The sequence below is a fragment of the Kitasatospora sp. NPDC057223 genome (genome assembly GCF_042669755.1).
In the GTDB taxonomy this organism is placed as follows: Bacteria; Actinomycetota; Actinomycetes; order Streptomycetales; family Streptomycetaceae; genus Kitasatospora.
In genome coordinates this window covers 1-44,964 of record NZ_JBHUWW010000070.1, presented here as the reverse complement: position 1 = coordinate 44,964, position 44,964 = coordinate 1, and the positions used below count along the sequence as shown (strand labels likewise).

General features: G+C 74.3%; 32 protein-coding genes. 28 read left to right on the top strand and 4 right to left on the bottom strand.

Features of this window, described 5'->3' with window-relative positions:
* Window positions 1-12,157 (bottom strand): SDR family NAD(P)-dependent oxidoreductase (locus ACFUK0_RS23655; protein WP_380253343.1); only part of this gene is annotated, 12,157 nt, incomplete at its 3' end.
* Between the two features lie 233 nt (window positions 12,158-12,390).
* A complete protein-coding gene (locus ACFUK0_RS23650) occupies window positions 12,391-12,618 on the bottom strand; it encodes a DUF6059 family protein (protein WP_380253341.1) in 228 nt (75 codons plus the stop codon).
* A 272-nt stretch (window positions 12,619-12,890) separates the two neighbouring features.
* On the opposite strand from ACFUK0_RS23650, the gene ACFUK0_RS23645 reads away from it, so the two are divergent.
* From ACFUK0_RS23645 to ACFUK0_RS23625, 5 genes are all read left to right on the top strand, one after another.
* Window positions 12,891-13,604, top strand: a complete 714-nt coding sequence (locus ACFUK0_RS23645) for a BTAD domain-containing putative transcriptional regulator (protein WP_380253339.1) — start codon at window positions 12,891-12,893, stop codon at window positions 13,602-13,604.
* Between the two features lie 31 nt (window positions 13,605-13,635).
* Window positions 13,636-14,292: a 4'-phosphopantetheinyl transferase gene (locus ACFUK0_RS23640; RefSeq protein ID WP_380253337.1), complete on the top strand. Its 657-nt coding sequence runs from the start codon at window positions 13,636-13,638 to the stop codon at window positions 14,290-14,292.
* Between the two features lie 61 nt (window positions 14,293-14,353).
* The gene (locus tag ACFUK0_RS23635) at window positions 14,354-15,142 is read left to right on the top strand and encodes a thioesterase II family protein (protein WP_380253335.1); all 789 of its coding nucleotides are present in this window, start codon (window positions 14,354-14,356) and stop codon (window positions 15,140-15,142) included.
* 82 nt (window positions 15,143-15,224) lie between these two features.
* On the top strand, window positions 15,225-17,138 hold the full coding sequence (locus tag ACFUK0_RS23630) for an HAD-IIIC family phosphatase (RefSeq protein ID WP_380253333.1): 1,914 nt from the start codon (window positions 15,225-15,227) through the stop codon (window positions 17,136-17,138).
* Between the two features lie 14 nt (window positions 17,139-17,152).
* A complete protein-coding gene (locus tag ACFUK0_RS23625; protein ID WP_380253331.1) occupies window positions 17,153-17,380 on the top strand; it encodes an acyl carrier protein in 228 nt (75 codons plus the stop codon).
* A 270-nt stretch (window positions 17,381-17,650) separates the two neighbouring features.
* Here the strand turns inward: ACFUK0_RS23625 and ACFUK0_RS23620 are convergent, their stop codons facing one another.
* A complete protein-coding gene (locus ACFUK0_RS23620; RefSeq protein ID WP_380253329.1) occupies window positions 17,651-18,013 on the bottom strand; it encodes a DoxX family protein in 363 nt (120 codons plus the stop codon).
* 109 nt (window positions 18,014-18,122) lie between these two features.
* On the opposite strand from ACFUK0_RS23620, the gene ACFUK0_RS23615 reads away from it, so the two are divergent.
* The 4 genes from ACFUK0_RS23615 to ACFUK0_RS23600 all read left to right on the top strand — a co-directional run bounded on the left by ACFUK0_RS23615 (window position 18,123) and on the right by ACFUK0_RS23600 (window position 21,753).
* Window positions 18,123-18,500, top strand: coding sequence for a winged helix-turn-helix transcriptional regulator (locus ACFUK0_RS23615; protein ID WP_380253327.1), 378 nt, complete (start codon window positions 18,123-18,125; stop codon window positions 18,498-18,500).
* 311 nt (window positions 18,501-18,811) lie between these two features.
* A complete protein-coding gene (locus ACFUK0_RS23610) occupies window positions 18,812-20,296 on the top strand; it encodes an MFS transporter (RefSeq protein WP_380253325.1) in 1,485 nt (494 codons plus the stop codon).
* On the top strand, window positions 20,293-20,883 hold the full coding sequence (locus tag ACFUK0_RS23605; RefSeq protein WP_380253324.1) for a TetR family transcriptional regulator: 591 nt from the start codon (window positions 20,293-20,295) through the stop codon (window positions 20,881-20,883). The genes ACFUK0_RS23610 and ACFUK0_RS23605 overlap by 4 nt, the downstream gene beginning before the upstream one ends.
* A gap of 78 nt (window positions 20,884-20,961) precedes the next feature.
* Complete coding sequence (locus tag ACFUK0_RS23600; protein ID WP_380253322.1) at window positions 20,962-21,753, top strand: thioesterase II family protein; 792 nt, start codon at window positions 20,962-20,964, stop codon at window positions 21,751-21,753.
* A 51-nt stretch (window positions 21,754-21,804) separates the two neighbouring features.
* Here ACFUK0_RS23600 and ACFUK0_RS23595 read toward each other — a convergent pair whose 3' ends face one another.
* A complete protein-coding gene (locus ACFUK0_RS23595) occupies window positions 21,805-22,374 on the bottom strand; it encodes a cupin domain-containing protein (RefSeq protein ID WP_380253320.1) in 570 nt (189 codons plus the stop codon).
* Between the two features lie 268 nt (window positions 22,375-22,642).
* On the opposite strand from ACFUK0_RS23595, the gene ACFUK0_RS23590 reads away from it, so the two are divergent.
* From ACFUK0_RS23590 to ACFUK0_RS23500, 19 genes are all read left to right on the top strand, one after another.
* Complete coding sequence (locus ACFUK0_RS23590; RefSeq protein WP_380253318.1) at window positions 22,643-23,089, top strand: RrF2 family transcriptional regulator; 447 nt, start codon at window positions 22,643-22,645, stop codon at window positions 23,087-23,089.
* Window positions 23,086-24,021 carry a DsbA family protein gene (locus tag ACFUK0_RS23585; RefSeq protein WP_380253316.1) on the top strand — a complete coding sequence of 312 codons (936 nt, stop codon included), beginning with the start codon at window positions 23,086-23,088 and terminating at the stop codon, window positions 24,019-24,021. The genes ACFUK0_RS23590 and ACFUK0_RS23585 overlap by 4 nt, the downstream gene beginning before the upstream one ends.
* A 456-nt stretch (window positions 24,022-24,477) precedes the next feature.
* A complete protein-coding gene (locus ACFUK0_RS23580; protein WP_380253314.1) occupies window positions 24,478-26,040 on the top strand; it encodes an ABC transporter substrate-binding protein in 1,563 nt (520 codons plus the stop codon).
* Window positions 26,037-27,092, top strand: a complete 1,056-nt coding sequence (locus ACFUK0_RS23575; protein WP_380253312.1) for an ABC transporter permease — start codon at window positions 26,037-26,039, stop codon at window positions 27,090-27,092. The genes ACFUK0_RS23580 and ACFUK0_RS23575 overlap by 4 nt, the downstream gene beginning before the upstream one ends.
* Window positions 27,089-28,009, top strand: coding sequence for an ABC transporter permease (locus ACFUK0_RS23570; protein WP_380253310.1), 921 nt, complete (start codon window positions 27,089-27,091; stop codon window positions 28,007-28,009). Before ACFUK0_RS23575 ends, ACFUK0_RS23570 begins: the two co-directional genes overlap by 4 nt.
* Window positions 27,990-29,039 carry an ABC transporter ATP-binding protein gene (locus ACFUK0_RS23565; RefSeq protein ID WP_380253308.1) on the top strand — a complete coding sequence of 350 codons (1,050 nt, stop codon included), beginning with the start codon at window positions 27,990-27,992 and terminating at the stop codon, window positions 29,037-29,039. Before ACFUK0_RS23570 ends, ACFUK0_RS23565 begins: the two co-directional genes overlap by 20 nt.
* Window positions 29,036-30,109 carry an ABC transporter ATP-binding protein gene (locus ACFUK0_RS23560; RefSeq protein ID WP_380253306.1) on the top strand — a complete coding sequence of 358 codons (1,074 nt, stop codon included), beginning with the start codon at window positions 29,036-29,038 and terminating at the stop codon, window positions 30,107-30,109. The genes ACFUK0_RS23565 and ACFUK0_RS23560 overlap by 4 nt, the downstream gene beginning before the upstream one ends.
* A 64-nt stretch (window positions 30,110-30,173) precedes the next feature.
* Window positions 30,174-31,259 carry an LLM class flavin-dependent oxidoreductase gene (locus ACFUK0_RS23555; protein WP_380253304.1) on the top strand — a complete coding sequence of 362 codons (1,086 nt, stop codon included), beginning with the start codon at window positions 30,174-30,176 and terminating at the stop codon, window positions 31,257-31,259.
* The gene (locus ACFUK0_RS23550; protein WP_380253302.1) at window positions 31,256-33,592 is read left to right on the top strand and encodes a molybdopterin-dependent oxidoreductase; all 2,337 of its coding nucleotides are present in this window, start codon (window positions 31,256-31,258) and stop codon (window positions 33,590-33,592) included. Before ACFUK0_RS23555 ends, ACFUK0_RS23550 begins: the two co-directional genes overlap by 4 nt.
* On the top strand, window positions 33,589-34,764 hold the full coding sequence (locus tag ACFUK0_RS23545) for an acyl-CoA dehydrogenase family protein (RefSeq protein ID WP_380253300.1): 1,176 nt from the start codon (window positions 33,589-33,591) through the stop codon (window positions 34,762-34,764). The genes ACFUK0_RS23550 and ACFUK0_RS23545 overlap by 4 nt, the downstream gene beginning before the upstream one ends.
* 30 nt (window positions 34,765-34,794) lie before the next feature.
* Window positions 34,795-35,961, top strand: a complete 1,167-nt coding sequence (locus ACFUK0_RS23540) for an LLM class flavin-dependent oxidoreductase (protein WP_380253298.1) — start codon at window positions 34,795-34,797, stop codon at window positions 35,959-35,961.
* Window positions 35,958-36,701, top strand: coding sequence for an alpha/beta hydrolase (locus ACFUK0_RS23535; protein ID WP_380253296.1), 744 nt, complete (start codon window positions 35,958-35,960; stop codon window positions 36,699-36,701). Before ACFUK0_RS23540 ends, ACFUK0_RS23535 begins: the two co-directional genes overlap by 4 nt.
* Before the next feature lie 37 nt (window positions 36,702-36,738).
* Window positions 36,739-37,275: a flavin reductase family protein gene (locus ACFUK0_RS23530; protein WP_380253294.1), complete on the top strand. Its 537-nt coding sequence runs from the start codon at window positions 36,739-36,741 to the stop codon at window positions 37,273-37,275.
* Window positions 37,276-37,315: 40 nt separating this feature from the next.
* A complete protein-coding gene (locus ACFUK0_RS23525; RefSeq protein WP_380253292.1) occupies window positions 37,316-38,428 on the top strand; it encodes an LLM class flavin-dependent oxidoreductase in 1,113 nt (370 codons plus the stop codon).
* Between the two features lie 223 nt (window positions 38,429-38,651).
* A complete protein-coding gene (locus ACFUK0_RS23520) occupies window positions 38,652-39,932 on the top strand; it encodes an extracellular solute-binding protein (protein WP_380253290.1) in 1,281 nt (426 codons plus the stop codon).
* Between the two features lie 138 nt (window positions 39,933-40,070).
* On the top strand, window positions 40,071-41,072 hold the full coding sequence (locus tag ACFUK0_RS23515; RefSeq protein WP_380253288.1) for a carbohydrate ABC transporter permease: 1,002 nt from the start codon (window positions 40,071-40,073) through the stop codon (window positions 41,070-41,072).
* 72 nt (window positions 41,073-41,144) lie between these two features.
* On the top strand, window positions 41,145-42,053 hold the full coding sequence (locus tag ACFUK0_RS23510) for a sugar ABC transporter permease (protein ID WP_380253286.1): 909 nt from the start codon (window positions 41,145-41,147) through the stop codon (window positions 42,051-42,053).
* Window positions 42,054-42,148: 95 nt separating this feature from the next.
* The gene (locus ACFUK0_RS23505; RefSeq protein ID WP_380253284.1) at window positions 42,149-43,873 is read left to right on the top strand and encodes a glycoside hydrolase family 13 protein; all 1,725 of its coding nucleotides are present in this window, start codon (window positions 42,149-42,151) and stop codon (window positions 43,871-43,873) included.
* A 25-nt stretch (window positions 43,874-43,898) separates the two neighbouring features.
* Window positions 43,899-44,927 carry a LacI family DNA-binding transcriptional regulator gene (locus ACFUK0_RS23500; RefSeq protein WP_380253282.1) on the top strand — a complete coding sequence of 343 codons (1,029 nt, stop codon included), beginning with the start codon at window positions 43,899-43,901 and terminating at the stop codon, window positions 44,925-44,927.
* The last annotated feature ends 37 nt before the right edge of the window (window positions 44,928-44,964 follow it).

The following is a 44,964-nucleotide window of genomic DNA, read 5'->3' as shown; positions in this document are numbered from 1 at the left end:
GCACACCCACCAGATGCCGGGCCACCACACCACCCAGAGCACCCGACGCACCCGTCAACAACACCACCCCGTCACCAAAACCAACCGGCTCCGAAACAGCATCCGGCACACCCACCCGGCCCAGACGAGGAACGAACACCTCCCCACCCACCACCCGAACCTCAGGCTCACCCACCGGCAACCCACCCACCGGCACCACACCCTCCACCAACACAAACCGACCAGGATGCTCAGCCTGCACCGACCGCACCAAACCCCGCACAGCCGCACCAGCCAACCCAGCACCCACCACCACCGTCAACACACCACCACCAGCACCAGCAGAAGCACCAGCCCCGGCACCGTCAGAAGCCAACCAACCCTGCACAGCCTCCAACGCACCGAACACCGCACCACGCACACCCACCGGACCATCAGCAGCACCCACGAACGACACCACCTCATCCGGCACCCACAACCCACCACCCGACACACCAACCCACTCCACCCCGAACAACGGAGCCACAGCGGAGGGGAGTTCGGCCGGACGGAGCGCCAGTTCGGCGACCGTGAGCAGAGGTGCGCCGATGGCGTCGGCCAGGGTGAGGACATACCCGTCCTCGGTACCGCTGGGTGCCAGCCGGACGCGCGCGGCGGTGCCGCCGGCCGCGTGCAGCCGGACGCCGTTCCAGGAGAAGGGCAGCACGACCCGCTCGCCGGCCTCCAGTGCCAGCAGGTGCAGGGCGGCGTCCAGCAGCGCGGGGTGGACGCCGTACTGACCGGCCGTCACCGCCTGCTGCTCGCTGAGTTCGACCTCGGCGAAGAGCACCTCGCCCTGTCGCCAGGCGGCCCGCAGGCCCTGGAACTCGGGCCCGTAGTGGTAGCCGCGTTCGGCCACCGTGGCGTAGGCATCACCGACCGGGATCGGCTCCGCACCCGGCGGCGGCCACTCGGTCAGGCTGTCCGCGCCGACCTGGCCGTCGGTGAGGGTGCCGAACGCGTGCCTGGTCCACGGGGCGTCCGGGCCGTCCTCCTGCGCGCGGGAGTGGAAGGCGAACGTCCGCCGTCCGCCGTCCTCCGGCCCGCCGATGGTGAGTTGGAGCTGTACCGCGCCGCGCTCCGGCAGCACCAGGGCCGCCGCGAGCGTCAGCTCCTCGACGGTGGCGGCGCCGAGCTGCGCACCGGCCCGCAGGGCCAGCTCGACGAAGGCCGCGCCGGGCAGCAGCACGCTGCCGCCGACGGCGTGGTCGGCGAGCCACGGGTGGGTGTCAAGCCCGAGCCGCCCGGTCAGCACCAGACCCGCGCTGTCGGCGAGTTCGATGGAGGCGCCGAGCAGCGGATGGGCCGAGGCCTCGATGCCGAGGCCGCCGGCGTCGGCCACCTCGACGGTGCCCTCCAGCCAGTAACGCCGGTGCTGGAACGCGTAGGTGGGCAGGCCGACCAGCTGGGCGCCGGGCCAGAGCTTCGCCCAGTCGACGGCCCGGCCGTGGGCGTGCAGCGCGCCGAGGGCGGTGAGCGCGGAAGTCTGCTCGGACCGGTCGCGGCGGAGCAGGGCCTCGGCGGTGACCTCGGTCTCGACGGGCGTCTGACGGATCAGCGCGGTGAGCACGGCGTCGGGGCCGAGCTCGACGAAGGTGGTGGCGCCGAGCTCACCCAGCCGCAGCACGGCGTCGTGGAAGCGCACGGCCTCCCGGATCTGCTGGACCCAGTGCTCGGGCGAGGTCAGGTGCTCGGCGGTGGCCGGTCCGTCCGGGCGGACGGAGACCACCGGGATCACGGGTTCGGCGTAGTCGATGCCGGCCGCGACCGTACGGAAGTCGTCCAGGACGTCGTCCATGTGGTGGGAGTGGAAGGCGTGGCTGACGGTGAGCCGCCGCACCCGCCGGTCCTGGCCGCGCCAGTAGTCGGCGAACTCCTCGGCCGCCGCCTCGTCGCCGGAGACCACCAGCGAGGTCGGGCCGTTGACGGCGGCGATGCCGAGACCCGGCAGCAGCGAGGCCCGCACCTCCTCCTCGGTCGCCGACACCGCGACCATCGCGCCGCCCGCCCGCGCCGACTGCATCAGCCGGCCCCGGGCCGCGACCAGCGCAGCAGCGTCCGCCAGCGAGAAGGCGCCCGCCACGTGCGCGGCCGCCAGCTCGCCGATGGAGTGGCCGGCCACGAAGTCCGGTACCACGCCCAGGCTTTCGGCGAAGCGGAACAGCGCCACCTCGACGGCGAACAGCGCCGGCTGGGTGTAGCGCGTCTCGTCCAGCAGCTCACCGCCCTCGAAGATCAACGGCAGCAGCGGACGGTCCAGCAGGGCGTCGAACTCCGCCACCACCGCGTCCAGTGCCGAGGCGAACGCCGGGTAAGCGGCATAGAGTTCACGCCCCATGCCCGTCCGCTGACTGCCCTGGCCGGTGAACACGAACGCCACTCCGCCGCCGGCGGTGCCGCGGACGAGTCCGGGAGCTTCGTCCCCACGGGCCAGCGCCGCCAGACCGCTCAGCAGGGAGTCCTGTCCGTCGCCGATGACGACGGCGCGCTGCTCCAGGGCGGAGCGGGAGACCGCGAGCGACAGCGCCACGTCGGCCACCGCCAGCTCCGGCCGCTCCACCACGTGGTCCAGCAGGCGGGCGGCCTGGCCGCGCAGACCGGCCTCACCACGGCCGGACACCACCCACGCCACCGGGCCGTCGACCTCGGCGGCACCGGTGACGGCTGCCGCGGGGGCCTGCTCGACGATCACGTGCGCGTTGGTGCCGCTGATGCCGAAGGACGAGATGCCGGCCCGACGGGCCCGGCCCACCTCCGGCCAGGCCACCTCCTGCGACAGCAGTTCCACCGCGCCGGAGGACCAGTCCACGTACGGCGAGGCGACCTCGGCGTGCAGCGTGCGGGGCAGCACGCCGTGCTCCATCGCCTGCACCATCTTGATGATGCCGCCGACCCCGGCCGCAGCCTGCGAGTGACCGATGTTCGACTTCAACGACCCCAGGAACAACGGCTGTTCACGCTCGCCCTGCCCGTACGTCGCCAGCAGCGCCTGCGCCTCGATCGGGTCACCCAGCGTCGTCCCCGTCCCGTGCGCCTCCACCGCGTCCACATCGTCCGGCGACAGACCCGCACTCGCCAGCGCCTGCCGGATCACCCGCTCCTGCGACGGACCGTTCGGCGCCGTCAGACCGTTGCTCGCACCGTCCTGGTTGACCGCCGAACCACGCACCACCGCCAGCACCCGGTGACCGTTGCGCACCGCATCCGACAACCGCTCCAACAACAGCAGACCGACACCCTCACTCCACCCCGTACCGTCCGCCTCCGCCGAGAACGCCTTGCAGCGGCCATCGGCCGACAGACCACGCTGCCGGCTGAACTCCACGAAGGTGTCGGGGCGGGACATCACGGTCGCGCCGCCGGCCAGCGCCAGCGAGGCGTCGCCGCGCCGCAGGGCCTGCGAGGCGAGGTGCAGGGCCACCAGCGAGGAGGAGCACGCCGTGTCCACCGTCACCGCCGGACCCTCGAAACCGAAGGTGTACGCGATCCGGCCGGAGACCACGCTGGAGGTGTTGCCGGTGAGCAGGAAGCCCTCGAAGCCCTCGGGAGCCTTGCGGAAGCGCGAGCCGTAGTCGTTGTACATCACACCGGTGAAGACGCCGGTGTCGCTGCCGCGCACCGTGGCGGGGTCGATGCCCGCCTGCTCGAAGGTCTCCCAGGCGGTCTCCAGCAGCAGGCGCTGCTGGGGGTCGGCCGCGGTGGCCTCGCGCGGGCTCAGGCCGAAGAAGTCGGGGTCGAAGTCGCCCGCGCCGTAGAGGAATCCGCCCTCCCGGGTGTAGGAGGTGCCGAGGTGGTCCGGGTCCGGGTGGTACAGCGACTCCAGGTCCCAGCCCCGGTTGTCGGGGAACGGGCCGACCGCGTCGGTGCCCTCCGAGACGAGGCGCCAGAGGTCCTCGGGCGAGCGGACGCCGCCCGGGTAGCGGCAGGCCATGCCGACGATCGCGATCGGCTCGTCGGGGTCGGTGGACACCCGTGCCCGGACGGCCACCGGTGCCGGGGCGTCGGCGAGCAGGGCGACCAGGCGGTCCGCGATGGCGCCCGGCGACGGGTGGTCGAAGACGACCGTCGCGGGCAGCCGCAGGCCGCTCGCCGTGTTCAGGCGGTTGCGCAGCTCCACGCCGGTCAGCGAGTCGAAGCCCAGCTCGCGGAACGCGCGGCCGGCCTCGATGCTGCCCGGGTTGCTGTGGCCGAGCACGGCCGCGACGGTCTGCCGGACCAACTCCAGGGCCGCCCGGCCGCGTTCGGCCTCGGGCAGGGCTGCCGTCCGGCTGGCCCAGCTGTCGGCGCTGCTGCCGACCTCGGCGGCGCGCCGCAGCGGCGCCCGGACGAGCCCGCGGAACAGCGGGGCCAGCTCGCCGACGGCGGCCTGGCCGCGCAGGGCGGTGAGGTCGAGCTTGACGGGCACCAGCAGGGCGCGGTCATCGGCCAGGGCGGCGGCGAGCAGCCGGCGGCCGTGGTCCGGGTCGAGCGGCGTCAGGCCGTTGCGGTGCCAGCGGGCGAGCGAGGCCTGGTCCAGCCGGCCGGCCATGCCGTCCTCGTGGGCCCAGAGGGACCAGGCGAGGGAGGTCGCGGGCAGGCCCTGGGACCTGCGGTGCTGGGCGAGGGCGTCCAGATAGCTGTTGGCCGCCGCGTAGTTGGCCTGCCCCGGGTTGCCGATCAGGCCGGAGACGGAGGAGAACAGGACGAACGCGGCGAGGTCGTGACCGGCGGTCAGCTCGTGCAGGTTCCAGGCGGCGTCGGCCTTGGGGCGCAGCACGGCGGTCAGCCGCTCGGGGGTGAGGGTGTCGACCAGGCCGTCGTCGAGGACGCCGGCCAGGTGGAAGACGGCGCTGATCCGCTGCCCGTCCGGGCGGTCCGCGAGCACGGCTGCCAGGGCCTCGCGGTCGGCGGCGTCGCAGGCGGCGAAGCGTACGCTCGCGCCCAGGGCGGTGAGTTCGGCGGTGAGTTCGGCGGCGCCGGGTGCCTGGTCGCCACGTCGGCTGAGCAGCAGCAGGTCGCGGACCCCGTGCTCGGCGACGAGGTCGCGGACGAGCAGGGTGCCGAGGCTGCCGGTCGCGCCCGTGACGAGGACGGTGCCGCCGCCCAGTTCGGGCACCTCGGTGGCGGAGCCGTCGGCGGCGACCAGCCGGGGGGCGTACAGCGTGTCGCCGCGCAGGGCGAGTTGGGGCTCCCCGGTGGCGAGCGCGGCCGCGTACGGCGGCTCGGCGGCGTCGCCGGCGGCGGCGGCGTCGGTGTCGATCAGGACGAAGCGTCCGGGGTGCTCGGACTGGGCTGTCCGTACCAGGCCCCAGGCGGGGGCGGTGGCCAGGCCGGGAACGGCCTCGCCCTCCTCGACGGCGACGGCGCCCCGGGTGCGGAGCACCAGGCGGGAGTCGGCGAAGCGTTCGTCGGCCAGCCACTCCCGGACGAGGGCGAGCGCCCGGACGGCCGTCTCGTGTGCGCCCTCCAGACCCTGGGCGTCGGGGAGTTCGGCCAGGACCGCAGCGGGGACGGTCTCCAGCTCCGCGAGGGCGCCGGTGAGCGGCACCGGCGGGTCGGAGGCCGCGGGGGCGGACGGGACGGGCTGCCAGGCGATCCGGTAGAGGCCGGACGGGCGGGCGGGGGCGCCGAGCTGCTCGGCGCCGACCTCGCGGAGCGCGACGGCCTCGACGGTGATCACCGGACGGCCGTTGCCGTCGGTGGCGGTGAGCGCCGTGCCGTCCCAGTGGGCGCGCAGCGCGGTGGCGCCGGCGGCGTGCAGGCGGACGCCGGTGAAGCTGAACGGCAGCGGGATCCGGCCGGAGCCGTCGGCGGCCTGGTGGACGAGCGGGTGCAGGGCGGCGTCGAGCAGCGCGGGGTGGACGGCGAAGCCGTCGGCGGCCTCGGCGCCGGTGCCGAGGGCCAGTTCGGCGTAGGCCGCGCCGCTCTGCTGCCAGGCTGCGCGCACCGCGCGGAAGGCGGGCCCGTAGGTGTAGCCGAGTTCGGCGAGCCGGGTGTAGAGGTCCTCGGTCGGGACGGCGTCGGCGCCGGTGGGCGGCCAGTCGGTGACGGGCAGCGGTTCGCCGTCGGTGGCGGGTTCGAGCAGGCCGGCGGCGTGCCTGGTCCAGTCGCCGTCCGGTTCGGTGCGCGAGTGGACGGTGAGGCCGCGCCGTCCGTCGCGGTCGGCGGGGGCGACGGCGACCTGGATCTGCACGGCCGCGCCGGTGGTCAGGACGAGCGGTGCCTCCACGGTGAGTTCGGCGACACGGTCGACGCCGACCCGCTCGGCCGCGGTGAGGGCGAGCTCCAGGAAGGCGGTGCCGGGCAGCAGGACGCGGCCGAGGATCTCGTGGTCGGCGAGCCAGGGCTGGGTGCTGAGCGAGATCCGGCCGGTGAGCAGCAGCCCTCCGTCCTCGGCGAGTTCGAGCGCGCCGCCGAGCAGCGGGTGGCCGGTCGCGGTGAGGCCGTGGCCGGTGGCACTGGCCGTGGGGGTGGCCGTCCAGTGGCGGCTGCGCTGGAACGCGTAGGTGGGGAGTTCGACCGTTCGCGCGCCGGGCCAGAGCTGCGCCCAGTCGACGGCCGCGCCGCGTGCGTGCAGCGCGCCGAGGGCGGTGAGGGCGGTGGTCTGCTCGGGCCGGTCGCGGCGGAGCAGGGCCTCGGCGGTGAGGTCCGTGTCGTCCAGGGTCTCGCGGATCAGGGTGGTGAGGACGGCGTCGGGGCCGAGTTCGACGAAGGTGGTGGTGCCGAGTCCGTCCAGGGTGCGGACGACGTCCAGGAAGCGGACGGCCTCCCGGATGTGCCGGGTCCAGTAGGCGGGGTCGGCGAGTTCGGCGCCGGTGGCGGACCGGCCGGTGGTGTCGGAGATGACGTCGATCTCCGGTTCGGCGAACGCGACCTGCGCCAGGACGGCCTCGAACTCGGCGAGGACGTCGTCCATGTGGTGGGAGTGGAAGGCGTGGCTGACGGTGAGCCGCCGCACCCGCCGGCCCTGGCCGCGCCAGTGGTCGGCGAACTCCTCGGCCGCCGCCTCGTCGCCGGAGACCACCAGCGAGGTCGGGCCGTTGACGGCGGCGATGCCGAGGCCGGGCAGCAGGGAGGCCCGTACCTCGTCCTCGGTCGCGGACACGGCGACCATCGCGCCGCCCGCCCGCGCCGACTGCATCAGCCGGCCCCGGGCCGCGACCAGCGCAGCAGCGTCCGCGAGCGAGAAGACGCCCGCCACGTGCGCGGCGGCGAGGCCGCCGATGGAGTGGCCGGCCACGAAGTCCGGCACCACGCCGAGGCTTTCGGCGAAGCGGAACAGCGCGACCTCGACGGCGAACAGCGCAGGCTGGGTGTAGCGCGTCTCGTCCAGCAGCTCACCGCCCTCGAAGATGAGCGGGAGCAGCGGACGGTCCAGCAGGGCGTCGAACTCCGCGACCACCGCGTCCAGCGCCGAGGCGAACGCCGGGTACGCGGCATAGAGTTCACGCCCCATGCCCGTCCGCTGACTGCCCTGGCCGGTGAACACGAACGCCACGCGGCCGCCCGTTCCGGTGCCCTGGGCCGCGCCCTCGGCGAGGGCGGTGAGGCCGTCGACCAGGGCCTGGCGGTCCTCGCCGATGACGACGGCGCGCTGGTCGAGGGCGGAGCGGGAGACCGCGAGCGACAGCGCCACGTCGGCGACCGCCAGCTCGGGCCGCTCCACCACGTGGTCCAGCAGGCGGGCGGCCTGCCCGCGCAGGCCCGCCTCACCACGGCCGGACACCACCCACGCCACCGGGCCGCCGACCTCGGCTGCTTCAACGGCTTCGACGGCGGTCGGTGCGGGGGCCTGCTCGACGATCACGTGCGCGTTGGTGCCGCTGATGCCGAAGGACGAGATACCGGCCCGACGGGCCCGGCCCACCTCCGGCCAAGCGGTCTCCTCCGAGAGCAGCGAGACCGCGCCGGAGGACCAGTCCACGTACGGCGAGGCGACGTCCGCGTGCAGCGTGCGGGGCAGCACGCCGTGCTCCATCGCCTGCACCATCTTGATGATGCCGCCCACCCCGGCCGCAGCCTGCGAGTGACCGATGTTCGACTTCAACGACCCCAGGAACAACGGCTGTTCACGCTCGCCCTGCCCGTACGTCGCCAGCAGCGCCTGCGCCTCGATCGGGTCACCCAGCGTCGTCCCCGTCCCGTGCGCCTCCACCGCGTCCACATCGTCCGGCGACAGACCCGCACTCGCCAGCGCCTGTCGGATCACCCGCTCCTGCGACGGACCGTTCGGCGCCGTCAGACCGTTGCTCGCACCGTCCTGGTTGACCGCCGAACCCCGCACCACCGCCAGCACCCGGTGACCGTTGCGCACCGCGTCCGACAACCGCTCCAACAACAGCAGACCGACACCCTCACTCCACCCCGTACCGTCCGCCTCCGCCGAGAACGCCTTGCAGCGGCCATCGGCCGACAGACCACGCTGCCGGCTGAACTCCACGAACATGCCGGGGGACGACATGACCGCGACGCCGCCCGCGAGCGCGAGCGAGCACTCGCCCTGCCGCAGGGCCTGCGAGGCGAGGTGCAGGGCGACCAGCGAGGAGGAGCACGCCGTGTCCACCGTCACCGCCGGACCCTCGAAACCGAAGGTGTACGCGATCCGGCCGGACGCGATGCTCGACGTGCTGCCGGTCAGCCGGTAGCCGTCGCCGCCGTCCCCCGCCTCGTGCAGGCGGGGGCCGTAGTCGAGCGTGGTGGCGCCGACGAAGACGCCGCCACGGGTGCCGCGCAGGGCGGCCGGGTCGATGCCGGCGCGCTCGAAGGCCTCCCAGGCGGTCTCCAGCAGCAGGCGCTGCTGCGGGTCCATGGCGGTGGCCTCGCGCGGCGAGATGCCGAAGAAGGCGGGGTCGAAGAGGTCGGCGTCCCGCAGGAAGCCGCCGTGGCGGGTGTAGGAGGTGCCGAGGTGGTCCGGGTCCGGGTGGTACAGCGACTCCAGGTCCCAGCCCCGGTTGTCGGGGAACCCGCCGATGGCGTCGCCGCCGGACGCGACGAGGCGCCAGAGGTCCTCGGGCGAGTTGACCTCGCCCGGGTAGCGGCAGGCCATGCCGACGATCGCGATCGGCTCGTCGGGGTCGGCGACGGTGACGGGGGTGTCGTGGCCGTCCTCGGGGGCGGCCGTGGCGCGCAGGAGCTCGATCACCGCGTCGGGGGTGGGGTGGCTGTAGACGAGGGTCTGCGGCAGCTCGGCGCCGGTGGCGGCGGCCAGGCGGTCGCGCAGTTCGACGCCGGAGAGGGAGTCGAAGCCGAGGTCCTTGAAGGCGCGGCCGGTGTCGATCGCTCCGGGCGTGACGTGGCCGAGCACGAGGGCGACCTGGGTACGGACGAGGTCGACCAGGTCGCGGGCGGCCCGGTCGCGCGGACGGGCCGGCCTGGCGGGGGCGGCCACCGCGGCGGGCAGGGCGGCGGGGACCGGCTCGGGGGTCCCCTCCAGCCAGTGCCGCTCCCGCTGGAAGGCGTACGTGGGCAGTTCGACCCGCCGGCCGCCGAGCGCGGCGAGCCGGCCGGCCCAGTCGACCGGCGCGCCCAGGGCGTGCAGCCGGCCGAGGGCGCCGAGCAGCGTCTCGGGCTCGGGCCGTCCGCCGCGCAGGGCGGGCACGACGCCGTCGGCGGCGTCCGCCGGGGCGTCGTCGGTCAGGGTGGCGCGGGCGAGTGCGGACAGCGAGCCGTCCGGGCCGAGTTCGAGGAAGCGGACGGTGCCGAGCTCGCGCAGGGCGAGGACGCCGTCCCGGAAGCGGACGGGCTGCCGGACGTGCCGGACCCAGTACTCGGGCGAGGTCAGGTCGCCGGTGGCGTCGCCGGTCACGTTGCTGACGACGGGAATCGTCGGCTGCCGGTAGTCGGCCTGGCCGGCGACCTCGCGGAACGCGTCGAGCATGGCGTCCATGTGCGGCGAGTGGAAGGCGTGGCTCACCCGCAGCCGCTTCGTCCGGCGGCCGAGCCCGGCCAGAGTCTGCGCGACCTCCAGGACGGCCTGCTCGTCGCCCGAGATCACCACCGCCCGGGGTCCGTTGACAGCGGCGACGGCGACCTCGTGCTCGCGGCCGGCCAGCAGCGGGAGCACCTCGTCCTCGGCCGCCTCGACGGCGACCATGGCGCCGCCGGCGGGCAGCGCCTGCATCAGCCGACCGCGGGCGGCGACCAGGGCGGCGGCGTCGGCCAACGTGAGGACGCCGGCCGCGTGGGCGGCACTCAGCTCGCCGACGGAGTGCCCGGCCAGCGCGTCGGGGCGCAGCCCCCAGTGCTCGACCAGCCGGTAGAGGGCGGTCTGGACGGCGAACAGGGCGGGCTGGGTGTACTCGGTGGTGTCGAGCAGGCCGTCCTGGTCGTCGCCGAGGACGAGGTCGCGGATCGGACGGGCCAGGTGCGGGTCGAGCGCGGTGGCGGCGGCGTCGAAGGCCTCCGCGTACGCCGGGAAGGTCTCGTACAGCTCGCGTCCCATGCCGGGGCGCTGGCTGCCCTGGCCGGAGAACAGGAACGCCGTGCCGCCCTGCCCGGCGCGGGCGGCGGACCAGCTGCCGGCGGTGAGGTCGGCGAGCAGCTGCTCCCGGTCGCGGGCGAGCAGGACGGTCCGGTGCTCGAAGGCGGTGCGGGTGGCGGCGAGGGAGTGGCCGAGGTCGAGCAGGGCCGCGCCGGGGCGGCGGGCGAGGTGCTCGCCGAGGCGCTCGGCCTGGGCCCGCAGGGCGTCCTCGGTGCGGGCGGACAGCACCAGCGGGACGGGCAGGCCGGCGGCCGGGGTCTCGGGGCGCTCCGGAGCCGGTACGCCCGCGAGGACGACGTGGACGTTGGTGCCGCCCATGCCGAAGGAGCTGACGCCGGCGAGGCGCGGCCCGTCGCCGGGCCAGGGCTGCGTCTCGGTCGGTACCCGCAGGCCGAGGTCGTCGAGCGGGATCGCCGGGTTCGGGGTGACGTGGTTGAGGGTGCCGGGCAGTTCGCCGGCCCGCAGGCTGAGCAGGACCTTCAGCAGGCCCACGATGCCCGCCGCGCCCTCCAGGTGGCCGACGTTCGTCTTCGCCGAGCCGACCAGCAGCGGGTTGCCCGCCGGGCGGCCCCGGCCGAGCACCGCGCCGAGCGCGGCCGCCTCGATCGGGTCGCCGACCTTCGTCCCGGTGCCGTGCAGTTCCACGTAGCCGACCTCGGCCGGGTCCACGGCGGCCCGCTGGTAGGCGCGGCGCAGCACCTCCTCCTGGCCGGCCTGGCCGGGGACGGTCAGGCTCTCGGTGGCGCCGTCGTTGCCGACCGCGCTGCCGAGGATGACGCCGTACACCGGGTCGCCGTCGGCGAGCGCGGCGGCCAGCGGCTTGAGGACGACGGCGCCGCCGCCCTCGCCGCGGACGTAGCCGTCCGCGCGCTCGTCGAAGGTGAAGGAGCGGCCCTGCGGGGAGAGTCCGCCGAACCGGGCCGCGCCGAGGGTGCTGTCGGGCGCGGCGATGATGCTGACGCCGCCGGCGACGGCGAGCGTGGACTCGCCGGAGCGCAGGCTCTCGACGGCGAGGTGGACGGCGACCAGCGCCGAGGACTGGGCGCTGTCGACGGTCAGGCTGGGGCCGCGCAGGCCGAGCAGGTAGGAGAGCCGGTTGGCGATGACACCGCGGCTGAGGCCGGTCAGGGTGTGCCGGTCGACGGCGCGCTCGCCGAGACGGTGGGTGAGGGCGGCGTAGTCGTCGCCGATGGCGCCGATGAAGACGCCGGTACGGCTGTCGCGCAGGGTGGCGGGGACGATGCCGGCGTCCTCCAGGGCCTCCCAGCCGAGTTCGAGGGCGAGGCGCTGCTGCGGGTCCATGGCGGCGGCCTCGCGCGGGGCGATGCCGAAGAACTCCGCGTCGAAGGTGTCGACCCGGTCCAGGAAGGCGCCGGCCTGCGGGACGCCCGCGACCGGGGTGCCGTCACCCGTGCCGCTCGCGCCCGGCCAGCGGTCCGCCGGGGGCTGCCCGACGGCGTCGCGGCCCTCGCGGAGCAGCTGCCAGAAGGCGGCCGGGTCGGCGGCCTGCGGCAGCCGGCACGCCAGACCCACCACGGCAATCGGGACGTGCTCCCCGCTGCTCTGCGGCTTGCCGGTGCGGCTCTTCCCGGTGGTGCGCTTCGCGGTGGCGCGGGCGTCCTTACGGGTGCCGCTGACGCGGCCGGAGTCAGCGGCAGTGGGCTTGGGCGAGTTCGACATCGCTGCTGTGTGCTCCCTCATCGCGGACCGGCCCCCGGCCGGGGGCGGCCCCGCCATCGTCACGAGGGGGTCTAAACCGACCCTGAACACGGGCGGCGGGCGGCGGATCGAAGCGCCGGCGAGGCGGGCGGGGGACGACAGGGGCGCGCCGGTGGTGAAAAGAGGTGCCCCCGGCCCCTCGGCGGAAGAGCCGGGAGAGCGGGGGCGGGGGCGCCGGTGTGACAGACGTCTCGTCAGGCCGGGAAGGGGTCGAGCTGCGCCCACAGGGCCTGCTCGACGGGGGTCGGCGGTACGTGTGCGACCATGCGCTCGGGGTGGGCGGCCGGCGGGCCCGGGAGCATCGCGCCGTCCTCCTCCGGTACGACGACGGGCGGGCAGGCCACGGCCATTCCCCACCCGTAGGCGAGCACGCCCAGTGCCGGGAGAAGGGTCTCCAGCCAGCCCGTCCAGTACCGCTTCATCGGTTGTGCTCCCGTTCCGGCTCGTCCATTTGCGGGCCGAGTGTGCGGGGTGGGCCTGAACCACGGCCAAATCCGTGCCAAATGCCGCGCCCCGGGCGGCTGCGCCGAGGGGGTCGCGCAGGGCGGTACGTAGTTTCGCGGATGTGCCGAGGTACCAGGTCAGGGCAGCCTGGGTGTCGATCCCGAAACCAAACCTGGGGGAAGCCATGCGGTACGAAATCCTCGGCAGCCTGCGAATCCGTCAGAATCACTGTGACCAGCGGACGTCGACGGTGAACGCCCGCAACATGGAGGTCGTGCTCGCCGCACTGCTGGTCCGGGCCGACGAGGTGGTGTCCGTTCCACAGCTGAGCTACGAGGTGTGGGGGGAGCATCCGCCCAAGCGGTATCTGGCGGCGATCCACGTGTACATATCGCAGCTGCGAAAACTGCTGTCCCGGGAGGACGTCCCGGGCAATCCGATCGTCACCCGGTCGCCGGGCTACATGCTGCAGCTCGGCGAGGACCGGCTGGACGCCAAGGAGTTCCAGCGGCTGATGCGCGAGGGCCGGCAGGCCGCCCGGGCGAGCCGCCCGGAGCAGGCCGCCGCCCACTTCGAGACGGCGCTGGACCTGTGGCGCGGCCCCGCGCTGGGCGACCTGCGGGCCGGCCCGATCCTGGACGGGTTCGGCGGCTGGATCGAGGAAGCCCGGCTGGAGTGCGTCGGCATGCACGTCGAGGCGGGGCTGACACTGGGCCGGCACCAGGAGCTGGTGGGCCAGCTCTACTCGCTGACGTCCGAGCACCCGCTGCACGAGGGGTTCCGGCGCCAGCTGATGATCGCGCTGTACCGCTCCGAGCGGCAGGCCGACGCGCTGCGGGTGTACGGCTCGACCCGCCGCACGCTCAACACCGAGCTGGGCATCGAGCCCGGCCGGGCGCTCCAGGACGTGCACCGGGCGATCCTGCTGTCCGACCGCAGTCTCGACCTGGCGACGGCGGCGTAGTCCGGTGATAGGCCTCATTCTCCCTCCCGGGGTGCGGCACGCCGAGTCGTTCGGCGACCAGCCGCACGCGCCGGGTGCGCTGTTCCCGCAGGAGGCCGCGCTGGTCGCCCGTGCGGTCGAGACCCGCCGCCGTGAGTTCGCCACCGCCCGGGCCTGTGCCCGCCGGGCGCTGGCCGATGTCGGGGTGGCGCCGGTGGCGCTGCTGCCGGGGCCGCACGGTGCGCTGATCTGGCCGGCCGGGACGGTGGGCAGCATCACCCACTGCAACGGCTACCGGGCCGCGGCGGTCGCCGACTCGGAGCGGGCGGACGTCGCGTCCCTCGGCATCGACGCCGAGCCGCACCGCCCGCTGCCGCCGGGCCTGATCGAGACGATCACCCGCCCCGGCGAACTGCCCGCCGTCCGCTCCCTGCTCGCCCGCCGGCCGACCGTCCGGTGGGACACCCTGCTGTTCAGTGCCAAGGAGGCCGTCTACAAGGCCTGCTTCCCCCGCTACGGCGCGGCGCTGGGCTTCGAGGACGCGAGCATCGAGTTCGACACGCGGACCGGCCGGTTCACCGCCACCCTGCACGTGCCCGACCCGCCCGGCCCGCTGTCGGGACGCTGGTTCACCGGCGGTGGGCTGGCCCTGACCTCCGTGGTGATCCCGCGCGAGCGGGCGGCCGTGGGCGCCGCCCTGGCGGCCTGAGCCGCTCCCGCCCGCCCCGACCCCGCCAGACCCGCCGCACCAGCACGAACGGAGCCCGACCATGACCTCGACCGCCCCGATCCCCGCGGCGACGGCCGCGGCCGCCCAGGACACCTGGATCCGCCGCTTCCGGCCACGCCCCGACGCCGACGTCCGGCTGGTCTGCTTCCCGCACGCCGGCGGATCCGCCGTCGCCTACCGCCCCTGGGCGGAGGCCTTCGACCCCTCGGTGGAGGTCCTGGCCGTCCAGTACCCGGGCCGCCAGGACCGCTACCGCGAGCCCGGCGTGGAGAACCTGGGCGAGCTGGCCGACCTCGTCATGCCGGCCGTCCGGGCCGCCGTCGGCGGCGGGCGGTTCGCCCTGTTCGGGCACAGCCTCGGCGCCGCCCTCGCCTTCGAGGTGGCCCGGCGCCTCACCGGCGGGCACGGCCCGGAGCTGCTGATCGCCTCCGGCCGCCGGGCGCCGTCCCAGGTCCGCCAGGAGGCGTACCACCGCCTGAACGAACGCGAACTCGCCGAGCACCTGGAGGAACTGAGCGGGACGGACCGCCGGCTGCTCGCCGACCCGGACGCGCTGCAGATGATCCTGCCGGCCGTCCGCAGCGACCTACGGGCGATCGAGACGTACCGCTGCCCGCCCGGCACCACCGTCGACACGCCGATCCTCGCGCTGACCGGCGACCGCGACCCGTGGACGACCCTGCTGGAGGCGGCCGGCTGGTCCGCGCACACCACCCGCGGGTTCGACCTGCGGGTCTTCCACGGTGAGCACTTCTACCTGAGCGAGCACCAGGACGAGGTGCTGCGGCTGCTCACCAAGCGGCTCAGCGGCGTCTCAGAGCTCCTTTAGCCGCCCCGCGAAGACTCCTACCCACTGGCGCCTCCGCCACCGACCACCCGTTCCGGACCCGCCCGCGAGGGGTAGACACACCATGGGATCCACCGCCGACGGCCTGCGGGCGCTGAACCGCAGCGGCCGGCTCGCAGCCGAGTACCCGACCGTCCAGGCCCTGCTGTCCGAGGCCGATGACAGTGAACTCGCCCTGGCCGGGCAGCTGCTGGGCAGACTCGACCCCGACGAGGTGCTGAGCCTGCACCCCGGCACCACCGCCCTGACGGTGGCGGTCACCGGCCACGGCACGCTCGCCGCGCTGCGCCCGGCCCTGACGGCCGAACTCGCCCGGCACGGCCTGCTGCTGCGGCCGTACTTCGCGGACTTCGACAGCTACGTCTTCGAACTGTCCGACCCGCAGAGCCCGTTGTACGCGGCCGACCCCGCACTGGTGCTCTGCGTGCTCGACCCGGCGATCGTCTTCGACGAGCTGCCGGTGCCCTGGGGACCCGCCGACGTGGAGGAGGCACTGGCTGCCAAGGTCGGCCTGCTCAGCGGGCTCGCCGCCCGGTTCGGGGCCACCTCCAAGGGCACCCTCGTCCTCAACACCCTTCCGCTGCTGCACCGGTACACCGCCCAGCTGGTCGACCACCGCTCCCGGGCCCGGCTCGGCGCGGCCTGGCGGGAGGCCAACGCGCGCCTGCTGCGGATCGGCGAGGAGCACCCGTCGACGATCGTGCTGGACCTGGAACCGCTGGCCAACGAGGGCGTCGCCGTCCAGGACCCGCGCCTCGACGCCTACGCCAAGGCCCACCTCTCCCCCGCCCTGCTGGCCGGCTACGCCCGCCAGGCCGGGCACCTGGCCCGTGCCCTGACCGGCCGGACCCGCAAGGTGCTGGCGGTGGACCTGGACAACACGCTGTGGGGCGGCGTGCTCGGTGACGACGGCCCGGACGGCATCGAACTCGCCGGCAGCTACCGGGGCGAGGCGTTCCGGACGTTCCAGAAGGCGGTGAAGCAGATCGCCTCCCAGGGCGTACTGCTGGCCGCCGTCAGCAAGAACGATCCGGAGCCGGTCTCGCAGGTGCTCCGCGAGCACCCCGAGATCGTGCTGCACGAGCCGGACTTCGTCCGGGTCACCGCCAACTGGCGCCCCAAGGACGAGAACCTGTCCGCGCTGGCGGCCTCGCTCAACCTGGGCGTGGACAGCATCGTGTTCGCCGACGACAGCCCCTTCGAGCGGGGCTCCGTCCGCGCGGCGCTGCCCTCCGTTGCGGTCGTCGACCTCGACGACGAACCAGCCCTGCACCTCGGCCGGCTGCTCCGGGACGGCTGGTTCGACGTCCGCGAGGCCACCGCCGAGGACCTCGCCCGGCCCGCCCGCTACCGCGAGGAGCTGGCCCGCGGCGACTTCCTGGAGCAGTTCTCCTCGCTCGACGACTACCTCGCCGAGCTGGGCGTGCGGGTGCGGCTCACCCGGGCCCGCCGGCAGGACCTGCCGCGGATCTCCCAGCTCACGCTGCGCACCAACCAGTTCAACCTGACCACCGAGCGCCTCCAGCCGGCCGAGGTGGCCGCCCGGGCCGCCGACCCCGGCCACCTGGTGCTGGCCGTGCACTCCGCCGACCGCTTCGGGGAGAACGGGCTGGTCGGCGCCGTCCTGCTGAGCCGGGACGGCGACGAGCTGTCGATCGACAACTTCCTGCTCAGCTGCCGGGTGTTCTCCCGGGGCGTCGAGCACGCCGCCCTCTCCGAGGTGCTGCGCCACGCCGCCGCGACCGGCGCCACCGGCGTCCGGGGCAGCTACCTGCCCACCGCCCGCAACGGCACGGTGCGCGACTTCTACCCGCGCTACGGCTTCACGCCGCTGGAGACGGACGGGACGGCGGCGGCCTTCCGGCACGACCTCGCCACCCCGCTCGCCCCGCCCGTCCACGTCCAGCTCGACGCCGATCTGGACTCCCCGACCGACGCCGACGCCCGCACCGGCGCGGACGCCGCCGTCACCCCCTGAAGGGACACCCTTTCGTGAAGAGCGTTGACGACCTGATCACCCTGATCCAGGACGAGCTCGGCCTGCCGATCACCGAGGCCGACGCGAATGTGGGCTTCGACCAGGTCCCCGGCTGGGACTCGGTGCACCTGCTCTGGCTGCTGACCGCCCTGGAGCGGGAGAGCGGCCGCCGCCTGTCGCTCGCCGCAATCCTCGAAGCACCGTCGCTCCAGGCGGTGTTCGACCTCACCGTCGCCCCCTGACCCGGGCAGCCGGGCGGGCCCGCGCCAGATCGGTCCCGCCCGGTCGCGGGGAGCCACGACCGGTCCCCGACGGAGCCCGGGCGAACGTCCTCGTACCGGGCGAAACCCGGGGCCCCGAGCAGCTCGGGGCCCCGGACCCGGCGGAGGCAGCCGGCGCGGACCCGCGCACCGGTGCCGCGGGCGGGCCCGGCCGGACAGGCCGGCCCGGCTGAGGCCGCCATCACCGGACCACGGGCCGCGAGCCCGGACCACGGTCGGCGGGCGGTACGGTCACCAGGCGGTGGCGAGCCAGCCGGCCGCTGCGGCGAGCACGACGAGGGCGGCGTTGAGACCGGTCTCCCTGGCCTCGCCCCGGGACAGGTGCAGGCCGGCCGCCGCCAGCTGGAGCAGGACGAAACCGAGCGCGGCCCCTATCGCCAGGGCGGGCGCGATCCCGGTGAGCGGCGGCAGCAGGAGCCCTGCCACGCCGAGGAGCTCGACGGCGCCGATGCTCCGGACGGCCGGCATCGGCACGGTGTCCACCCAGCCCATCATGGGCGCCAGTTGCTCCTTGCTCTGCACAACCTTCTTGCCGCCCGCGTACAGGTAGAAGGCGCCCAGCAGCCCGGCGACGATCCAGTAGGCGATCTCCATGTTCGTCCGTCCTCCGTCATGGTTACGATGTGTGAGTAGGCACATGATCGGTGACCGTCGGAAGGCTTACAAAAGGCACACCCGTGTGCCTGGCGAACAGAGGACGCCCGTGTCGAAGTACCGCAACACCTGCCTCATCCGCGGTGACGGCGGCCGTGCGATCCGCGGCATCCTCGACCGCGTCGGCGACAAGTGGACCCTCCTGGTGGTGGCCACCCTCGACGGCGAACGCATGCGCTTCACCGAGCTCCAGCACCGCATCCCGGGCATCTCGCAGCGCATGCTCACCCGCACCGTCCGGCACCTGGAACGCGACGGCCTGGTGTCCCGCACGGCCTTCGCCGAAGTCCCCCCACGGGTCGAGTACGAGCTCACGGCGATGGGTCGCACCCTGATCGAACCCGCCGTGGCCCTGGCCGAGTGGGCCGTCGACAACAACCCCGGCATCGAGCTGAGCCAGGCGGCCTACGACTCCGAGCGCCCCTGAGCGCCCCTCGCCGGCCGGTTGGTGAGGAGCGGGTGCGCGTGGCGTGAGGACCCCGCCCTGACGTTCGACGACCAGCTCGCCGTCCGCACGGCTGCGGACGTCTCGATCTGCTTCACGCGGCCCGACCGCGCCTCGGGCGCGCACGGATGGGTGCTGCAGAGCCTCTACGCGTCGACGCGTTCGAACTGAACGGCTCCGCCGCCGCCCGGTGGTGGGTTCCGCCGGGCCGCCGAGCCATGTCATCATCTGAAGACATCAGGTGATGACAAGAGACGGGTGCGGTCATGAGTGCGTGGTCGGAGCGACCGGTGATGCGGGACAGGGCCCTGGTGCCGGTGCTCGTCTACCTCGGCATGGTGGTGGCCGTGATCAGCAGCCTCGGCGCCCCGCTGGTGCCGACGATCGCGGCCGTCAACCACGTGTCGCTCTCCGACGCCCAGTGGTCGCTGACGATCACCATGCTGGTCGGAGCGGTCGCCACACCGACCATGGGGCGGCTCGGCGACGGGCCCCGGCGGCGGCAGGTGATCATCGGTGCCACCGCCGTCGTCCTGGTGGGAAGCGTGCTGGCTGCGCTGCCGCTCGGCTTCGCGCTGCTCGTGGTGGGGCGGGCACTCCAGGGCGTCGGGCTGGGGCTGACCCCGCTGGCCATCGCGACCGCCCGCGACAGCGTCCCGGCCGAGCGCTCCCGCTCCGCCGTCGCCCTGCTGTCGATCACCACCGTCGCCGGGGTCGGCCTCGGGTATCCGCTGACCGGGCTGATCACCGAGTCCTTCGGCATCCACGCCGGCTTCTGGTTCGGCGCCCTGATCAGCGGCCTGGCGCTGCTGGCCGCCGCCTTCGTGCTGCCGCCGACCGGCCACCGCCCCGCGCAGCGGCTGGACGTGCTCGGCGCGGTCGCCCTCGGCGCCGTGCTCGCCGGGCTGCTGCTGGTGCTGACCGAGGGCGACAGCTGGGGCTGGGGTTCGCCGCGGCTGATCACGCTGGCGGCCGGTTCGGTGCTGCTGCTGGTCTGGTGGGTGTTCCACCAGCTCCGCACCGCCCACCCCCTGGTCGACCTGCGGCTGGCCCGCAACCGGGTGGTGCTGACCGCGGACGTGACCGGGCTGATCGCGGGCGTCGGGATGTACCTGCTGATGGCGATGGTCACGCGGTACGTGCAGACGCCCACCGGCACCGGTTACGGCTTCGGCGCGTCCGTCGTGGTCACCGGCCTGGTGCTGCTGCCGTTCTCGGTGGCGAGCGTGGCCGCCAGCCGGGTCGTGCCGCTGCTGGCCCGGCGGACCTCGACCGCGGCCGTGCTGCCGGTGGGCTGCGGCATCTCGCTGGTGGCGATGCTGCTGTTCGCGTTCGCCCGCGGCAGCCTGTGGGAGCTGTTCGTCATCATGGCGGTCGCCGGGCTCGGCGTCGGCTGCACGTTCGCGGTGATGCCCGGGCTGATCGTGGGCGCCGTCCCCGGGCACGAGACCGGCAGCGCGATCAGCTTCAACCAGGTGCTGCGCTACGTCGGCTACTCCACCGGCAGTGCGCTGAGCGCCGCCGTGCTCCAGGCGCACACCCCGGCGGGGCAGGCGCTGCCGTCCGCCGGCGGGTACGGCGCGACGGCGTTGCTGGGTTGTGCGGTGTGGGTGGTCGTCGGGGTGGTTACGATCGTCCTGCCGAGGCGGGGGTCCGCCGTACGGACCGCCGTGGCAGTGGACGAGGAGTTGCTGGTGGACGAGAGCATCGCGGACGCCGCGACCGGTGAGGACCGCGTCCCCCTGCGGGACGCGGGCGCCGCCCGGACGTCGCGGTGAGCCCGCACCCGGCGACGCCCGCCGGCGGGGCACCTCCTCGTCGGCGGGACGCCGCCCGCAGCCGGGAGTTGCTGCTGGAGGCCGCCGGTGTGCTGTTCGGCGAACGGGGTTTCGACCGCACCACCACCCGCGAGATCGGTGAGCGGGCCGGCGTCGACCCTGCCCTGATCGCCCGCTACTTCGGCGGCAAGACGCAGCTCTACCTGGCGGTCGTACGGGCCGAACAGGGGGACGAGGTGCCCGCCGACCTGCTCGACCCGGGCCGGCTCGGGAGCCTGCTCGGCCGGGTGGCCGAGCGCGGGCCCGGGCCCGTCCTGCGGGCCGCCGTCCTGCCGCACGAGGACTCGGCCGCGCGGGACGCCGCCGAGGTGCAGTTGCACGAACGCCTGGTCGCTCCGCTGCGCGAGCGTTTCGCACAGGAGGGCCTGGACCGGCCGCAGTTGCGGGCGGAGCTGGCGGTGGCCGCGTTCGCCGGTGTCACGCTGGGGCGCGGCAGCGGCGCGTTCGGCGAGCTGTCGGCGGCCCGCCCGGAGGAGCTGGTCCCCCTCGTGCGCGAACTGCTCGGCGGCGCCCTGCCCGCACCCTGACCAGCAGACCCCGACCACCCCGACCAGTCACCCGACCAGCGCCGGTACGGCGCACGACCCTCCCTGGACGCGACTCCCATGCCGTTGCCGCCGCACCCCGCCACCAGCTCCGCCCCCGTCGTCCCGTCCCGCACCTGGACCAGGACGTTCCTGCCCCGCCCCGGCGCGCGCCTGCGCCTGTTCTGCTTCCACTCGGCGGGCGGCGGCCCGTCGATGTACCGCGACTGGCCCGCCCGGCTCCCGGCGGACATCGAGGTGGTGGCGGTGCAGCTGCCGGGGCGTGAGACGAGCATCGGCGAGCCCTGGCTGACCGACTACCAGGAGGTCGTCGATCAGCTCCATGCCGCGCTGCGGCCGCAACTCGACCGCCCGTACGCACTGTTCGGGCACAGCATGGGCGCCCTGCTCGCGTACGGTGTCGCGCTGGCCGCCCTGCGCTGCGGCGACCGCCCGCCCGGGCGGCTGCTGGTGAGCGGCAGCGCCGGTCCGGGCGCCGAGCCCAGCCGGCCGGACCGGGCCGACTGGCCCGACGCCGAACTCGTCGAGGACCTGCGGTCGATGGGCGGCACGCCCGAGGAGGTGCTGGCCAGCAGGGAGCTGCTCGACCTGATCCTCCCGGCGCTGCGCGCCGACTACGCGGTCTGCCGCTCCTTCCGGCACCCGGACGAAGCGCTGCTGGACTGCCCGGTGTCCGTTCTCGGCGGCCTGGAGGACAGCGTCTCGCTGGACGGACTGCACCGGTGGTCCGGCACGACCCGCGCCGCAACCAGCGTCCGTACCTTCCCCGGTGGGCACTTCTTCCTCACCGGGGAGTCCGCCCCGGGCGTGCTCGCCGCCGTGACGCAGGACCTGGCCGCCCCGCAGGCCTGACCGCCCGGTGCCCGGAGGGCCCCGTCAGGACGGCGGGTGCCCGGGGGGGGGCTACTCGGGACGGACGGCGTGCAGTCCGGGGAGGTTGACGACGATGGCCTGCTGGGTGCTGCGGGCGATCACCACCACGGCCTCCTCGTCCGGGTCGGGGTTCTCCTCGCGGTGCGGGAGGAACGGCGGGACGAAGATGTAGTCGCCGGGCCCGGTCTGCAGGCGCACCTCCTCGGGTTCCCCGTCGAAGTCGTCCGCGAAGACGAACACGGGGTGGCCGCTCACCACGTAGATGGCGGTCTCGGACTCGCCGTGGTGGTGGTCGGCCGAGGAGGTGGCGGGGGCGACGTGGGTCTGGCCCATCCAGAGCTTCTCCGAGCCGACCGTGCGGCCGCTGACGGCCGCGAAGCGCCGCATGCCGCCGGTCTGCGCGGTGTCGGCGTCGAGCGCGTCGGCGCGGATGTGGTGCAGCCGGCTCCACGCGGGCCGGTCGTGGCCCGGGTGTTCGGGCCGGTCGGGCAGGTGGGGGTGGAACCCCGTGCCGGCCACCGTCTCGGGGGCCGGGGCCGGGGCCGAAGCGGTGGCGGCCGGCTCCCCGGCGGGGGTGTGCGGATGCGCTGCTGAGGTCATGACGGTTCCTTGCGCGTGGTGGATCCGGGAGGAGCGGCCCCGGGGGGCGAGGGCGGTGTCAGCGGGCGCGACAGAGGGCGGACGGCGCCGACGGACAGTCGGCGCGGTCCGCGGCGCAGCGCGGGACACGGCGGGGCATGGACAGGACGCTAGAACCGCGGGGAAAAGGATGTCAAGAGGTGTCCATTGTGGCTCACCTGCCTGCGGGAACGGTCGTCCGTGACCGAAAGGCATTGTGGAGGGGGCTTCGCGGGGGATAATGGTGCACATGCATATTTCCGCGAAGGCGGACTACGCCGCGCGGGCACTGGTCGAACTTGCCTGCGAGCCGGCCCGTCCGCTGACCTGCGAGGCCATCGCCTCGTCCCAGGAGATCCCGTTCCGCTTCCTGAAGTCCGTGGTCGGCGACCTGCGCCGGGCCGGGCTGGTCCGCAGCCAGCGAGGCTGCGAGGGCGGCTACTGGCTCGGCCGCCCGCCCGAGGAGATCAGCCTGCTCGACGTGATGCAGGCCGTCGACGGCGGGCTGATCACCCTGCGCGGCGAGCCGCTGGCCGAACTCGCTTACCACGCACCGGCGCAGGACCTCCCCGACATCTGGCGCGCGGTCGAGGACAGCGCCGCCGAGATCCTCGGCCGGGTCACCATCTCCTCCCTGGTACGCGGCCGTCCGCAGGCCGCACCGGCCGGGCCCAGACCCTCGGACGTCCTGGTATGACCGGCGCGCAGCCCGAGTTGGAGGTGGTCGAGTACACCGATCCGGTCTGCCCGTGGGCGTGGGGATCCGAGCCGAAACTGCGCCGGCTGCGCGCGCTGCTCGCCGGGCGGTCCCGGTGGCGGCGGGTGTACGGGCTGCTGTTCGACGAGGAGGAGGACGATCCGGCGCCCGACCCGGCTGCCGAGACGGCCTGGTACGCCCGCTACATCGAGGACATCAGCGCGCACACCGGGGCGCCGCACGCCGTCCGGCTCGACCGGGTCGCGGCCTGCAGCCGGCCGGCCTCGCTGGCGGCGCTGGCGGCGGCCCGGCAGGGGCCGGCGGTGGCGGAGTCGGTGCTGCGGCGGTTGCGGGAGAGCCTCTTCCTGCTGGGCGAGCCGGCCGACACGCCGGAGCGGGTCAGGGCGGCCGTCCGTGGCCTGCCGGGCCTCGACGAGGCTTCCCTGGCAGCGGACATGACGGATCGTCAGGTTCTGGCGCAGCTCGTACGGGATCACGCGGAGGCCCGCCGGCCGGTGCCCGAGGTGCTGGGCCTCAAGGGGCCCGCGCCGCACCCCGGCGCGGCCAAGGAGGCCGGCGACGGCCACCGCTACGCGCTGCCCACCCTGCTCTTCCTCGGCCCGGCCGGCCGCCGGGTGGTGCCGGGCTGGCGCCCCCTGGCCGAGTACCTGGACGCGGCGGCCGCGGTCGCACCCGCACTGCACCCGCACCTGCGTCCCGGGGCCGGGCTGGTCGGTGCGGACGAGGCGCTGGAGCGGTATCTCAGCCTGACCCGGGCCGATCTGGAGCTGCTCACCGGAGACCCGCGGCCGCCCGCCGGAGCCGTCCGGCTGGAGAGCGGCAACGGCCCGCTCTGGCTCCACCCGGCGTACGCGGCGGGGCACCCGGCCGCCGGGGGCGGCCGGCCGCAACGGGCTGAGCAGCAAATTTAGCGGGCCTCTGACGGTCCGACGAATGAGACACCGTTTGGTGTCCATTGACACGGGCAGTCCGCGCGGCCAGGATGAGCGCATGCTCTCGACGCACCCCGGTGTGGTGTGCCGCTTCGTGGACCTGCGGCGCACCAGCAGCGCCCTCTGTCGCTGACCCAGCGCCTTCCGGCCACCGCCGCACCTGCCGATCCACGCCCCCGACGGCCTGACCGTCGCTCCGGCCGCACCTCGCCAGGCTCCGCCCGCCGGTCCCGTTCCCGCCGCGCCCCTGCCCCTCGGGCAGCCCGGCGGCCCCTCCCCCGCCCGGCCCCGGCCGGCTCCGCCGCCGGCTGTCCGGCGCGCCCCGCACCCATGCCCTCCCGCGCCGTCGGCCCGTCCCGACCCGGCGCTCCCCGCACTGCCCGCCGCCCCCGCCCGGGGCCGGTCCGGCGTGCACCCGAAAGGTGACGCAGCATCATGAACGCCCCCAGCACGCCCGGTTCCCGCACGCCCCGAACCACTGTCGGCAGACGCTCCTTCCTCGGTCTCGCCCTCGGCACGGCCGCCGCCCTCACCCTCGCCGCCTGCGGCTCGGCCACCCCCACCACGGCCGGCGGCGCCGCCGGCGGCACCGTCAAGTGGGGCTGGGCCCTGCCCACCTCCTGGGACCCGGTCTTCTCGTCGGCGGGCTGGGACGTCCACGACCTCTCGCTGGTCTACGCGGGCCTCACCAAGCTGAACGAGAAGGGCGACGCCGTCCCCGCGCTGGCCACCGGCTGGACGTACTCCCCGGACGGCACCGCCGTCACCTTCAAGCTCCGCCCGGGCCTGACCTTCAGCGACGGCTCCCCGCTCGACGCGACCGCCGTCAAGAAGAGCCTGGACCGCGGCCGCACCGACCCGAAGTCGCTGGTCGCACCGCAGTTGGTGCACGTCAAGGAGGTCACGGCGCCCGACCCGCAGACGGTGGTGCTGACGCTCACCCAGGCCGACTACCAGCTGCCGAACCTGCTGGCCGGCAAGACCGGGATGATCGTCAGCCCGACCGCCTTCGAGTCCGACGCGGCCGGTCTCGCCGCCCGCCCGGTCGGCGCCGGCCCGTTCACCCTCAGCTCCTACACCCAGAACGCCAAGGCCGTGCTGAAGCGCAACCCCGCCTACTGGGACGCGTCCGGGATCAAGCTGGACGGCTTCGAGATCTACCCGCTGCCGGACGCCTCCACGGTGGTCGCCGCGCTCCAGTCGGGGCAGTACAACGTCGCGCAGATCCCCGGCAGCCAGGTGGCCGCGGCCAAGGCGGCCGGCCTGGAGGTCCAGGTCATCCCGTCCCTGGTGGTCGCGGTCCTGGACGTCAACAACACCAAGGCGCCGTTCGACAACCCGCTGGTCGTCCAGGCCCTGAAGCACGCGATCGACCGCGAGGCCCTGCTCAAGACCCAGCAGTTCGGCTTCGGGGACGTCAGCTACCAGCCGTTCCCGAAGGGCTACGTCGGCTACGACGCCGGCTCCGCCGACCTCTTCCCGCACGACCCGGCCAAGGCCAAGGCCCTGCTGGCGCAGGCCGGTTACCCGGACGGCGTGGAGCTGACCATCACCACCTCCGCCGCCCAGGGCCTGCCGGAGCAGCTCCAGGCGCAGCTGAAGGAGGCCGGGATCAAGACCAACATCGAGGTCATCCCGGCGGCCCAGGCCACCCAGATCATCTACATCCAGCACTCCAAGGCGCTGTTCACCGACCAGTTCGCGGGCCGGGACTCCGCCCCGCAGGCCTTCCAGGTGCTGTTCGGCGAGCAGGGCCTGATGAACCCCGGCCGCACCACCCCGCCGGAGCTCAAGGAGGCCGTGGACAAGGTCTCCCGGACGCCGCTGGACTCGCCCGACTACCCGAAGAACCTCCAGGCGGCCACCGCACTGGCGGTGCGCACCATGCCCAACGTCTTCCTCTACAGCGTGCCGCGCATCCTCGCCCGGCAGAAGAGCGTCTCGGAGATCCCGGCGTTCACCGTCGTCCAGCGCTTCGAGGGGGTGACCGCGCCGTGACTGCCGCCCTCCCGCTCGGGCCGCCGCGAACTGCGGCGGCCCGGGGCGGGCTGCTCGCCCGGAGGGCGGCCCGCGCACCGCGCCCACTGGGCCGGGCCCTGCTGAGCACCGCGACGGTGTTCCTGATCTCCTCCGTGATCACCTTCGGGCTCGGCGCCCTGTCGGACGCCAACCCGGGCGCCGCCGTCCTCGGCGAGACCGCCACCCCGGCCGACATCGCCCGGATGAACCACGAGTTCGGCCTGGACCGGCCGCTGACCGCGCAGTTCACCGGCTGGCTCGGGCACGCGCTCACCGGTGACCTCGGCCGGTCCTGGTTCACCACCCTGCCGGTGGCCGACAGCATCTCCGCCGCACTGCCCGTCGACCTCTCGATCGCCGGCCTCGCCCTGCTGTTCGCCGTCCTGCTGGGCGGCGCGGCCGGGATCGCCGCCGCCCGCAGCAACGGCGGCAAGGTCGACCTGGCGATCACCGGCATCTGCTCGGTGCTCGGCACGCTGCCCGCCTTCGTGATCGCGATCGGCCTGATCGCCGTGGTCTCGGTGCAGGCCGGGCTGCTGCCCTCCGGCGGCTACGTGCCGTTCGGCCAGGACCCGGGCCAGTGGCTGCGGTTCGCGCTGCTGCCCGCCCTCGCGCTCAGCCTGGACGCGGCCGCCGGCATCGCCCGGCAGCTGCGCACCTCGCTGGTCGGGGCGCTGCGCGAGAACTACGTCACCGGCGCGGTGATGCGCGGACTCCCCTCCCGGCGGGTGCTGTTCGGCCATGCGCTGCGCAACTCCGCCGGGCCGGCCGTCACCGTGCTCGGGATGAGCGTGCCGATGCTGATCGGCGGCGCGGTGGTCACCGAGCGGATCTTCAACCTGCCCGGCATCGCCCAGCTCTCGCTGCAGGCCGCCCAGCAGCACGACGTGCCGGTCATCCAGGGCACGCTGCTGGTCACCGTCGCCGTCGTCCTGGCCGCCAACCTGGCCGTGGACGCGGGGCTGCTCGCCCTCAACCCGGCCGCCCGCCGCAGCTCCGCGGCCCGGCCGAAGCAGGGGAGCCCGGCATGAGGACGCTGCGCCGCACCCTGCGACTGCGCACCGCGCGCCTCGCCCTGCCGGTACTCGTCGCGGTCGCCCTGCTGGCGGTGTTCGGCGGCGCGCTCGCCCCGCAGGACCCGCTCGCCCAGGACACCGTCCACCTGCTCCAGGCCCCCGGCGGCGGGCACCTGCTCGGCACCGACTACCTCGGCCGCGACGTGCTCAGCCGGCTGCTCGCCGGCACCACCGACTCGGTCGCCGGGGCGCTGGAGGCGGTCGCCGCGGCGATGCTGCTCGGCATCCTCCCCGGGATCGCCTCACTGTGGCTCGGCCGCACCTTCGAGTGGGTGTCGCTGCGCGCGGTGGACGCCCTGATGACGCTGCCGTTCACGCTGTTCGCGATCGCGGCCGTCGGGGTCTTCGGCAACGGCCTGCACCAGGCGATGCTCGCCCTCGGCGTGCTGCTCTCCCCGCTGTTCTTCCGGGTCACCCGGGCCGCGGCGCTCGGCTTCACCCAGGCCCAGTACGTGCAGGCGGCCGAACTCATGGGCGCCTCGCGGTGGTGGATCCTGCGGACCCACCTGTGGTCCAAGGTGCTGCCCACCGTCGCCGTCACCACCGCCCACGCGCTGGCCACCGCGCTGCTGACGGTCACCTCGCTGACCTTCCTCGGCATCGGCGTCCAGCCGCCCGCCCCGACCTGGGGCGGGATGCTGGCCAGCGACCTCGGCTTCCTCGCCCAGCAGCCCTGGGCGCCCGCCCTGCCGGCCGTCCTGATCATGCTGACCGTGGGCGCGCTCAACCTGCTCGCCGACGCCGTGCGGGACGCGGGCGCGGCGGGAACGGAGCCGGTCCGCGCGGCCGCACCGGCCGGGCGCCGCGGGCGCGCCGCGGCGTCCGCGCCGATCTCACCGAAGGAGCAGGCCGATGTCCCCCTCCCCGTCTGACCCCGCCACCGCCCCGGGCGCCACCGTACTGAGCGTCGAGGGACTGCACCTGACCGTCGGTGCGGGCCGCGCCGAGGCCGTGCGCGACGTCTCCTTCAGCGTCCGGGCCGGGGAGGCGGTCGGGCTGGTCGGCGAGTCCGGCAGCGGCAAGACGCTCACCTGCCGCTCGGTGCTCGGCGTCAACGCGCCCGGCGTCGCGGTCTCCGGCGGGCGCATCGACCTCGGCGGCACCGAGCTCACCGCGCTCGGCGCCCGCGCCTGGGAGCAGGTGCGCGGCAGCCGGCTCGGCGCGGTCTTCCAGGACCCGGCCTCCTACCTCAACCCCTCGCTGACGGTGGGCCGCCAGCTCGCGGAGCCGCTGCGGCTGCGGCTCGGGCTGAAGCGCGCCGAGGCCCGCGCCCGGGCGGTGGAGCTCTTCACCTCGGTCGGCCTGCACCGGCCGGACGAGGTCTACGACCAGTACCCGCACGAGCTGTCCGGCGGCATGCTGCAGCGCGTCCTGATCGCGATCGCGGTCGCCTGCGGCCCCGAACTGCTGGTCGCCGACGAGGCGACCACCGCGCTGGACACCGTCGTCCAGGCCGAGGTGCTGGAACTGCTGGCCCGGCTGCGCACCGAACGCGGCCTCGCGCTGCTGCTGGTCACCCACGACCTCGCCGTGGTCGCCGAGGTCTGCGACCGGATCCTGGTCTTCTACGCCGGGGAGATCGTCGAGGACGGCCCGACCGCCGAGGTGGTCGCCGCCCCCGCCCACCCCTACACCGAGGCGCTGCTGCGGGTCGCCTCGATCGGTGACTGGCAGCGCCGCGACCTCGCGGTGATCCCCGGCCGCCCGCCCGAGGCCGGCGCCGCTCCGGCCGGCTGCCGCTTCGCGGACCGCTGCGCCTTCGCCGCCGAAGCCTGCTCCGAGGCCGCCGTCCCGCTGACCGTGCGCGCCGACGGACGCCGGGTGCGCTGCGACCGCGCCGAGGAGCTCGCGCTGAGCGGCGCCCTCTCGACCGACCGATCCCGCCAGGAGGTGCCCGCATGACCGCCACCGCAACCGCAACCGCTGCCACCGCACCCGCACCCGCACCCGCTGCCACCACCGCCGACCCGGCAGGCGCGCCGCTGCTGCGCGTCGAGGGCCTCGGCGTGACCTACGGCCGCCGGCTCGGCCGGGCCGCCGACCGCGTGCTCGACGACGTGTCGCTGGACGCGCGGGCCGGCGAGATCCTCGGCGTGATCGGCGAGACCGGCTCCGGCAAGACCACGCTCGCCCGGGCCGTCGTCGGCCTCGCGCCCGTCGTCGCCGGGCGGATCACCGTCGACGGCACCGAGGTCACCGGCCTGCGCGGGCGCGCCCTGCGGGAGTTGCGCCGCAGCGGCCGGATCCAGTACATGTTCCAGGACCCGCTGCGCTCGCTCGACCCGGATCTCACGGTCGGCGAAATCGTCGGCGAGCCGCTCACCGTCGGCACCGGCGTGGAGCGGGCCGAGCGGCCGGCCCGGATCCGCGAGGCGCTCGAACAGGTCGGCCTGCCGGCCGAGTTCGCCGGCCGCACGCCGGGGCAGCTGTCCGGCGGCCAGCGCCAGCGGGTCTCGCTGGCCCGCTCGGTCGTCACCCGCCCCCGGCTGCTGCTCGCCGACGAACCCGTCAGCGCGCTGGACGCCTCCAACCGCAACCACGTCCTGCTGCTCCTGGACGAGCTGCGCCGCACCCTCGGCCTCGCCGTCGTCGTCATCTCGCACGACCTCAGCTCACTGGCCGGCATCGCCGACCGGATCGCCGTCCTCTACCGGGGCACGCTCGTCGAGCAGGGCCCCGCCGAGGACGTGCTCACCAACCCGCTGCACCCGTACACCGCACTGCTGACCGCCTCCGCGCCGAGCGTCCGCCGCGAGCACCGGATCACCCCCGCGCAGCTGCGCCCGAGCGAGCCGCGGCCGCAGTGGACGATGGAACCGGCCGACGGCGCCTGCGCGTTCGCCCACCGCTGCCCGTTCGCCGGCCCGGACTGCCGGACCCGCCCCGCCGTGCTGGAGCACGGGCCCGCCCGCAGCGCCGCCTGCCACCGCGCCACCGACTGGCGTACGCAGCTCACCACCGCAGCTCTCTGACACCGCCGCGGGGACCAAGCGCCCCCGCGAAGACACCGCCCCCCGCGATCCCTGGAGTACCGCCATGCCCGTCGAGTTCATCGGCATCGCCGCCACCAAGCCGTTCAGTGAGACCGAGACCAAGGACACCGGCCCCACCGTCCAGCCCGCCTACCTGCGGGAACTCGCCCTGGCCCACGAGGAGTCGGGCTTCGACCGGGTGCTGGTCGCGCACTCCTCGGCCAGCCCGGACGGCTTCACCGTCGCCGACCAGGTGCTCACCCACACCACCCGGCTCGGCGTCCTGCTGGCCCACCGGCCCGGCTTCGTCTCGCCGACGCTCGCGGCCCGCAAGTACGCCACGCTGGACGCCTTCCACCCCGGCCGGATCGCCCTGCACGTGATCACCGGCGGCGACGACGCCGACCAGGCCAGGGACGGCGACCTGAGCGACAAGGAGACCCGCTACCGCCGCACCGACGACTTCCTCCAGGTCGTCCGCCGCACCTGGGAGTCCGCCGAACCGTTCGACCACAGCGGCGAGTTCTACACCGTCAAGGGGGCGCTCTCCTCCGTCCGCCCGCAGACGCCGATCCCGGTCTACTTCGGCGGCGCCTCCGCCGACGCCGTCCGGGTCGGCGGCCGGCACGCCGACGTGTACGCGTTCTGGGGCGAGCCGCTGGCCGGCATCGCCGAGCGGATCCGCGAGGTCCGCGCCGCCGCCCAGCCGTACGGCCGCGACCCGAAGTTCAGCGTCAGCCTGCGTCCGATCCCGGCCGAGACCGAGGCGGCCGCCTGGGAGCGGGCCGCCGAGATTTTGCGCCTCACCAAGGAGCGGGTCGGCGACCTGCGCAAGGAGTTCAACCTCGACCACTCCGTGCAGGAGGGCTCGCAGCGCCTGCTGGCCGCCGCCGCGCAGGGCGACGTGCACGACAAGCGGCTCTGGACGGCGGTCGCCAAGGCCACCGGCGCGGCCGGCAACTCCACCGCGCTGGTGGGCTCGTACGAGCAGGTCGCCGAGGCGCTGCTCGACTACACGGCGCTCGGCGTCGGCACGCTGCTGATCCGCGGCTTCGACCCGCTGGCCGACGCCCGGGACTACGGCAAGCTGGTCACGCTGGTGCGCGAGCAGGCCGACCGCTCCGTCCTGGCGGGAGCCGCGAGCGCATGACCGCCCCCACTGCTCCCACCACCTCGCACTGGGGCGCCTTCGGCGTCCGGCGCGGGGCCCGAGGTGGCGTCGAGGTGCTGCCGCACCCCGGCGACCCGGCGCCCTCCCCGCTGCTCGGCGGGGTGGCCGGCGCGCTCGACCACCCGACCCGGGTACGGCGTCCGGCCGTCCGGCAGGGCTGGCTGGAGCGCGGGCCGGGCCCGTCCTCGGCGCGCGGCGCGGAGCCGTTCGTCGAGGTGGAGTGGGAGCACGCGCTCGACCTGGTCGCGGCGGAGCTGGAGCGGGTCCGCCGCGAGCACGGCAACCAGGCCGTGTTCGGCGGCTCGTACGGCTGGGCGAGCGCCGGGCGGTTCCATCACGCGCAGAGCCAACTGCACCGGTTCCTCAGCCAGTTCGGCGGCTACACCGGCTCGCGGAACTCCTACAGCCTGGGTACGTCGCTGGTGCTGCTGCCGCACCTGGTCGGCGACGCGGAGGCGGTGCTGCGCGCCGCGTCCTCCTGGCCGACCATCGTCCGGCACACCCGGCTGATCGTGGCCTTCGGCGGCATCCCGGCGAAGAACGTGTACGTCACACCGGGCGGGGTGACCCGGCACCACACGCCCGGCCACCTCGCTGAACTCGCCTCCCGGGGCGTCGAGGTGGCGCTCGTCAGCCCGCTGCGCGACGACCTCCCGGACGGGCCCGTCACCGACTGGTACCCGGTCTCCCCCGGCACCGACACCGCGCTGATGCTGGCACTCACCCACACCCTGATCGCCGAGGGCCTGCACGACCGGGCCTTCCTGGACAGGTACACCGTGGGCTTCGACACCCTCGCCGGGTACCTGGGCGGCGGGCCGGACGGCATCGTCAAGGACGCCGACTGGGCGGCCGGGATCTGCCGGATCCCCGCCGACCGGATCCGCGCGCTGGCCCGCCGGATGGCCGCGACCCGGACGCTGGTCACCGTCACCTGGTCGCTCCAGCGCGCCCGGTACGGCGAGCAGCCGGTCTGGGCCGCGCTGGCGCTGGCCGCCGCGCTCGGGCAGATCGGGCTGCCGGGCGGCGGCTTCGGGCACGGCTACGGCTCGATGGGCGACGTCGGCGACACCGGGCCGCAGCTGCGGCTGCCGTACCTCCCCCAAGGGCCCAATCCCGTCCAGGACTTCATCCCCTGCGCGCGGATCTCCGACCTGCTGCTGCACCCGGGCGAGGAGTTCGACTACGACGGCGCCCGCTACACCTACCCGGACATCCGGCTCGTCCACTGGGCCGGCGGCAACCCCTTCCACCACCACCAGGACCTCGGCCGGCTGCGCCGCGCCTTCGCCCGCCCGGACACCGTCATCGTCCACGAACCGCACTGGACGGCCACCGCCCGGCACGCCGACATCGTGCTGCCCGTCACCACCACGCTGGAGCGCGAGGACTTCGGCGGCGGCCGCCGGGACACCCACCTGATCGCCATGCACCGCGCCGTCGAGCCGCGCGGTGAGGCCCGCGACGACCACGCCGTGCTGGCCGCCCTGGCCGGCCGGCTCGGCTTCGGCGAGCGCTTCACCGAGGGGCGCACCCCGCGCCAGTGGCTGGAGCACCTGTACGGCGACTGGGCCCGGGAGTTGACCGCCTCCGGCGAGGCGCAGCCGCCGCCGTTCGAGGAGTTCTGGGCGGCCGGCGAGTGGCAGCTGCCGGCCGGGCCCGCCGAGCACACCCTGTTCGGCGGCTTCCGGGCCGACCCGGAGCGCTTCCCGCTGCGCACGCCGAGCGGCCGGATCGAGCTGGCCTCCGCCACCATCGCGGCGATGGGCCTGCCCGACTGCCCCGGTCACCCGAGCTGGCTGGAGCCCGAGGAGCGGCTCGGCGGGGCGGGCTCCGAGCGGCACCCGCTGCTGCTGATCGCGAACCAGCCCGCCACCCGGCTGCACAGCCAACTGGACACCGGCGCCGTCAGCCTGGCCGCCAAGGTGGCCGGCCGGGAGGCGGTCGAGCTGCACCCGGCCGACGCCGCCGCCCGGGGCGTCGGCGACGGTGACCTGGTGCGGATCTTCAACGACCGGGGCGCCTGCCTGGCCGGTGCCGTGCTCACCGATCGGGTCCGGCCCGGTGTGCTGCGGCTGCCGACCGGCGCCTGGTTCGACCCGGTGCCGGGCGTGGAGCCGCCGCTCTGCGCGCACGGCAACCCCAATGTGCTGACCGCCGACCTGCCCAGCTCACGGCTGTCCCAGGGCTGCGTCGGCCAGCACGCCCTGGTCCAGCTGGAGCGCTGGACCGGCGGTGACCCGCCTCCGGTCACCGTCCGCACCCCGCCCGCCTTCGCCGGGGCCCCTACCGAGATGGAACCCGCCCGATGACCTCGCACCTGAGCCCGCCCGCCCTCGCCCCGCCGGACTTCGGCGCTCTCCCGGCCGTCACCGCCGCGCTCGCCGCCCGGGCCGAGGAGCACGACCGGGAGGCCTCCTTCCCGCACGAGGGCATCGAACTCGTCCACCGTGCGGGCCTGCTGACCGCCACCGTCGGCGCGGGCGCCGACGGGCCGGGCGGCGCCCTGGCCGACACCGTACGGATCCTGGGTGCCCTCGGCGCGGGTGACCCGGCGGTGGCCCTGGTCACCGCGATGACGCTGTTCACGCACGCGGCGCAGGCCCGCACACCGTTCTGGCCCGACGAGACGTACCGGGAGGTGCTGGCCGAGTCCGCCGAACGGGCCACCCTCATCAACGCGTTGCGGGTGGAGCCGGACCTGGGCACCCCGGTGCGCGGCGGGCTGCCCGCGACCATCGCCCGACGGCGCGGCGACCACTGGGAGCTGACCGGCCGCAAGATCTTCTCCACCGGCGCCGTCGCGCTGCGCTGGATGCTGGTCTGGGCCCGCACCGACGAGGAACAGCCGCGGGTCGGCTCCTTCCTGGTGCGTTCCGGCAGCCCCGGCCTGACCGTCGAGCCGACCTGGAACCACCTCGGACTGCGGGCCAGCCGCAGCGACGACGTCCTGCTCGACGCCGTGCCCGTCCCGCTCGGGCAGGTCGCCGGGCTGGCGCTGCCCGGCGCGGACGGCGGCCGCGACCAGGTGGCGGGGGCGTACAACTCGCTCGGCCTGACCGCCCTCTACCTGGGGGTGGCCCGGACGGCGCAGACCTGGCTGACCGGCTTCCTGCACGAGCGGACCCCCACCGCGCTCGGCGCGCCGCTGGCCTCGCTGGAGCGGTTCCAGAGCGCCGTCGGCGAGATCGAGGTCACGCTGAACGGGGCGGAGCGCCTGGTCACCGCGCTCGCCGAGGCGGTGGACGCGGGCGACCGGGCCGCCGCCGGACACGCCGCCGGGGCGAAGGTGATCGGCACCCGCGCCGCCATCGACGCCGTCCAGCAGGCCGTCGCCCTGATCGGCAACAACGCGCTCACGTACGACAACCCGCTGCAGCGGCACCTGCGCAACGTGCTCTGCAGCCGGATCCACACCCCCCAGGACGACACCGTCCTGCTCGCCGCCGGGCAGAGCGCCCTGCGGCGCACCGCAACCAACTGAACGTCCCGCACAGGAAAGGCAGTCCTCACCATGCCCGTCGAGTTCATCGGCATGATCGGCACCACCGACGTCTCCGAGACCCGCCCCGCCACCGGGCCGGTGGTCGACCCCGACTTCACCCGCCGCTTCGCGAAGGCCCACGAGGAGGCCGGCTTCGACCGGATCCTGATCGGCTACAGCTCCGCCAGCCCGGACGGCGGCCAGGTCGCCGCCCACGTCGCCGCGCACACCGAGCGGCTCGGCCTGCTGGTCGCGCACCGGCCGGGCTTCGTCGCGCCGACGCTCGCCGCCCGGACCTTCGCCACCCTGGACCAGTTCTCCGGCGGGCGGGTCGCCGTCCACATCATCACCGGCGGCCACGACGCCGAGCAGCGCCGGGACGGCGACTACCTGCCCAAGGACGAGCGCTACGCCCGCAGCGACGACTACCTGGACGTCCTCACCAAGGCGTGGACCAGCGAGGGCCCGTTCTCGCACGAGGGCTCCCACTACCGGCTGGACGACTTCCACGCCGAGGTGCGCCCCGTCCAGCAGCCGCGGATCCCGCTGTACTTCGGCGGCTCCTCCGAGGCCGCGTACCGGGTCGGTGGCAAGCACGCCGACGTCTTCGCCCTGTGGGGCGAGCCGCTGGCCGAGACGGCCGAGCAGATCGCCTCCGTGCGGGCCGGCGCGCTGGCGGCCGGGCGCAGCACCCCGCCCCGGATCAGCGTCTCGTTCCGTCCGATCCTCGGCCGCACCGAGGAGGAGGCCTGGGAGCGGGCGCAGGGCATCCTGCACACCATCCAGAACCGCACCGCGGGCGCCGGCTCGTTCGTCGGCAAGCGCGCCATCCTGCCGGCCGGGCCCGGTGCCCAGCCGCAGAACGCCGGCTCGCAGCGGCTGCTGGCCGCCGCCGCCCGCGCCGACCGGCACGACCGCGCGCTGTGGACGGCGCCGGCCGCCGCCACCGGCGCCGCGGGCAACTCGACCGCGCTGGTGGGTACTCCGGAGACGGTCGCGCAGGCGCTGCTCGACTACGTCGACATCGGCGTGAGCACGCTGCTGATCCGCGGCTACGACCCGCTGGAGGACGCGCTGGACTACGGGCGCGAGCTGCTGCCGCTGGTCCGCGCGGAGGTCGCCCACCGTGAGCGCGCCGCCGCTGCCGCGTCCGCCGCGCTGGCCCAGGCCCCGGTTGCCGTCGGGAGCGCCCGATGACCGCCGCCACCGCGACCGCCACGGTGTGGCGTCCCGCCGAGGGGGCCGCGCAGCGCGGCACGCTCGTCCTGCTGCCGGGCCGGGGCGAGAGCCCGGCCGTCTACCAGCGCTTCGGCCGCCGGCTGGCCGCCGACGGCTACCTGGTGCACGCGCTGGATCTTGGTCCGGAGCCGGGGCCCGGGGCGGTGTCCGCCGCTCTCGCGGAGGTCGCGCGGGACAGCCCGGCGCCGGTGGTGCTGGCGGGTTCGGACACCGGCGCCCTGCACGCGCTGGCCGCCGTCGGGGCGGGCGAGGGCCGGCCGGACGGGCTGCTGCTCGCCGCGCTGCCGCTGGACCCGGACGCCGCGGCGCCCGCCGACTGGGAGGACGAGCTCGCCGTCCGGACGGCCTGCCCGGCCCACCGGGGCGCCCTCGCGGCCGATCCGGGTTTCACCCGTGGCGGCTTCGGTAAGCCTGTAGCGGCCGGTCTGCTCAACGAGGCGCCGACCGCGCCGGAGCAACTGCCGCCCGTCCTGGTGCTGCAGGGCGGCGCCGACCCGCTCGCGCCGGCCGAGGCCGTCCGCCGGTTCGCGGCGGGGCTGCCCTCGGCCACCCTGGTGCTGGTCGAGGACGGCCGGCACGACGTGCTCAACGACGCCACCCACCGCAGTGTGGCGGCGCAGATCGTCCAGTGGCTGGAGCGCCTGCGCGGCGGCCCCGCCCTGCCGCGCATCCTCACCGTCGAGGAACCCTCGCGCTGATCCCGCCCCAACCCGCCAGCCGGAAGGAACCCTCCCCATGACCGTCACCCAGGACGCCCCCGCCGTGCCCGCACCCCGCCCCGCCCCGGTGGGCGCCGACCGGTTGCGCCGTACGCTGCGCCGGCAGGCCGCGGGCGTCACCGTCATCACCGTGCCGGGCCCGGCCGGTTTCACCGCGACCTCGTTCACCTCGGTCAGCCTGGAGCCGGCCCTGGTCTCCTTCTACATCTCGGCCACCGCCTCGGCGGCGCCCGCCGTCCGGGCGGCCGAGGCGTTCGCCGTGCACATCCTGCGCCGGGACCAGGAGGAGCTGGCGGCACGGTTCGCCCGCAGCGGGGCCGACCGGTTCGCCGGCACCGACTGGACGCCGGGCGAGCAGGGGGTGCCGGTGCTGTTCGGGGCCGCCGCGTGGCTCACCGCCCGCCGGGTGCTGCTCCAGGAGGTGGGCGACCACCTGCTGGTGGTGGGCGAGGTCGTCGACACCGGGGCGGAGGAAGGCAGTTCGCCGCTGGTCTACCACGACGGCGGGTTCGGCGGGTTCACCGCCGCACCCGGCGTAGCCGTCCGTCGCTGACCTGCCCGCCCCTCGCCGATCCCGCTCCAGGAGTCCTCGCATGGCCATCACCTTCCACTGGTTCCTGCCCACCACCGGCGACAGCCGCCACGTGGTCGGCGGCGGCCACGGCTCGACCCCCGGGACGGCGGGCTCGGACCGCCCGCCGACCGTGGAGTACCTGGGACAGATCGCCCGGACGGCGGAGCAGCTCGGCTTCGTCGGCGCGCTGACCCCGACCGGCGCGTGGTGCGAGGACGCGTGGCTGACCACGGCGATGCTCACCCAGGTGACCGAGCGGCTGAAGTTCCTGGTCGCCTTCCGGCCGGGGCAGATCAGTCCGACGCTGGCGGCCCAGATGGCGACCAGCTACCAGCACCAGTCCCACGGCCGGCTGCTGCTGAACGTGGTGACCGGCGGTGAGTCGGCCGAGGCGCGCGCATACGGGGACTTCCTGGACAAGGAGGGGCGCTACGCCCGGACGGACGAGTTCCTGAGCATCGTCCGGCGGCTCTGGGCGGGCGAGAGCGTCGACCACCATGGCGCCCATCTGCGGGTGGAGAAGGCCGAGTTGACCCGGCTGCCGGATCCGGTGCCGGAGGTGTACTTCGGCGGCTCCTCGCCGGCGGCGGGCGAGGTGGCGGCCCGCCACGCGGACGTCTACCTGACCTGGGGCGAGCCGCCCGCGCAGGTCCGCGAGAAGGTCGAGTGGATCAGCGGCCTGGCCGCGGCCCACGGCCGGCGGCCCCGCTTCGGGGTCCGGCTGCACGTGATCGCGCGGGACACCTCCGAGCAGGCCTGGGCGGAGGCCGGCCGGCTGCTCGCGGGGATGGACCCCGAGCGCATCCGTACGACCCAACTCGCCCTCGCCCGCAGCGAGTCGGACGGCCAGCGGCGGATGCGCGAGCTGCACGGCGGCGCCACCGACCGGCTGGAGGTGCACCCGGGGCTGTGGGCGGGCATCGGGCTCGTCCGGGGCGGCGCCGGGACCGCGCTGGTGGGCAGCCACCGGGAGGTGGCCGACCTGATCGAGGAGTACCACCGCGCGGGGGTGGACGAGTTCGTCCTCTCCGGGATCCCGCACCTGGAGGAGGCCTACTGGTTCGGCGAGGGCGTGCTGCCGCTGCTCGCCGGCCGGGGCCTGTGGCGGCACCCGGCGGCGCTGCCGGGGTAGCCGGAGGGGGCCTGGAGGGGGGCCTGGAGGGACGTGGACGGTCGGCAACGCGAAGGACACACGGACGTAACGATCAGCACATCGTTGCAGAAACTGTCTGCAAGTTCTTTCACTGCCGCTCACACCGCTGTTACGTTCCTCCCCAAGCCCGACGGCCACACCGGCAGTCGGCACGGGACGGCCGATGTGCGCGGTCCTCTCCTCGATCCTCTTAGGAGTTCTCATGCGGCGTGGCATCGCGGCCTCTGCCCTTGTTGCGGCCCTCGCGGTCTCGATGGCAGCCTGTGGCAGCAGCGGCTCCAGCAGCGACACCAAGGCCGACGGCCCGGTGACGCTCACCTTCTGGGACACCTCGAACGCCACCAACGAGGCGCCGAACTACCAGGAGCTCGTCAAGAAGTTCGAGGCCGCCAACCCCACCGTCAAGGTCGACTTCGTCAGCGTCCCCTTCGACCAGGCGCAGAACAAGCTGCAGACCGCGATGGGCGCCAAGGGCGCACCCGACGTCTTCCGCTCCGAGGTCGGCTGGACCGCCGCCTTCGCCAAGGCCGGCTACCTCGAGCCCCTGGACGCCACCCCCGCCGCGGCCGACGCCGGCGCCTTCCAGCCCAGCCTCATCCAGCAGGCCAAGTACCAGGGCAAGCTCTACGGCGTCCCCCTCGTCACCGACACCCTCGGCCTGCTCTACAACAAGGACCTCTTCGCCAAGGCCGGCATCACCGCCGCCCCCAAGACCTGGGACGAGCTGAAGAGCGCCGCCGCCGCCGTCAAGGAGAAGGCCGGCGCCGACGGCTTCTGGATGCGCGCCGGCGACGGCTACTACGCCATGCCGCTCCTGTTCGGCGAGGGCACCGACACCGTCGACGCCGCCGGCAAGAAGATCACCGTCACCTCCCCCGAGGCCGCCAAGGCAGTCGAGACCTACAAGAGCCTCTTCACCGCCCCCGGCACCGTCAAGGCCGACCTCACCAGCGACTCCTACGCCCACATGATGGACGCCTTCAACAGCGGCAAGGTCGCCGCCATCATCCAGGGCCCCTGGGAGATCACCAACGTCTACAAGGGCACCGCCTTCGCCGACAAGGCCAACCTCGGCATCGCCCCCGTCCCCGCCGGCTCCGCCGGCAAGGCCGGCGCCCCCACCGGCGGCCACAACATCTCCGTCTACGCCGGCGCCGACAAGGCCCACAAGGCCGCCGCCGAGAAGTTCGCCGCCTACATGACCTCCGCCGAGAGCCAGGCCTTCATCGCGCAGAAGAACTCCACCCTGCCGACCCGCTCCGACGCCTACACCCCCGAGGTCAAGGCCAACCCCGGCATCGCCGGCTTCCAGGACGTCCTGCCCACCGCGCAGCCCCGCCCGGAACTCGCCGAGTACAGCTCCCTCTTCGCCTCCCTCGGCACCAACCTCGGCAAGGTCGTCCAGGGCGGCACCACCACCCAGGACGGACTCGCCACCATCGCCACCGACTACGCGAAGCTCCTCCCCGACTTCAGCAAGTAACACCCCCGGCCGTCCGACCCGCCACCCCAGCGGGCCGGACGGCCACCGGCCGTGGGCAACGAGGGCACCCCGGCCGCCCTCGTACGAACAGCAGTCGCCGTAGTGAGGCTGCGGACCTCTCGAAAAGGTGTCAACAAAATGGCAGTCGCCGTGCAGGGTGCACCCACCAAGGGCAGCCGTGAGCGCGAGCCGCGTCCCGGTCTCGTGGAGCGGTTCAAGCGATCGTTCAGCAAGCACTGGTACGCCTACGCGATGATCGCGCCGGTCGTCGTGGTGCTCGGGGTGCTGGTGGCCTACCCGCTCGCCGAGGGCCTGTGGCTGACCCTGACCGACGCGAACAGCCTCAACTCGGCGCGCCAGATCGGCGAGAACTCGATCCCGGCCACCTACGAGTTCGTCGGCCTGCACAACTACGCCGACATCCTCTGGGGTCCGGGTTCGTACGACCGCTTCTGGTCGCACTTCGTCTGGACGATCGCCTGGACGGTCATCTGCGTCTGCCTGCACTACTCGCTGGGCCTGGGCCTCGCGCTGCTGCTCAACCAGAAGCTGCGCGGCCGGGGCGCCTACCGCCTGCTGCTGATCCTGCCGTGGGCCGTGCCGACCTTCGTGACGGTCTTCTCCTGGCGGCTGATGCTCTCCGACGGCGGCGCCGTCAACACCATCCTCTCCACCCTGCACCTGCCGGAGCCCGGCTGGCTGGACGACCCGCTGGCGCAGAAGTCGGCCGCGATCCTGGTCAACACCTGGTGCGGCGTGCCGTTCATGATGATCTCGCTGCTCGGCGGCCTGCAGTCGATCCCGGCCGAGCTGTACGAGGCCGCCGAGATGGACGGCGCCTCGCCGTGGCAGCAGTTCCGCAACGTCACCCTGCCGGGCCTCCGTTCGGTCTCCAGCACGGTCATCCTGCTCGGTGTCATCTGGACCTTCAACCAGTTCGCCGTGATCTTCCTGCTCTTCGGGTCCGGCGGCACCGACGCCCAGCTCCTCGTCACCTGGGCCTACCGCCTCGGCTTCGGCCAGCAGCCCCGCGACTACGCCCAGTCGGCGGCCTACGGCGTCATCCTGCTGTCCATCCTGATCGTCTTCACCTCCTTCTACCGCCGCTGGCTGGCCCGCAACGAGCAGGCCAACGGCTGACGGGCGACCGTCAGCCATGCATGCGACGAACGCATCCCAGTGACCACGACGGCCAAGAAGGCAGGCATCCCGATGAGCACCACGACCGAACGACCGAACATCACCGTCCCGGGGGCCGGCACCCCCAAGGCCGCACCCGTGAAGACCCGCAAGCGCGGCGAGCTCAGCCCGCTGACCAAGGTGCTCTCGCACGGCGCCCTGCTCCTGGCGAGCCTGATCGCGCTCTTCCCGGTGCTGTGGATCGTCTTCATCTCGCTCGGCCCGGACAAGAGCGACTACCTCCACCCCGGCGCCATCTTCGACAAGATGACGTTCTCGAACTACTCGACGGTGCTGTTCGACACCGACTTCTTCACCTGGTTCGGCAACGCGATGCTGGTCGCCGGCGTCACCACGATCGTGGGCGTGCTGATCGCCGCGACCACCGGCTACGCGGTCTCCCGGATGCGCTTCCCCGGCCACCGGCCGCTGATGTGGTCGCTGCTGGTCACCCAGATGTTCCCGATCGCGGTGCTGATCGTGCCGATGTACACGATCCTCTCCACGCTGGGCCTGCTGGACACCTACGTCGGCCTGATCCTGGTCTACTCGACCACCACCGTGCCGTACTGCGCCTGGCTGCTGAAGGGCTACTTCGACACCATCCCGGTGGAGATCGACGAGGCCGGCCGGGTCGACGGGCTCAACCCGTTCGGCACCTTCTGGCGGCTCATCCTGCCGCTGGCCCGGCCGGGCCTGGCGGTGGCGGCGTTCTACTCCTTCCTCACCGCCTGGGCCGAGGTCGCCTTCGCCTCCACCTTCATGCTCAGCTCCGACAAGTACACGCTGGCCGTCGGCCTGCAGACCTTCGTCAGCGAGCACGACTCGCAGTGGAACCTGATGGCCGCGACCGCCGTGCTGATCGCGATCCCGTCGTCCGGCCTGTTCTACCTGGTGCAGCGCCACCTGGTCACCGGCCTCACCGCCGGTGCCGCGAAGTAATACCCCGTACTTCCGAACTGTCTGTCTGTCGCCGCGCACCGGCCGCCGCAACCCTGCGGCCGGTCCGCCACCTAGTCCCCAAGGGATGACTGTCCATGACCCAGAACCTGGCCGACACCTCCCGGCCCGCCGCCGCCGTCCCCGCCGCCGCGCCCGTCGCGACTGCCGACAACGCCGGTGAGCTCAGAGGCTGGTGGCGGGAAGCGGTCATCTACCAGGTGTACCCGCGCAGCTTCGCCGACTCCAACGGCGACGGCATGGGCGACCTCCCGGGCATCCGCAGCAAGCTGCCGTACCTGAAGGACCTCGGGGTGGACGCCGTCTGGCTGTCCCCGTTCTACGCCTCGCCGCAGGCCGACGCCGGCTACGACGTGGCGGACTACCGCGCGGTGGACCCGATGTTCGGCAACCTGCTGGACGCCGACGCGCTGATCCGCGACGCCCACGGGCTCGGTCTGCGGATCATCGTCGACCTGGTGCCCAACCACTCCTCCGACCAGCACGAGTGGTTCCAGCGCGCCCTGCGCGAGGGCCCGGGCTCCGCGCTGCGCGAGCGCTACCACTTCCGCCCCGGCAAGGGCGAGAACGGCGAACTGCCGCCGAACGACTGGGAGTCCATCTTCGGCGGCCCGGCCTGGACCCGTACCGTCGACCCGGACGGCACCGCGGGGGACTGGTACCTGCACCTGTTCGCGCCCGAGCAGCCCGACTTCAACTGGGAGAACGAGGCCGTCGCGGACGAGTTCCGCTCGATCCTGCGGTTCTGGCTCGACATGGGCGTGGACGGCTTCCGGGTCGACGTCGCGCACGGCATGGTCAAGGCCGCCGGCCTGCCCGACCTCGGCTCGCACGACCAGCTCAAGCTGCTCGGCAACGACGTGATGCCGTTCTTCGACCAGGACGGCGTGCACGACATCTACCGGGTCTGGCGCAAGATCCTCGACGAGTACCCGGGCGAGCGGATCGGCGTCGCCGAGGCGTGGACCCCGACCGTCCAGCGGACCGCCAACTACGTCCGCCCGGACGAGCTGCACCAGGCCTTCAACTTCCAGTACCTGGGCACCCACTGGGACGCGGCCGCGCTGCGCGAGGTCATCGACGTCTCGCTGGACGCGATGCGCCCGGTCGACGCCCCGGCCACCTGGGTGCTGTCCAACCACGACGTCACCCGGCACGCCACCCGCTTCGCCAACCCGCCCGGCGGCACCCAGATCCGCACCGCCGGCGACCGGGAGCTGGGCCTGCGCCGCGCCCGCGCCGCCAGCCTGCTGATGCTCGCGCTGCCCGGCTCGGCGTACGTCTACCAGGGCGAGGAGCTCGGCCTGCCGGACGTCACCGACCTGCCCGACGAGGTCCGCCAGGACCCGTCCTTCCACCGCCAGGCGGGCCAGGACGGCTTCCGCGACGGCTGCCGGGTGCCGATCCCGTGGTCCGGCACCGAGGCCCCGTACGGCTTCGGCCCCGACGCGGGCGGCCCCAGCTGGCTGCCGCAGCCCGCCGAGTGGGCGCAGCTCTCCGTCGAGGCGCAGACCGGCGACCCGGCCTCCACCCTGGAGCTCTACCGCAGCGCCCTCGCGATCCGCCGCGAGCACCCCGCGCTGGGTGCCGGCACCGCGGTGACCTGGCTGGAGACGCCCGAGGGCGTCCTCGCCTTCCGCCGCGACACGGCCGCGGGATCCTTCGTCTGCACCGCGAACACCACCTCCGAGCCGGTCCGGATCGCGGCCCCAGGCCGTATCCTGCTCTCCTCCACCGAGGCTGTCGCGGTGGACGGAGCGACCATCCTGGCGGCGGACAGCACCATCTGGTGGGCGGTGTGACGTGGTTGCAATAGGCTCTGGGATCGTGACTACGGCGCGACTCTCGGACATCGCGGCGCAGGCGGGGGTCAGCGAAGCGACCGTCAGCCGCGTCCTCAACGGCAAGGCGGGCGTCTCCGCGACCACACGGCAGACCGTGCTGGCGGCGCTCGACGTGCTCGGCTACGAACGGCCCACCCGACTGCGGCAGCGCAGCGCGGGCCTGATCGGGCTGATCACACCCGAACTGAGCAACCCCATTTTCCCTGCGCTCGCGCAGGTGATCGAGCAGGTGCTCAGCCGGCACGGCTTCACCCCGGTGCTCTGCACCCAGACCCCGGGCGGCTCCACCGAGGACGAACTGGTGGAGATGCTCGTCGAGCGCGGAGTGGCCGGCATCGTCTTCGTCTCCGGCCTGCACGCGGACTCCACCGCGGACCACGACCGGTACGCCAAGCTGACCGGCCGGCAGGTGCCGTTCGTGCTGATCAACGGCTACAGCGAGAAGATCGCCGCGCCGTTCATCTCGCCCGACGACCGGGCGGCGATGTGGATGGCCGTCCAGCACCTGGTCGAGCTCGGCCACGAGCGGATCGGCCTGGCCGTCGGCCAGCGCCGGTTCGTCCCGGTGCTGCGCAAGATCGAGGGCTTCACCGCGGCCGTCACGGATCTGCTCGGCGTGACGCCGGAGGAGGCCCAGGGCCTGGTGCACCACACGCTGTTCAGCGTGGAGGGCGGCCACGCCGCGGCCGGCGCCCTGCTCGACAAGGGCTGCACCGCGATCGTCTGCGGCAGCGACATGATGGCGCTCGGCGCGATCCGGGCGGTGCGCCAGCGCGGCCTCGCGGTGCCGCAGGACGTCTCGGTGGTCGGCTTCGACGACTCGCCGCTGATCGCCTTCACGGAGCCGCCGCTGACCACCATCCGCCAGCCGGTCGAGGCGATGGCCACCGCCGCCGTCGACGCCCTGCTGGAGGAGGTCGGCGGGAACGCCGCGCAGCGCGGGGAGTTCATGTTCCAGCCCGAGCTGGTGATGCGCGGTTCCACCGGCGCGAAGCCGAACCGCGGGGAGTAGCAGCAGGGACCCAGTGGGCCCCCGGAGCGTCCTGGAC

Bases quoted from the DNA above. Each gene is read 5' to 3' on its own strand.
- ACFUK0_RS23520 (WP_380253290.1), top strand. From the start codon at position 38,652: ATGCGGCGTGGCATCGCGGCCTCTGCCCTTGTTGCGGCCCTCGCGGTC.
- ACFUK0_RS23555 (WP_380253304.1), top strand. From the start codon at position 30,174: ATGCCCGTCGAGTTCATCGGCATCGCCGCCACCAAGCCGTTCAGTGAG.
- ACFUK0_RS23560 (WP_380253306.1), top strand. From the start codon at position 29,036: ATGACCGCCACCGCAACCGCAACCGCTGCCACCGCACCCGCACCCGCA.
- ACFUK0_RS23515 (WP_380253288.1), top strand. From the start codon at position 40,071: ATGGCAGTCGCCGTGCAGGGTGCACCCACCAAGGGCAGCCGTGAGCGC.
- ACFUK0_RS23530 (WP_380253294.1), top strand. From the start codon at position 36,739: ATGACCGTCACCCAGGACGCCCCCGCCGTGCCCGCACCCCGCCCCGCC.
- ACFUK0_RS23590 (WP_380253318.1), top strand. From the start codon at position 22,643: ATGCATATTTCCGCGAAGGCGGACTACGCCGCGCGGGCACTGGTCGAA.
- ACFUK0_RS23610 (WP_380253325.1), top strand. From the start codon at position 18,812: ATGCGGGACAGGGCCCTGGTGCCGGTGCTCGTCTACCTCGGCATGGTG.
- ACFUK0_RS23620 (WP_380253329.1), bottom strand. From the start codon at position 18,013: ATGGAGATCGCCTACTGGATCGTCGCCGGGCTGCTGGGCGCCTTCTAC.
- ACFUK0_RS23600 (WP_380253322.1), top strand. From the start codon at position 20,962: ATGCCGTTGCCGCCGCACCCCGCCACCAGCTCCGCCCCCGTCGTCCCG.
- ACFUK0_RS23525 (WP_380253292.1), top strand. From the start codon at position 37,316: ATGGCCATCACCTTCCACTGGTTCCTGCCCACCACCGGCGACAGCCGC.
- ACFUK0_RS23580 (WP_380253314.1), top strand. From the start codon at position 24,478: ATGAACGCCCCCAGCACGCCCGGTTCCCGCACGCCCCGAACCACTGTC.
- ACFUK0_RS23510 (WP_380253286.1), top strand. From the start codon at position 41,145: ATGAGCACCACGACCGAACGACCGAACATCACCGTCCCGGGGGCCGGC.
- ACFUK0_RS23535 (WP_380253296.1), top strand. From the start codon at position 35,958: ATGACCGCCGCCACCGCGACCGCCACGGTGTGGCGTCCCGCCGAGGGG.
- ACFUK0_RS23540 (WP_380253298.1), top strand. From the start codon at position 34,795: ATGCCCGTCGAGTTCATCGGCATGATCGGCACCACCGACGTCTCCGAG.
- ACFUK0_RS23545 (WP_380253300.1), top strand. From the start codon at position 33,589: ATGACCTCGCACCTGAGCCCGCCCGCCCTCGCCCCGCCGGACTTCGGC.
- ACFUK0_RS23505 (WP_380253284.1), top strand. From the start codon at position 42,149: ATGACCCAGAACCTGGCCGACACCTCCCGGCCCGCCGCCGCCGTCCCC.
- ACFUK0_RS23550 (WP_380253302.1), top strand. From the start codon at position 31,256: ATGACCGCCCCCACTGCTCCCACCACCTCGCACTGGGGCGCCTTCGGC.
- ACFUK0_RS23650 (WP_380253341.1), bottom strand. From the start codon at position 12,618: ATGAAGCGGTACTGGACGGGCTGGCTGGAGACCCTTCTCCCGGCACTG.
- ACFUK0_RS23570 (WP_380253310.1), top strand. From the start codon at position 27,089: ATGAGGACGCTGCGCCGCACCCTGCGACTGCGCACCGCGCGCCTCGCC.
- ACFUK0_RS23565 (WP_380253308.1), top strand. From the start codon at position 27,990: ATGTCCCCCTCCCCGTCTGACCCCGCCACCGCCCCGGGCGCCACCGTA.
- ACFUK0_RS23585 (WP_380253316.1), top strand. From the start codon at position 23,086: ATGACCGGCGCGCAGCCCGAGTTGGAGGTGGTCGAGTACACCGATCCG.
- ACFUK0_RS23630 (WP_380253333.1), top strand. From the start codon at position 15,225: ATGGGATCCACCGCCGACGGCCTGCGGGCGCTGAACCGCAGCGGCCGG.
- ACFUK0_RS23595 (WP_380253320.1), bottom strand. From the start codon at position 22,374: ATGACCTCAGCAGCGCATCCGCACACCCCCGCCGGGGAGCCGGCCGCC.
- ACFUK0_RS23635 (WP_380253335.1), top strand. From the start codon at position 14,354: ATGACCTCGACCGCCCCGATCCCCGCGGCGACGGCCGCGGCCGCCCAG.